Here is a 47,860-nt window from a genome sequence, read left to right on the forward strand (position 1 = left end):
ATTTGTGGGAGAGTATGTCGCCGCCTTTTTTTTTAAAAACCCTATTCACATCGAATAGGGTTTTTTGTTTTTAGGTCTTGTCTTGAAAAAAGTTGACTAAATATTAAATAAAATGTCAACAGAAAAGAAAACTTCAAAAAATGCGATTACTCCCAAAAATTATAGTGAAGCATTTAAACGTCAAGTTGTGAGTGCATTTGAAAGGGGTTATTGATAAAAGCAGAACTTCAAAGATGCTACACTATTTTAGGAAATAGTTGCATACCAAGATGGTTAAAAAAATATGGTAAATTTACCTGCGAAGATAAAACAAGTATTGGTCGTCCTATGAAAGATCCTCAACAACAGCGTATAAAAGAACTAGAGGCTCAATTAGCTAAAAAAAGAAGAATAATTAAAAGTATTCAAACGATTTATCGAAATAGTCGAACGCGAGCTTAAAATAGATATTGTAAAAAAGTCTGGTTCCAAGCAGTCGAAGAAATAAGCACTAGTAGTTTGTTGACTACTTATGAGTTATGCGAACTGTTTGGATATATAAAACAGGCGTTTTACAAACGAAAATCAAAAATTAAAATATCTAAATACAACTGCGAATTATTACGAAGTTTAGTTGTAACTATTCGAAAGCAATTACCGCAAACAGGTGGTAAAAAACTTTATGTAATGTTGCAAAAATGAATTTATCAAACATCATATATCAATTGGTGGAGATAATTTTTTAGATTTTTTAAAAGCAGAATATTTACAAGTTCCTAAAGCTCGAAGATATTACAAAACAACAATCTCAAGGCACTGGATGAAACGCTATCCAAATTTAATTAGCAATTTAGTACTTAACAGACCTTAACAAGTTTGGGTAGCTGATATAACATATTTATGAACAAAAGAGAAAACATATTATTTGCATTTACTCACTGATGCTTGTTCCAAGAAAATTGTTGGTTATCAACTATCAGACAATTTAATGAGTTCAACTACAGTAAAAGCTTTAGAAATGGCTTTGATTGAAAAGAAAACAAAAAACCAATTCATTCACCATTCCGATAGAGGTTTACAATATTGCAATAAAGAGTATACCGATTTGTTAAAGAAAAACAATATTTTAATTAGTATGACGCAAGAATACGACCATATGAAAATACAATAGCTGAAAGAGTAAATGGAGTTTTAAAAGAAGAATTTAGTTTATATGAAATCTTTGAAAACTATCAAAATTTAAAGAAACAAGTTACACAAGCAATTAATTTATTACAATAATTTTAGAATACATATGTCTGTTTATATGATAACTCCAAACCAAACACATCAACAAAAAACAATACTATTAAAACAATGGAAAAAAATAAATCGTAACAGAATTAATTCTGTTACGATTTAACTAAATTTGAATTGTTAACAAGTCAACCGCTTTTAGGACAACTCATTAATGCTTTTTTTCAAGATTACAACAAGTTTCTTATTTTGATAAATACAAAATTTTTACTTACCAAAAAATAGAAATTTTCAAATTCAATCAGACATTCTTAATAACATAAGTTACAATTCCCCAAATAACAAATTGATTTTCTTCGGTAACTTTTATAGGTTGAAAATCATTATTTTCGGGCATTAGCAACAATTCTTCTTTGGTTTTTTTTATACGTTTTACGGTAAATTCGCCATCGATAAGACAAACAGCAATTTTATTGTTTCTAGGTTCAATACTTCGATCGATAACCATAATATCGCCATCGTCAATTCCAGCACCTTTCATCGATTGACCATTTGCTTTAGCATAAAAAGTAGTATGAGGATTTTTTACTAATGCTTTGTCGAGACTAATTCGGGTTTCGTCAAAATCGGCTGCTGGCGAAGGAAATCCCGCTTTAATTCCTGAAGTAATAAATGGTAACTCGCGACTGTTTTCGAAGTTTGGAATAAAAAATTTAATGTTTTTGTTTATTAGCATAATATTTCAAAGATTTCTTCAAATCGTGTGGTATATTTTGGCGAAAGATGATTTTGCTTCATCGTCCAGGTTTTTTCTAAATTTTGAACGCCGAGTTTTATTTTTCGGTCGCCCGTTTTTTTCTGATAATCATCCATTACTTTCATCAAGATTTGGTGTTTTGGATTTTCTTCTTCAAAAAGATGAAATTGCTTTTCGTTTTCGGGAATTAACTGTGTCACGATAACGCCAGCTTTTTTATAAATTTCACCTTCTTCAAAAATACTTTTCAGCATTTTAATAGCAACATTACTAATCGTTATTGCCGAATTACTTGCGTAAGGAAGTGTTTCCATTTTGTAGAAACTATAACGGTCTTTTTGGGTTTTAAAATTGTCTTTTCTAAGATACAAAATCACGCCATAACAGCAAGATTTTTGTTTCCTTAATTTCTCGGAACAAACGGTTGCAAAGGTAGAAACGCGTTCTTTCATCTCGTCCAAAGTGGTTATGCTTTGAGCAAAACTTCGAGTAATGGCAATGTTTTTTTTGGTTTTTGGTTCTTCAAGTTCTAGTACAGATTTTCCTTCGAGTTCATATTTTAAACGGATACCAACAATTCCCATAGTCGATTTGATAAACGCTTCATAATGAGGTAATGTAAAATCATAAGCTGTATGGATATTATGCGCTTTCATTTTCTTGGAAAGTCGATAGCCAATTCCCCAAACATCTTCAATTTTGGTCCATTTCAAAGCTTTAGTGCGTTTCTCTTCGGTATCAATAACATAAACGCCTTGTGTTCGTTCCTGATATTTTTTGGCTATTTTATTTGCTACTTTTGAAAGTGCTTTACTGGAACCAAATCCAATGCAAACAGGTAAACTCAACCATTTTAGAATGCTCATTTTGATTTGTTGACCATATTGGTTGTAATCGATAGTCATTCCATCAAAGTTCAAAAAAGCTTCATCAATGCTGTACATTTCAACATGTGGCGTGAATTTATGCAAAAGATTATGCACTCGATTACTCAAATCTCCGTACAAGGCATAATTGGAGGAAAAAACATGAATATCGTGTTGCTTAATTTGATTACGAATTTTAAACTCGGGTTCGCCCATTAGAATGCCTAAATCTTTGGCTTCATAGCTTCTAGAAATGACACAACCGTCATTGTTAGACAAAACAACAACAGGTTTTCCATTGAGTTTTGGCTGAAAAACCCGCTCACACGAAACATAAAAATTGTTACAATCAACTAAAGCATACATGATGTAAAATTACACAATAGCTTGTAATTTTTGATTGGAACAAACGTTAATTTTAGGAGTTTAATCTAAGACTTCACAATCAACGCCGAAGGAATATCACTAAGCCAAGTTTCTTCTTCATCAACGATTTTTTTCCAGCTTTCTAGACTCACCAATACCAAATCTTGTTTCTCTAAAAATGGTTTGTTAAGTTTTCCGTAGTCAACTAGCTGAAGGTTATTTGCATATTTTAATTTCAATCCTGCAACAGCATTTTCGATGATGAAATTATTTTTTCGCTGATTATTATTTTCAACAATGGTAACTTTAGTATTGTTATTAAAAATCAATCGCTCGGCATAATCAAACAAAAAAGCATCGCCAATACTCATAATTGGAATGGTTACGTTTTCTACTTTTTTTAAATCTTTGTCAATCAAAATTCCAAGTGGCGTTTTGGTTTTAGAAATAATCAATCGGGTTCGTTCGTCAAAAGGAGAATTTTCGAACAAACCTTCTTTTCCAGTTAATTTATCCAACAATCGGTCAGGATTTATAAATCGTGAAGTGAAACCCAAAACTTTTCCTAAAATCGTTCCTTCAAAAATAGATTTTCCCAAACCAACCAACAATAAATCATATTCTCCTTTGGCAGAAACATCAGCAATATCGGTTTCGATATCATTTGTTGCTTTAAAAATGGTGGTAATTTCTTGGTTCAATGCTTTTGATTCTCGAACAATTGGTTCAAATGCTTTGGTTTCATATTCGTCTAAATCATAAGCATGTAATTCATCACTTGAGGTAAAGTGCATTGCTGTAACTACAGTGGTTTCGGTTTGTTTTTTGACTAAACTATTGGCTAATCGTAACAATGATTTCCCTTTTTCATTATTTCCAAAAGAAATCAGCACTTTATAATCGGAGTTATTTTTAATTTCTTCTGGAATAAAAACGTCTTTTGATTTGAATATGTAATTGATAATATCCAACGCTGGACCAGTCATAAAAGTAGTAACTAACGCCATGATAACCATCATTGTGAAGACTTTTGGCGAAAGCACTCCGAGTTCGTAACCAATGTTCAACACGACCAATTCCATCAATCCGCGCGTGTTCATCAACGCACCAATGGTTAAACTATCGCGCCAATTTTGTCCCACAAATCGAGCTGCCAAAGCACTTCCGAGAAACTTTCCAATAACGGCAACTAAAATGATATAACCAGTTATTTTCCACAAATAAGGTTCATTGATTAAACCAATTTCTGTACGCAAACCCGTGAAAACAAAGAAAAGTGGCAGCAATAAAATCACCGCAACATCTTCTACTTTTTCGATAAAAATATTTCTAAACTTAGCACTTTCGGGCATAATTGCTCCAGCCATAAATGCTCCAAAAAGCGCATGAATTCCAATAACTTCGGTAGAATAAGCCGAAACAATTACCGTTAAAAAGAAAATAGCAACAACAGGTTTATTCAAATTTCCTTTATCGGCATATAAATCGCCAATACGTTTTAAAAATGGTTTTACCACAAAAAGCATTGCCAAAACATATACAACTGCCAACGCAATAATGTATAATGAACTGACAAAAGTTCCTGCTTTTACAATGGCAATTACCGCAGCAAGTAAACACCAAGCCGTGATATCATCGGCTGCAGCACAAGTAATTACGATCGTTCCCAATCTCGTTTTATGAATGCCTCGTTCTTGTACAATTCTAGCTAAAACTGGAAACGCTGTAATGCTCATGGCAATTCCCATAAAAAGTCCAAAAGACAGAAATTCAACGCCTTGTGGAGCAAATTCGTGATAAATAAAATAGGATAATCCAATTCCAAGTGCAAACGGAATTACGATACTAGCATGACTGATTACAACGGCATCATTGGCTTTGTTTTTCAATACTTTCAAATCCAATTCCATCCCAATAACATACATGAAAAGTATCAAACCAACTTGGCTTAAAACCTGAAGATTTCCAAGAGATTCTACTGGGAAAAGCGATTGATTTAAATCGGGGAAATACAACCCAAAAAGTGATGGTCCAAGTGCAATTCCGGCAATAATTTCTCCGATAACTGTGGGTTGACCAATTTTTCTAAAAATCCAGCCAAAAATTCGTGCAACGAGAACAATCGTAATAATTTGCATTAAAAGTAATGCTACTGGATGTTGCAAATTGTGAAAAAGTGATGATAAAAACTGTGTCCATTGACTATCATTTGATGAAGGTGAAATAATTTTTCGACCAACTTCGAGCAGTTTTCCTTGTTCTACAATCCAGTACATCAAAGCCGTAAAACCGCCAGTTACTAAAATATAAAACAATGTGTTTTTTAAATTTCTCATCTTTTTCAATTCGCTATACAAATATGAGAAAAAGGAATGTTATTTTCTAAAAAAATTAAATGATGTAACTTTAACTTAATTTATGCCTAAAACAAATTAAAATTTGGTCAAATTCTTTCAAAAAAAGGACTGTTTTTTGCCGTTTTGATTACCTTTGCAACCCATTAGGATTTTATGAAAAAATTGTTAGGTATTGGTTTTTGGGAATTTATTGCGAGAGTAATTCTTAGAAACCGAATTGTCATTCTTGGTAGTATTGTTTTAATCACCGCTTTACTGGCTTTGCAGTGGAAATCAATACGATTTACCCAAACCGAAGCCAACTTAATTCCACTAGACGATAAAGTAAATGTAGATTATCAAAAATTCCTTGATCGTTTTGGCGAAGAAGGAAACTTAATTGTTATTGCTACAAAAGATAAAAAACTTTTTACCCCAAAAGTCTATCAAGCTTGGAGCGAATTGATGCAAACCATTCAATCGAGTAAAGAAGTTAGCTTGGTCGTTTCGGTGGATAATTTGCAAAAATTGGTCAAAAACGATACGTTGGAAACCTTTGAATTAAAACCTTTAGTTGACAAAAATAAAATTCAAGACGAAGCCTATTTAACTCAAATTCAAAAAGATTTATTCAGCAAAATGCCTTTTTATGAAGGATTGTTGTTCAATAAAAAATCAGGTGCAATTCGTTCGGCGATTTATTTAGATAAGAAAATTGTCAATACTAAAATCAGGAAAGATTATGTTTTAGAAAAACTAATTCCTGCTATTGAAAACTTTACCCAAAAAACCAATATTGAGCTTCATACTTCTGGAATGCCTTACATCCGAACGTTGAATGCCAAAACGATTATTGACGAAATTGGTCTGTTTATCGGTGCCGCATTGTTGATTACTTCGTTGATTTTCTTTTACTTTTTCAGGTCGTTTAGAGCAACATTGATTTCATTAATCATCGTGATTATTGGTGTAATGTGGTCGTTTGGAATTATTGCTGGTTTGGGTTATGAAATTAACGTTCTTACGGCTTTGGTGCCAACATTGGTCATTGTTATTGGTATTCCAAACTGTATTTTCTTTATCAACAAATACCATCAGGAATATCACAAACACGCTAATAAAGCAAAAGCGTTGCAACGCGTTATCACGAAAACAGGAACAGCAACTTTAATGACTAACATTACGACAGCTGTTGGATTTGCAACATTTATTGCTACCAATAACGATTTGTTGAGAGAATTTGGAATTGTAACAACCATCAATATCTTGGCAATTTATTTATTGTGTTTGTTGATTGTACCAATATTTTTCAGTTACATTCCACCGCCAATTCCGAGACATCTTGGCCATTTGCAACGCGAGTCGTTGACTTCGTTTTTAAAATGGATTGTCAATACTGTAAAATACAACCGAGTTGGTGTTTATGTTACGGCCGTTTGTCTTTTGGTTTTTGGAATTATCGGAATTAATAAAATAAAAGTTTCTGGTAGCATCATCGAAGACATGCCAAAAAACACTACTTTTTTTGATGACATCCGTTTTTTTGAAAAAGAATTTGATGGCGTAATGCCTTTAGAAATAATGATTGACACCAAACGAAAAAATGGTGCGATGAAACTTTCCAACCTTCGTAGAATGGAAGAATTGGAACAAACCATTATGGACGTTCCTGAGCTTTCAAAGCCATTATCGGTTGTAAATATTGCCAAAAGTTTTAACCAAGCTTACTACAACGGAAATCCTGAATATTATAGTTTGCCTTCATCACAAGAAGAAATATTTTTATTGCCTTACATTAAAAATTCACTGAAAAATTCTAAAGAAAATCAGTTGAAAAGTTACATTACTGCTGATGGAAGCGTAGCAAGAATGACCACTTTTATCAAAGATGAAAATGGTGAAAAAATGGAATCTATCGAAGCTCATATTCGCAATAAAGTCAATAAATTGTTTCCATCACCACGATATGAAGTTATCATCACAGGAAAACCTTCGGTATTTCAAAAAGGAACTAAATACTTGTTAGACAATTTATTATCATCGTTACTGTTTGCCTTTGCCTTGACTGGCGGATTGGTTGCTGTTATGTTCCGATCACTAAAAATGGTATTGGTTTCTATCATTCCTAATTTGTTGCCATTGCTTATGACCGCTGGTTTGATGGGCTTTTTAGGGATTCCTTTAAAACCGTCAACTTTATTAGTTTTTGGAATTGCTTTTGGAATGTCAGTGGATGATACGCTTCGATTTTTAGCACAATACCGATTGGAATTAGCACGAAACGATTGGAAAATAAAAAAATCAGTTTTTGCCACTTTCAACGATGCTGGAATTAGTATGTTTTACACGTCAATCGTACTATTTTTTGGGTTTTCGGTGTTTATGCTTTCAAGTTTTGGCGGAACAGTTGCGCTTGGCGGATTGGTTGCATTAACTTTATCCTTCGGAATGTTGTCTAATTTGGTTTTGTTACCGTCATTGGTATTGACTTTGAATAAAACGTTGGCAAATCAGCAAGAATTACCAGAACCAATAATCGATATTTTAGAACAAACCGATGAAGCAGTCGATGCTTTAGAAAAGAAAAATAAATAATTTATATTTGCGATAGATTTTAAAAATCTAATATCTGAAATCTAATATTTTAAATTTAAAATGAAACATACAAAAGTTAAAGCGCTTTTAAGCGGCTCGAAAGTGAACACAGAAGTAAATGCAAAAGGTTGGGTTAGAACTTTTAGAAATAATCAATTTATAGCGTTGAACGACGGTTCGACGATTCATAATATCCAATGTGTTGTTGATTTTGAAAACACACCAGAAGAAACCTTAAAAAGAATTACAACCAGCGCATCAGTTTCTGTAACTGGAACGTTAGTTGAAAGTAAGGGTGCAGGACAGAAATATGAAATTCAAGTTTCCAAATTAGAAATTCTGGGTGATTCAGATGCTGAAACTTACCCAATTCAATTAAGAAACAAACCAAGTTTAGAATTTTTAAGAGAGAAAGCACATTTAAGAGTTAGAACCAACGCGTTTGGCGCAATTATGAGAGTTCGTTCAGTTCTTGCACATGCGGTTCATACGTATTTTCAAGAAAAAGGATTTGTTTATGTAAATACGCCAGTAATTACTGGTGCTGATGCTGAAGGCGCAGGCGAAATGTTTCAAGTAACTTCGTTGCCATTAGACAATCCGCCAAGAACAGAAGACGGAAACATCGATTATAAAAAAGATTTCTTTGGAAAACATACTAATCTTACGGTTTCTGGACAATTGGAAGGCGAAACTTTTGCTATGGCATTAGGTCAGATTTATACTTTTGGACCAACTTTCCGTGCTGAAAATTCAAATACATCACGTCACTTGGCAGAATTTTGGATGATTGAACCCGAAGTTGCTTTCAATGATTTGGATGACAACATGGATTTGGCAGAAGATTTTATTCAGTATGTCATAAAATATACGATGGATAAATGTCAAGACGATTTGAAGTTTTTGGAAGGTCGTTTATTAGAAGAAGAAAAATCAAAACCACAAGCTGACAGAAGCGAAATGGCTTTGTTAGAAAAATTGAATTTCGTTTTAGAAAACAACTTCAAACGTGTTTCTTACACCGAAGCGATTGATATTCTGAGAGATTCAACGCCAAATAAAAAGAAAAAATTCCAATACATCATCAACGAATGGGGTGCAGATTTACAAAGTGAGCACGAACGTTATTTAGTGGAAAAACACTTTAAATGTCCAGTAATTTTATTTGATTATCCAGCCAATATCAAAGCATTCTACATGCGATTAAACGAAGACGGAAAAACCGTTCGCGCTATGGATATTCTTTTTCCTGGTATTGGAGAAATCGTTGGTGGTTCACAAAGAGAAGAACGTTATGATGTTTTGGTGGAAAAAATGAAAGCATTAGGTATTGACGAAGAAGAACTTTGGTGGTATTTGGATACTAGACGATTTGGTTCGGCAGTTCACTCAGGTTTTGGATTAGGTTTTGAACGATTAGTACTTTTCGTTACTGGAATGACTAACATTCGTGACGTAATTCCTTTTCCAAGAACACCACAAAATGCGGAATTTTAAAAAAGGTTATAAGGCTAAAGTTTATAAGGTTATATTATAAATTTATCAACAAATAAACTCATAAACATAAAATGTTAAAACAGTTTTTAAATCTTAAATTATCTCAAAAATTATCTCCACAACAAATTCAGTTGATGAAGTTAATTCAATTGCCTACGCAAGCCTTTGAACAACGATTGAAAGAAGAGTTGATTGAAAATCCTGCGTTGGAAAATGGTAAAGATGAGGAAGAAATTTATGAAAAAGACGAATTTGACAACAATGAAGATTATGACGAATTTGATGATAATGAAAGCATTGATGCCGACGAAATCAATATTGACGAATATTTAAGCGACGACGAAACTCCCGATTATAAACTGCAAGCCAACAATTACAGTGATGACGACGATGATAGAGAAACACCGTTTGCAGCACAAACTAGTTTTCACCAAGATTTGATTAATCAGCTGAATACTTTTATTCTTAGCGATGACGATAGAGGAATTGCCGAATTTTTAGTTGGAAGCATTGACGACGATGGTTATCTTCGAAGAAGCATTCAGGATATCGTTGACGATATGGCGTTTACGCAAGGAATTTACACCGATGAAAAAGCAGTTGAAAGAATCCTAAACATCATTCACGACCTTGAACCTGCTGGTGTTGGCGCTCGCGATTTACAAGAATGTTTACTACTTCAACTGAAACATAAAACACCTACAGAATATGTAGATTTAGCGATTACGGTAATCGAAAATTACTTTGATCAGTTTACTAAAAAACACTACGAAAAACTGTTAACTTCATGTAATGTTTCTCAAGAGCAACTTAAAAAAGCAATTGAAGAAATCGAAAAATTAAACCCAAAACCTGGAGGTTCTTTTGACAGCAGCAATCGTGTAGTTGAACAAATTGTTCCCGATTTTACTATCAGAATTGTTGATGGCGAACTCGAATTAACACTTAACGGCAGAAATGCACCATCGCTTCACGTTTCGAAAGATTACCAAGAAATGTTACAGACGTATAAAGATTCTCGCGACAAATCGGGTTCACAGAAAGATGCCGTTCAGTTTATCAAACAAAAATTAGATTCAGCAAAATGGTTTATCGATGCTATTCGTCAGCGACAAGAAACGCTCTATGTAACAATGAATGCCATCATGTATTTTCAACAGGAATATTTTCTTGATGGCGAAGAAACCAAACTCAAACCAATGATTTTGAAAGACATTGCCGATATGGTTGGTTTGGATATTTCTACCGTTTCGCGCGTGGCAAATAGCAAATATGTTGATACGCCTTATGGAACAAAACTAATTAAAGAATTCTTCTCCGAAGCGATGAAAAACGATCAAGGTGAAGACGTTTCGACATTAGAAATCAAAAAAATATTAAAAACGGTTGTAGAAGACGAAGACAAAAGCAAACCGTATTCCGACGAACAATTGGTTGATATTTTAAAAGAAAAAGGTTATCCAATTGCTCGACGAACTATTGCAAAATACCGTGATTTATTGGATATTCCTGTAGCTAGAATGAGGAAGAAGATTTAAAGTTTTCAGTCGCAGTTTTCAGTAGGCAGAAGAAAATTTAATTTTAGCGAAAGTCTTTTTTATTTTTTGTAAACGATATTGTTTTCAATTCCTTCGACGCACCATTGATTTTTATCTCTGCAAAAATGTTGTTTTCTTTTTGAAAAAAGTGAAAAGTGTAGTTATGTTTGTCATTTCTATTATTTTTGAAATGTCTAAAATAACCATACAAACTATCTTTATAATTGAAATGCCAGTCGTTTTCACCATATTCATTTGGAATATCATAAATTATATTTCCATCATATATAACTTTTCTATTAACATCACTTCCTAAAATTTGAATTTCAATTTTGAAATCTTCCTTTTTTAAAGGATTTGAGAAATCAATTTCCATCTCATTTTTATTTGTACAAGCATATAAAAACAAAATAGTTTTTAGTAATAATAGTTTAGAAAATTTCATCTTTCAAATGTTAATCCAAACAAATCTAACAAACTTGTTTTATAAACTTTTAATGAATTCATATATTTGTCTGAAATAATTCATTTTGAAAAAAATCCTTCCCGTTTTTTCATATCTCTTTCATCCTATTTTCATTCCGTTTTTAGGAACTTTTTTCTATGTTGTTCTGGATGACAACTATTTTACATTGCCGCAATATCTAGTTTTATTTATTCAAATTATCATCATTTCAATTCTATTACCGTTGACTTTTTTCTATTTACTGAGAACTTTTGGAAAAATAGACAGCATCATGCTTTCGGATATTTCACAACGAAAAATTCCGCTGCTTTTGCAAATTATGCTCATGTCAATTCTCATCGCAAAAAGCATTACGATTGATCGATACTTTGAGCTTTTTTTCTTTTTTTCTGGTGGTTTGTTCAGTACGATTATTGCTTTTTTGTTGCTTTTTGCCAAAATAAAAGCAAGTATTCACATGATTGGTATGAGTGCTTTGACCGTTTTTATCATTGGATTAAGCATTCACACGGAAATAAATATTATTAATACTGTAGTGTTTTTTGTTGCAATGAATGGTTTTGTAGCTTCATCTCGACTGGAAATGAAAGCACATACGAAGAAAGAATTAGCGATTGGTTTTGTTTGTGGAATGTTACCTCAATTGTTGCTGTTATATTTTTGGCTATAAATTCAATTTTAACTACACAATAATATTTTTAGAGACTGTATTGTGAGATAGTATAAAGTTAGAATATTTATAAAGGTGGTTTTGAATTAGTAAAAACAAGGCATAAAAAAACTCCAACATTTCTATTGGAGTTTTTGTGGGCGATGAGGGGTTCGAACCCCCGACCCCCTCGGTGTAAACGAGGTGCTCTGAACCAGCTGAGCTAATCGCCCTTATTTGTGACTTTCAGTATTGTTCCTGATTGCGAGTGCAAATATAGACTACTTTTTTTATTCTGCAAACAAAAATGAAAAAAAATTATAAAATTTCTGCAACCACAAAAGTACTACCGCCAACATAAATAAAGTCTTCCGAAGTTGCCTTTTGTCTAGCTTCATCATAAGCTTCTGAAACTGAATTATATATTTTTCCTTTTAATCCAAACTCACTTGCTTTTTTTTGCAAAACTAACGTTTCAAGTCCTCGAGAACCAATTGGCTTGCAAAAATAATATTTTACATTTTTAGGAAAAATCGGTAAAATATCATTTAGGTTTTTATCATTAACCATTCCTAAAACAATATGTAATTGAGCAAACTTTTCTTTTTTTAACTGATTAATGGCTATTTTTAGACCATGCTCATTATGAGCAGTATCACAAATTATCTTAGGATTAGCTCCAAGTTGTTGCCATCTTCCCTGCAAACCAGTGTTTATAACAACTTTTTGCAGACCTTGTTTGACATTCTCTTCAGAAATTTGAAAAGAAGTCGTCTCTTGAAGCACTTTTAATGTCTGTAAAACTGTTTTTTTATTGTGCTCTTGATAATCCCCAATTAAATCGGAAGAATAAACTTCAGATATTAATTCGGAAGCAAAATAAATATCCGACTGCATTTCATCTGCCTTTGACTGAAAAACAGGCTTGGTTTCGCTGGTATATTCCCCAATTACAACAGGAACATTGCTTTTGATTATTCCTGCTTTTTCAAAGGCTATTGCTTCAAGTGTATTGCCCAAAAACTGAGTATGATCCAACCCAATATTGGTAATAACAGAAACCAATGGTGTAATGATATTGGTAGAATCCAATCTTCCACCCATTCCAACTTCTATAATATTGATATCGGTTTTACTTTCTTTGAAATATTGAAATGCTAATCCAACACTCATTTCAAAAAAACTGAGTGAATTTTGCTCTAAAAAACCTTTGTTTTCTTCTATAAAATCACAAACAAATTGCTTAGAAATTTCTTTCCCGTTTATTTTTATCCGTTCACGATAATCTTTTAAGTGAGGCGAAGTATATAGTCCTACTTTAAAACCAGCTTCTTGCAATACTGAAGCTAACATATGAGAAGTGGAACCTTTTCCATTGGTACCAGCAACATGAATACATTTCAAATCTTTTTCGGGATTGCCTAAATGATTTGCTAAAAGAATGGTATTTGTTAAGTCCTTTTTGTAGGCAGATGCACCTTGGGTTTGATACATGGGAAGCTTAGAAAACATCCAATCGAGGGTTTCTTGATAGTTCATTGACGCCAAGTTTATTCTCCTAACTTGAAATTTATTACAATAAAGCCAATTTGAGTTTCTGGCGCATTACTATCCGGTTGCCACTTGAACTTTCTTGCCGCTGATAATGCTGGATTAACCAGACAAGGATTGGTATTTGTAGTTCCTTTTGAATATTTAGCAGCAATTACATTTCCACTTCTATTTACAGTAACCTGAACAACCACTCTGCCTTCTTCGTTACAATCTTGAACCTCTTTAGCTGGCGTGCTTAACTTACGTCCGTTTAAACCCCAACTTGTTCCGTTTCCAGCACCATTTCCCGTTCCATTACCATAAAAACTATTAGCATAACGGTCGCCATTAGGATCGCCTTTGTCTCCAGGAATACCATCATTACCATGTCCTGCTTCAACACCTGTAGATTTTGGACCATTTATTAAACTTTCTAAAGCACTTGTGGCGTTTTTTGAAGGAGTTTTAGGTTTTACTTCTTCTTTTACCTCTTTTACTGGTTTTTTAACTTCACTTTTTTTTATAACTGGTGCGTCAGAGTTATCTTGTGTTGCTATATCTTCTTCAACCGCTTTTTCAGGTTTAGAATACTCTGGTTGTGGCGAAGACTTTATAGGTTCTAGCGGTTGTACTTCCCCTTGACCAACATCAGAAGTACCAAAGTTAATTGCTATTCCATTTTCTGGTGGCGGATCCATGTAGGTCAGTCCAAAAAAGAAAAACAACAAAAACAATATCACAAAAATTACTGATGTGATAGTGAAAGATTTTTTCTCTTCTGGGGTTTCTAAAAATTTCATGACTAAATTTATTTAGGTCTTACCGCTAATACTATCTTAATCTGATTTCTGTTGGCAATATCCATTACATAGACCGCCTTTTCAATTGGAACACCTTCTTCAGCTCTCAGAATTACTGGTTTTTCTTTATCTCCACCTAATGCAGCTAATAACTGGGCTTCTACCGATGCTTCTTCAATTGGAGTTTTATCTAAATAGAACTTCAAATCTTTATCAATACTAATGGAAATACTTTTGTTGCTATCGGTTTTTCCTTTTGCTTTTGGTAAAACTAAGTCCAAGGCATTAGTGGTTACCATTGTTGATGTTAACATAAAGAAAATCAACAATAAGAACACAATATCAGTCATCGATGACATATTGAATTCGGGAGTTACTTTATTTCTGCCTCTTAAATTCATATTATTTACGCTCGTTTAATAAGTCTAGAAATTCTACAGCATTTAGTTCCATTTGATGTACCACTTTATCCGTTTTTACCACCAAATGATTGTATCCAATGTAAGCTATCAAACCTACAATCAACCCTACAACTGTAGTTGTCATAGCCGTATAAATACCTTCTGCTAATGCTCCAACTTCAATTTGTCCGCCGCCGCTTGCCATTTTATGAAAAGCCATAACCATTCCAACAACCGTTCCTAAGAAACCTGTCATTGGTCCAGCTCCAGAAATTGTAGCAAGCATACTTACATTTTTTTCTAGTTTATAAACTTCTAATTTTCCAGCATTCTCGATTGCAGTATTAATATCTTCAAGTCTATTTCCAATTCTAGAAATTCCTTTTTGTATTAATCTTGATACAGGAGAATTTGTTGAGGCGCATAACATTTTTGCTGAGTCAATTCGTCCATTAGAGATATGATCTTTGATTTGCATCATGAAATTAGTATCTATTTTTGATGCCGCGCTAACTGCCATCAATCTTTCAAAATAAAGATATAGTGCAAAAAACAGCATAATAAAAAGCGATATCATAATTAATTGACCTGCAATTCCACCACTAGTTAATAATTCCCATATTGAAATTGTTTTCTCTACTGGAACAGCTTCTGCTAAAGCATCTTTTGCTACCGAAAGCGAGTCGGACTGAAGAAATAAACCCATATACTTTAATTAAATTTGATTGATATATTTATACTAACGATAAAAATAAATAATTATTGTCTAAACTAGTTGTTTTAATGCAATTTCAAAAGCAGTTGCACTAATATTTTTTGAACTAGGGTTTTTTGCATGAGCATTTTCTAGTGCTTTTTTGATGGTTAACGAAATATCTTGAAAAATAGCTTCGTCGGTCATTTGTACTTTCTTTTCCATAAAATAAGCAAAAACTCTCGCCATTCCACAGTTAGAAATAAAGTCTGGTATCAAACTCACTTTAGCATCTGTTGCTTCCATAATTGGTCCAAAGAAAATTTCTTTATCAGCAAATGGTACATTCGCACCACAGGATATAACTTCTAATCCCGAAGAAATCATAGCATCAACTTGATTTTGAGTTACCAATCTAGAAGCTGCACAAGGAGTAAAAATAGCTGCACCGATGGTCCAGATTTTTTGATTGATCTCTTCAAAAGGGATCGTATTTTCTGCAACTAATTTATTGCCATCTTTATTTAAAAATAATTCTTTAATTTCTTCAAATGTAAATCCATCTTCATTGATTAAACCACCATCTCTATCAATAATTCCAACAACTTTAGCGCCCATTTCTGCCAAATAAAATGCTGCTGCTGAACCTACGTTTCCAAAACCTTGAACAATTGCTTTTTTTCCAACTACATTTCCACCATAAATATCATAAAAATGTCTTACCGATTCGGCTACACCATAACCTGTAATCATGTCGGCAACGGTATATTTACGTAAAACATCAGGAGAAAACTTAGTGTTTTCAATTACTTTAATTACTCCTTGGCGCAATTGCCCAATTCTATTGATTTTATCGGCTTCTGTTGGTTTAAAGTGTCCATTAAAAACGCCTTCTTGTGGATGCCAAACACCACATTCTTCTGTCATTGGGATAACTTCATGAATTTCATCTACATTCAAATCTCCACCAGTTCCATAATAACTTTTTAACAACGGAGAAACAGCCTTATACCATCTTTGTAAAACACCTATTTTACGCGGATCGCTAGGATCAAAGTTAATCCCCGATTTTGCTCCACCAATCGCTGGTCCTGATACTGAAAATTTCACTTCCATTGTCTTAGCCAATGATAATACTTCATTTGAATCAAGTCCTTTTCTCATTCTTGTTCCTCCACCAGCGGCACCTCCGCGGAGGCTATTGATTACTGTCCAACCTTCGGCTTCGGTTTCATTATCTTTCCAATGGAATACAATTTCAGGTTGCTTATTTTCGAATTTCTTTAATAAATCTTTCATTAGTTTAGTTTGTTAGTTGTGCAAATATAATTAATTAAGAAGTGAAGCCAAATAGTATTGGTTTATTAACAAACTATTATAAGTTTGAGATTTCTTTGGCTTTTTTTTTGATAGGAATTGGTTTTGCTACTTAATTTGCTTTTATAAAATGTAAAACATCAAACCTAAATGGAGTGCGTTCAAGTTAATTGGTTTGCCATCTATTTTTGCTGAGGATTTAAAGAAGGAATTTAAACCGTAATATCCATAGAGATTTACAGTATTCCAACCCACAGAGATATATGCGCCGTACTGTATTTTATTTATATCTTCATTATTTATAATGGAATAATTTCCGATAGATGAATTTAACTTATACTGATTGTAAAATACATAACTTAGTTTTAGTCCAGTATAAACACGCCAAAATTTATAGCTTTCGGGAGAAGAATTTCGCCATCTAAACTCTATCGGAAGGTCGATCGAGTGAAAAGTAAATCGGCTTTTGTCTAGTGTTTCATTTTCTGGAATAGGGAAGTAGTCAAGGCTTTCGTTTTCATTGTTCACAATTAAATTTTGATTGTAAATGCTTAATGAGTAACCGATTCCCGCTGCAATGGCTATAGTTCTATTTTTATTTATTGGCATATCTCTTAGAAAGCCCAAAGAAATTGCTGGTGAAAATTTACTTTGTTTAAAACCATCAGGTTGGTTTTGCATAGTGCTATAGGCAACACTAAAGTAAAATTGATCTTCTCTGTAGAGTGAGTCAACAGCGTCAAAGTCTACTTCTGTTTGTTGTGCTTGTGCGTTGAAAGCAACTAATAGCGTAAAAAGATAGAAATAAGTTCGCATAAATATTTTACTAATACAGAGATGTTGTACTGGGTTTTTTAGTTTTGTCTAAATAAATAGTTTTTTTACTAAATTGTAAAAGTACTATTTAATTGTAGGTAACCAAAAGGTTTTGATTTAAAAGTGTTTTGAAGTTATAATTTATTGGTTGGTTCTAGGGAATGATATGATACTTTTATCTTTTTTATATTATTTAAATGCTTTCTTTTATTTGATTGATATTAGTTTTTCTATTATTTATGATGTTATATAGTTATTATAAATATGTTATATACACGACATATATAGTTATTTGAGATTAGTTAAGGTTTAATCGCTTTTCTTGTAGTTTTTTTGATGCAAAGTTTTAATAAATACATTTTTGGTGATGAATTAAAAGAAATTACAACTTACATGATCAATAAATATGTTGAAGAATGTGACTAAATATCGAACTTAATTAGTTTTAAGTAAATTTTAAGCAAATAGTCTTAACAGGTAAAAGTATTTGCTATTGTTGAGTTTTGATTGATTGGTCTTGATTTTTGAACATAGAATAGAATGAAATTCAAACGTTATAGTTAAGAATTGTATTTTAATCACTTGTACAGATGATAAGCTTTATATAATTTTGAACTCGATGAAAAAATGGCTTATCCAATATTATGTCGTACTGAGTATTCTTTTAGGAGGCTGTTTTCAACTTCATGCTCGAACGCACGAGGTATTGATAACTCCTTTGTCAAAAGCATCGTTGGAGATTTTAGACGAAGCGCAACCTACTAACAAGGAAAACTCCAAACATCAGAACAGATCGTTTGTTGTTGCCAATTTTTTTTCTTCTTCTTTTTTTATAAAAACACTTCTTGAAGTTACCGATACAGAAGAGGAAAGTGATGAGGATGAAAAAGAGGAAAAAAATTCTAAACTAAAAAAACTAGCTGCTAAGAAAGTTATCCCAAAAGACTTTGCTAGTTATAATATCATTTTATTTTATTCAAAATCCTTAAAAGCACAGCGTTTATCGTTGTATAAAAAAACGGCACTTGCATCTTCGAGTTTCTGTTCTTTTTCTTCGGATAATCGACTGTATATTGTTTTTGAAAACTTCAGAATTTGATTTTTTTCAGACGAATTTCTTAAAAATTTAAGTCCTCAAACTTTAGCAATTACGCTACAGTGTGGCACATGTGCTTTGATTGCACCTACTGAAAAAAAATAAAAATCATACGACTTTAAAAAATATGAACAAAATCCTGATAGTTATGGGTTTGTGTTTGCTATTTAGCAATACAAGCTGCGAATCAAAAAAAGAAGAAAAAAAAGAAGAAGCCCATTTTGTGGTAACCAATCCAATAGAAAAAGATACTGCAATTACCAAGGAATATGTAGCCCAAATTAACTCTATTCAGCATATTGAATTAAGAGCTCAAGAAAGAGGTTATCTTGAAAAAATTTATGTAGATGAAGGGCAACACGTTAAAAAAGGACAGTTGTTGTTTCAAATTATGCCTAAATTATATGAAGCCGAAATGCAGAAAGCTAAGGCAGAAGCCGATTTTGCTGAAATAGAATATAAAAATACCGAAAGACTATCTAACAATAAAGTGGTTTCTACCAGTGAATTAGCTATGGCAAAAGCAAAGTTGTCCAAAGCCAAAGCCGAGTTAATGTTGACCAATTTACATTTGCAGTTTACTCAAATCAGAGCGCCATTTGATGGTATTATTGATCGGTTTCATGTGAGATTGGGAAGTTTAATAGAAGAAGGCGATTTAATTACAAGTCTTTCTGATAATAGTAAAATGTGGGTTTATTATAATGTTCCCGAAGCAGAATATCTCGATTATACTGCCAAATTGCAAGGAAATGCGAAGGCAAAAGTAAATTTGTTAATGGCAAACAATAAAATATTTGATTATCCTGGAGTGGTTGAAACTATCGAAGGAGAATTTAATAACGAAACTGGAAACATAGCTTTTAGAGCTACTTTTCCGAATCCCAAAGGTTTACTAAGACATGGTGAAACTGGAAATATCCAAATGGAAGTTTCAGTGAAAAAAGCACTACTTATTCCTCAAAAAGCCACTTTTGAAGTTTTGGATAAAAAATATGTTTATATCATTGATAGTAACAATACCGTTCAATCCAAGGAGATTGAGATTGTTGCTGAATTGCCTCATCTTTTTGCCATAAAAGGATTGTCAACTAAAGATAAAATTCTTCTCGAAGGTCTTCGTCTTGTAAAAGAAAACGAAAAGATTGAGTATAAGCTGGAGAAACCGGAATATGTGATGTCACATTTAGAATTATACGCAGAATAATCGAAAATTTTAAAATAAGGTATATATGTTTAGTAAATTCATACATAGACCCGTATTTGCAATAGTGATTTCGATTATGATTGTATTTATGGGTATGTTGGCCATCAAGAAATTGCCGACTTCTCAGTTTCCCGATATTGCTCCAACTACGGTAAATATATTTATTGCTTATCCTGGTTCAAGTGCTGATGTATTGGTAAAATCAACTTTGATCACACTTGAAAACGCCATTAATGGTGTTCAAGATATGCGATACATGGCTACCGATGCTACTAGTGCTGGAGAAGCTACTTTGAGAATTATTTTCGAACCCGGAACTGATCCCAATCAAGCAGTAATTAGAGTGAAAACCAGAGTAGATCAAGTAATGCCATTATTACCTGAGTTGGTACAAAAAGAGGGAATCGTTATTACGCCAATCCAACCAAGTATGTTGATGTATGTCAACTTGTATTCTGAAGGAAAAAGCATGGACGAAAAATTCCTTTATAATTATGCTAATGTTAAAATGCTTCCGGAGATTAACCGAATTAAAGGTGTAGCAAGGTCACAAATTTTAGGAAGTAGAACTTATGCTATGCGAATTTGGTTGAATCCAGACCGAATGAGAGCTTACAATATTTCTACTGATGAAGTGATGAAAGCACTTGGTGAGCAAAGCATCGTTGGTCGTCCAGGACGAATTGGACAAAGTTCGGGTATCAAAGCACAATCACTAGAATATGTTTTGACCTATAAAGGACGATTTAGTGAACCCGAAGAATATGAAAATATCATTATTCGTGCCAATTCTAATGGCGAAAGTGTTCATTTAAAAGACATTGGTCGCGCTGAACTGGGCAGTGAGTTTTTTGATATTTATTCTAACCTTGACGGACATCCTTCGGCTTCTATTGTATTAAAACAGAATTATGGTAGTAATGCCAACGATGTAATTAAAGAAGTAAAAGCCAAATTGGAAGAAATGAAACAAACATTTCCTCCGGGATTGGATTATAAAATTAGTTATGATGTGTCCAAATTTCTTGATGCTTCCATAGAACAGGTTATCGACACTTTACGAGATGCTTTTATACTTGTAGCCTTGGTTGTATTTATTTTTCTTGGTGATTGGCGTTCCACCTTGATTCCGATACTTGCTGTTCCAGTTTCGTTAGTTGGAGCTTTTTTTGTCATACAGTTTTTTGGAATTACCATTAATCTAGTGACGCTTTTTGCTTTAGTATTGGCTATTGGAATTGTGGTAGATGATGCTATAGTCGTCGTCGAAGCTGTACATGCTAAGTTTGAAGAACATCCTGATATAACGCCTTATCAGGCGGTAAAAAAAGTATTAGGCGAAATTAGCGGTGCTGTAATTGCTATAACGGCTGTAATGGTTTCGGTGTTTATTCCGATTTCGTTTATGTCTGGTCCAGTTGGAACATTTTATCGTCAATTTTCCATTACTATGGCGAGTTCAATTGTTATTTCGGCATTAATTGCTCTTACACTTACTCCAGTATTGTGTGCTATGCTTTTGAAAAATCAACATGGGCATGAAAAGAAAAAGAATCTGCTTTCCAAAGCACTTGACCGTTTTAATAGCGGATTTGATAAATTAACGGGGAAATATGTAACGGTTTTAAAATCAATAGTTAGTAGAAGACTAGTCACGTTTGGTATTTTATTAGTGTTTTGTGTGGGAACTTTTTTTATGAATCAGTCGTTACCTTCTGGTTTTATTCCTAGTGAAGATCAAGGAACGATTTATGCCATTATCCAAACGCCACCAGGTTCAACTTTGGAAACAACCAATCAAGTTTCGCAGAAACTAATGAAAATTTGTGAACATGTTGATGGCGTAGAATCGGTTTCATCACTTGCGGGTTATGAAATTATGACTGAAGGTCGAGGTTCAAATGCGGGAACTTGTTTAATCAACCTTAAAGATTGGTCAGAACGACATCATGGTGTTACTGAAATCATGGAAGAATTGGAAGAAAAAACAAATGGTCTTGGGGCAAAAATCGAGTTTTTTGAACCGCCGGCAATTCCCGGATTTGGTTCTTCAGGAGGTTTTTCTATGCGTTTGTTGGATAAAAATACAACCGTTAATTACAAAGATTTTGATAAGATAAATAAGGATTTTATGAATGCTTTAGGTAAACGAAAAGAACTTACAGGTTTGTTTTCGTTCTTTGCGGCAGATTATCCTCAATATGAATTGGTCATCGATAATCAGTTGGCGATGCAGAAAGGAGTTTCGATAGGTAAAGCCATGGAGAATCTTGATATTTTGATAGGTAGTACTTATGAACAAGGCTTTATTAAGTTTGAACGTTTTTTCAAAGTATATGTTCAATCTGATCCTAAATTCCGTAGACTTCCGTCAGATGTTCTCAATTTGTACATTAAAAATGATCATGATGAAATGGTACCGTATTCGGCATTCATGAAATTGGTGAAGACACAAGGTCCGAATGAAATTACCCGTTACAATATGTACAATTCAGCAGCCATACAAGGACTTCCGGCTAAAGGATATACAACGGCAGATGCTATACAAGCCGTTCGGGAAGTAGCCAAAGTATCCTTGCCTAAAGGATATGATATTGCTTGGGAAGGTCTTTCTTATGATGAAGCCAATAAAGGAAATGAATCTATTTATATCTTTTTGATTGTACTTTCTTTTGTCTATTTTGTTTTAGCGGCTCAATATGAAAGTTTTATCATTCCGTTTGCCGTTGTGCTGTCATTACCGGTTGGTATTTTTGGTTCCTTCTTTTTGCTAAAAATCATGGGATTACAAAATGATATTTATGCGCAAATCGGGCTTATTATGCTTGTTGGTTTACTCGGTAAAAATGCAGTATTGATTGTAGAGTTTGCCGTTCTCAAGCGACACGAAGGAATGTCGATACTAGAAGCAGCTATTGAAGGAGCCAAGGTTCGTTTTCGACCTATTCTTATGACCTCTTTTGCGTTTATCGCTGGATTGATTCCGTTAATGATTGCAACAGGCGCAGGTGCAATTGGAAATAGAACATTGGGTTCTGCTGCACTTGGAGGTATGTTGTTCGGAACTGTTTTTGGAATAATTATTGTGCCCGGATTGTATTTTATTTTTGGGTCACTAGCCGATGGAAGAAAACTGATAAAAGGAGAAGAGGATAGCTCGCTTTCAGAAGAATTTGCACACAGCATGGTTAATTTTACTAATACAGAAGAAGATGAATAATACGTTTAAAAAGATAGTAGCGATTTGTATGGTAATTGCATTTTCAGGTTGTAAGACTCCTTCTGTAATTCAAAGGAATGAGAACAAAGAAGTTCCATCCTCTTTTGGTTCGAATGGAGTAGTAGAAGACACCATCAATTCGGGAAAAATAAAGTGGAAAGATTATTTTAAAGACCCAAAACTTGTAGCGCTTATTGAAATGGCACTTGCTAATAATCAGGAGTTGAATATTACAATGCAGGAAATTGAAATAAGTCGAAATGAAATCAGAGCTAGAAAAGGAGAATATCTTCCTTTTTTAGGATTGAAAGGATCAGCAGGTGTTGATAAAGTTTCACGTTTTACTAATATTGGAGCTATGGAAACTACTACTGAAATTAAACCTGGAAAGGAAATGCCGGAACCGCTTCAGGATTACGTTTTTGGTGCTTATGCTACTTGGGAACTAGATATTTGGAACAAACTTCATAATGCAAAGAAAGCCGCTGTAAGTCGATATCTTTCAAGTGTTGAAGGCAAAAATTTTATGACGACTAATTTGATTGCCGAAATAGCAGACTCTTATTATGAGTTAATGGCATTGGATAATCAATTGGCAATAGTAGAGCAGAATAGTAGTATTCAGGAAAATGCTTTTGAAATAGTTAAGTTGCAAAAGGAGTCTGCAAGGGCAAATGAATTGGCAGTTAAACGATTTGAAGCGCAGTTATTGAATACTCAAAGTCTTCAATATGCTATTCGGCAGAAAATTACTGAAACAGAAAATAAAATTAATTTGCTTGTTGGACGATTTCCTCAGTCGGTTGATAGAAGTACCGCAGCTTTTGTTGAATTAATGCCTAATGATATTCATACTGGTATTCCTGCTCAGTTGTTGGAAAATCGCCCAGATGTTAAACAAGCTGAATTTGAGTTGGCTGCGGCAAAACTTGATGTTAAGTCGGCAAAAGCTAGATTTTATCCTTCATTAGGGATTTCTGCTGGCGTTGGTTATCGTGCTTTTAATCCGAGTTATGTTTTTAAACCGGAATCATTACTTTATTCTTTAGCAGGAGATTTAACGGCTCCACTGATCAATAGAAATGCAATTAAAGCGGCGTATTACAATGCTAGTGCAAAACAGTTACAGGCGGTTTATAATTATGAGCGTACTATTTTGAATGCTTATATAGAAGTAGCCAATCAAGTGGCAAAAATAGACAATATGCAGAAGAATTTTGTCTTGAAGTCGAAGCAAGTTGAAGCGCTAAATCAATCGGTAAATATTTCCAATGATTTGTTTATTTCTACAAGAGCTGATTATATGGAAGTATTAATGACACAACGTGATGCACTTGAATCTAAATTTGATTTGATAGATAGTAAAATGGCTCAAATGAATGCTATGGTAAATATTTATCGTGCTTTGGGCGGAGGATGGAATTGATTTTCCTGTTTTGTTTTTTGTTAAAAAGGCTGTTTATTTAAGACAGCCTTTTGTTTTTTTAAATATATTCTAAAGTTCTTTCCAAAGCCATGCCGCGTGAACCTTTTATTAAAATAGTTTTATCTTTCCAATTAGTATTTCTTAATGAGTTTGAGAACATTTCAAAACTTTCATAAAAGTGAAAGTTTGAGTTTTCAGATTTATTTTCGAAAAAATATTTTCCGATGAAGTAGCATTCAAAAGAGCTATTTTTAGTTAAAAAATCAACGATATATTTATGTTCAGCAAGACTTTCTTCTCCCAATTCATACATATCACCTAGAATGGCAATTTTGTTTGTTTTGTCTAATTGGATAAAGTTTTCCAAAGCTACTTTCATGCTACTCGGATTTGCATTATAAGCATCCAAAATGATTTCGTAAGAGTCTTTATTAATCAACTGTGAACGGTTATTTTCTGGAATATAGCTTTCAATAGCTACTTTTATATCTGATGTTGAAACACCAAAATAATTTCCAATAGTTATTGCTACATTAATGTTGTTAGTATTATATAAACCAATTAAGTGTGAATTAATTTCGGTAGTTAAAGTTTTAATTTTTACAAAAGGATTGGCACTTATTTCATTGATAAATACATTTGCGGAAGTGTCTTTCTGACTAAAAGTTATTCGGTTGAAATCGATTGTTTTGTCATTTTGAATAGCATCATCTAGGTTTACAAAAACGGTTTTACTGTTTGCTTTCAAATAGGTGTACATTTCACTTTTACCTTTGATAACACCTTCTATGCCTCCAAAACCTTCCAGATGTGCTTTTCCAAAGTTGGTTATGTAGCCATAATCAGGTTTGGCTATTTCGCATAGAAATTCGATTTCTTTTTGATGATTGGCACCCATTTCTACAATTCCAATTTCAGTTTCCTTGGAAAATGAAAGTAAGGTAAGCGGAACGCCTATATGATTATTGAGATTTCCTTTGGTAGCTTTGGTTTTAAATTTTTTGGCTAGGACAACCTGAATTAATTCTTTAGTGGTAGTTTTTCCATTACTTCCGGTTAAAGCTACAATTGGAATTTTTAGAAACTCTCTATGATAGGTTGCGAGTTGTTGTAATGCTGTTAAGCTATTTTCTACAAGAATTGTTTTATCGCTAGTAGCATATTTTGGATTGTCAACTATTACGTATTTTGCTCCTTTTGCTAAAGCTTCTTCGGCAAAGGTATTGGCATCAAAGTTTTCTCCTTTTAATGCTACAAACATGCAGTTGTTCTCTATTTTTCTTGTATCGGTTGAGATGGAAGTGCATTGTAAAAATAAACGGTGTATTTCGGCTATAGTCATAATGTGTCAAGTATAAAAACAATAAAAGCCCTAAAATTAGGGCTTTTATGTAGTGTGAAACAAATATTATCTTTTATTTCTAGCTGATTTTTTCTTGTCAGCTTTTGGACCAACTCTTGACATTGCACATCTGAAACCAATGTAATCAGTAGCAATATCTTGAGGGAAATATCTTCTTTGAGCTGGATCTAACCAATATGCTCTATCTCTCCAAGAACCACCTTTGTAAACTCTTACATCATCATTAACAAGCGTTGTTCTTTTGTTAGATTTGTCATATTTTCTAACCATTGAACCTAAACTATCTACAGAAACATTGTGTTTTGGAGAATCGTACATTCTTTGGTTGTCATTTAATTTTCCTTTTTCGTCTCCTTCTTCAGAACTTCCAAATTTGAAATAACGACTAGATTGTTTGTCACCATCTCTGTAATTTCTGTTGTCAGATTTGTCAAAGTTTTGTCTTAAATACGTTTCGTTTTCATCAACTGGTACTTGAGCAAGTTCTCCAGGGAAGTTTCTTGCAATAATTTTTCCAGTTGAAATAGTATCGAATTTTTGGTTTTCAGCAGTAACTAATTCTACTTTTCCGTCTTCACCAATTTTATTTTTCATGTACACGTTTCCTCTGTAATAGTTGAAATCGTTTGCTTCATCATCAACAATTGGTCTGTAAACGTCAGCAACCCATTCTGCAACATTACCTGCCATATCATATAAACCAAAATCATTTGGTGGGTATGATTTAACTTTGTTAGTGATGTCAGCACCATCGTCAGACCAACCTGCAATTCCACCGTAATCACCTTTTCCTTGTTTAAAGTTAGCCAATTGATCACCTCTAACTTGTCTTTTTCCTGAACGCGTGTAACTTCCAGACCAAGGATATTTCTTTTGTCCTTTGTAAATATTGTATTCTCTTTGTCCTACATCAGAGGCAGCAGCATATTCCCATTCTGCTTCAGTTGGTAGTCTATAATCAGGTAAAATTAAACCTGAACTTCTTGTTGCATATACGTTTTTAGGATCGTTTCCGCCAGTCGGTTGTGCATTTGCTCCACCATCAGTTCCACTTGAGCTTTTCTTAACAGCACCTCTGCCTTTTCCTCTTTGTAAAACGATTTCAGAATCACCGCCTACAGCTTGATTAGGAACTGCTAAATAAGTTTGCGTACTAAACACCTTTCCAGCTTCTGCATTTGTAACTTTAGCATCTTTTTTCAAATATCTTTGTTCTTCAAGGATTTTTTCGTTTACACGATCGGTTCTCCATCTTGAAAATTCAGTTGCTTGTATCCAGTTAACCCCAACTACAGGATATTCTCCATAAGCAGGATGTCTTAAATAGTTTTCGGTCATCGTTTCGTTATATCCTAAACGATTTCTCCATACTAATGTATCTGGCGATGCACCTTCATAGATGTTTTTGTAGTTTTCTTGGTCTGGAGGATAAACTCTTTTTAACCAATCAAGATATTCCATATACATCATGTTGGTAACTTCGGTTTCATCCATGTAGAATGATTGGACGTGTTGTTGATTTGGAGTGTTGTTCCAATCGTGCATTACGTCATCTTGAACTTTACCCATGGTAAAAGTTCCACCTTCTACTAAAACAAGTCCTGGACCAGTAGCTTGTTTTTTAAATTTTGAGGCATACTGAAAACCACCTTTTTTGTCGTTGATTTTCCATCCAGTAGCTTTTGAACCACCTTTTGAGTCCGATTTTTTGCTACAAGATGTAATACTTATTGTTAATGCTAACAATAGTAGTAGTCTAGTATTCATAACTTTATTTGTTTTCATACTTTAGTAGGTAACTAATTTGTGGCGCAATTTAAGAATTAACCTTTAATTTGCAACATCTTTTTTAAATTAATACTAAATTCGCTCTTAAAAATTGTGAGCTTATTATATAAACGCAAAAATATATTTTTTATTGTGTTATCCTAAAAAAAAATACACAATATTTTTTGTATAATTACGTTCTATTAATTGTTATGAGAAAGAATATACTGTTTTTATTGTTTTTTTTGGTGTGTTTTGTTGGATTCAGTCAAGAACAAGGCACGGTTTCCATTGTTTGGAAGTCAAATTCAAGCTATACTATTGGAGATAACTCCTATCTGTTACCACAGTTTAATGTTGAAAATTTTCAATTTAATGCGGTGGAAAATAGCGTAGTTTTTTTTAAAACTATTTCAACATCATCTCTTTTTGATGAAAAAAGTGCATTAGAAATTTCTAATGTAGTTTATGAATCAATTAATGAGAGCGAACTTGGAGATGTATCGAAGAGGAATTTACCTTCAACTTTGAAATATTGGTCTCAAACGTATCGTGCTAGAGATAAATTTTACCTTCAATTTTTTGTTTCTCCTATTGTAAATGAAAATGGAGTTTATAAAAAAATTATTTCTTTTTCCTACAGAATTAATCAATCAGCAAATCGAACTGCTTTTTCAACACAATCCAACTTTAGTATTGAAAATTCAGTTTTAGCATCTGGTAATTGGTATCGTTTTTATGTAAAAAAATCGGGTGTTTATCGACTTACAAGAAGTTTTCTTCAAAGCATAGGCTTAAATACAAATGTTGATCCTAGACGAATTAAGATTTATGGAAATGGTGGGCGAATGGTTCCTTTACAAAATTCAGAATATTATCCGATTGATTTAGCTGAAAATGCAGTTCAGTTTGTTGGTGAAAACGATGGTGTTTTTGATAATCAAGATTACATTTTATTTTATGCCGAAGGAGTAGATAATTGGAGTCAAGAAAATTTTACCAATTTGAATTTATACGAAGATAAGTCTTATTATTATGTTACTTTTGGAGGTGATCTAGGGAAAAGAATTCCCGAAATGCCGCAACCCACTACAAATCCAACCACAACCATTACTACTTTTGATGATTATCAATTTCATGAAGTTGATAATACTAATGTTTTGGAGTTGGGTAGAATTTGGTTTGGCGAATCGTTTTCGATTACTGATGAAAGAACGTTTGATTTTTTATTTCCTAATCTAGTTACCACAGTACCAGTAGATTTTAATATGCACTTTGTAACACAATCTTCGGCTGTAACTGTTTTTTCTGCTGAAGCTAATGGTCAAGCCTTAGGAAGTCAGTCTTTTTCTGCGCTAAATCCAGATAGTAGTATTAAAGCTATTAATGCAAGTATAAAAAATGCTATTCCACTAAGTTCGGATAATATTGAGATTAAAATAAAATATGATGATAATGGTGTTCCTAATTCAAAAGCCTATTTGAATTTTATCCGGGTGAAAGCCAAACGAAATTTAAAGGGTTACAACAAGCAATTTCGTTTTCAATCTGCCGAAGCCGAAGCTAATATTGGTGTTGGCGAGTATCAAATTTCCAATGCTACTTCGATTAATCAAGTTTGGGATATTACAGATATATATAATGTACAAAAAATCGAAAATACTTCGGGAAGTGGATTTGCTTTTAGAGCCAATCTTGGGGAATTAAAAAAGTATATAGCTGTAGATAGTAATGATTATTATTCTCCATTAAAAGATTCGAAGTCGAAAGTAGAAAATCAAAATCTAAAAGGAACAGTTTTTAAAAATACTCAAGGTCAGTTTCAAGATATCGACTACCTTATTATTACGCCGAAAAATTTAACTACTCAAGCTGAAAAATTAGCTAATTTTCATCGAAACTATTCTCAGATGAATGTAAAAGTAATTACACTTGAGTCTATTTATCAGGAATTTTCATCAGGAAAGCAAGATGTTGGAGCTATTAGAAATTTTGTTAAATATGTTTATCATAACGCTTCATCGTCAGATAAAAGAGTAAAGTATCTAAATCTTTTTGGAGATGCTTCATTTGATTTTAAAGATAGAATTCAACGAAATACTAATGTTGTTCCCATTTATCAATCGGCAAATAGTTTTACCGATGGAGAATTTTCATTTGCTTCCGATGATTTTTTTGGGTTAATGGATGACGAAGAAGGTAGAATAGATTATTATTCTGAAAATGGCAGCTGGATTAATTCAATCAAAGGTTTAGATATTGCTGTCGGAAGAATGATTGCAAATTCTGCTCAACAAGCTGATGAATTGGTTAATAAAGTGATAGAATATCATGATATTAAATCTTATGGAAATTGGCGAAATAATTATGTGGCGATATCAGATGATTCTGATAAAATATCAGATGCTACTCTTCAATTTAGACAAAATGCACTGGCAGATGCAATAGTAATTCAAAAACCATTTGTAAATGTCAAAAAAATATTGATGGACTCTTATGTTCAAGAGGCATCAGCAGGAGGAAAAAGATACCCAAAAGCTCGTCAAGAAATTTTTGAAGCATTTGAAAAAGGTGCGTTGGTATTTAATTACTTAGGGCATGGAGGAGAAGATGGGCTTTCGGGAGAAAGAATTTGGGAAAAATCAGATGGTCAAAATTTGAGTAATCAATATAAATATCCTTTATTTATTACAATAACGTGCGATTTTTCACGATTTGATAATCCAACACGACCAACAGCAGGTGAATATACTTATTGGAATCCAAAAGGTGGTGCAATATCTATGATTACAACTGTACGATCCATTTTTCAAGGTCCAGCCGAAATCTTCAATAACAAATTGGCTGAATATGTTTTTTCATATAATGGAACTAATCAAAATTCAATTGCTGAAAACTTGCGATTGGCTAAGAATTTTAACCCTAATTCATCAACTAATATTGTATTTTATTTAGGTGATCCAGCAATAAAACTTGCAATGGCTGAACCAAAGGTAGTTTTGACTAAAGTAAACGATATTCCAATTACTGATGCCATTCCTGATTTTCAATCATTGGCACCAATGAAAATTACTGGTGAAGTTCAAGATGATAATGGAAGTTTGCTAACTACTTACAATGGAGAGATTGCAATCAATATATATGATAAACAAATAACTCGCTCAACATTAAATAATGATTTTCTGAGTCCTCCAATTAACTTTAATATACTAGGAGAAACTATTTTTAGAGGAAATGCTTCTGTTGTTAATGGTAAATTTGAGATTAATTTTGTGGTTCCACGAGATATAAGGGTTCCAGTAGAAAATGGAAGAATAAGTTTTTATGCCAAAAGAAATCAAATACGATTAGATAAGACAGGATACAATACGGATATAAAAATTGGAGGAGTAAATTTGAATGCAGTTGCAGATAATACTGGTCCAACCGTTAGATTATATATGAACGACGAAACTTTTGTAAATGGTGGTATTACAAATTCATCACCGTTTTTATTGGCGCTTTTGCAGGATGAAAATGGAATAAATACAGCAGGTGGAATTGGCCATGATATTGTTGGGATTTTGGATGGAGATGAAACCAATCCCTATATAATGAATGATTATTATCAAACAGAATTAGATAATCATACAAGAGGTAGAGTTTATTTTCCTTACAGAGATTTGGCACCAGGATTGCATACCATAACTTTCAAAGCTTGGGATGTTTACAATAATCCAATCACTGCAGAAATACAGTTTGTTGTTGTTGGTGATGACTCTGTAACTTTGAAAAACGTACTTAATTACCCTAATCCATTTGTGAGTTATACTGAGTTTTGGTTTTCTCACAACAGGCCATTTGAGCCATTGGAAGTTCAAGTTCAAGTGATGACTATCACAGGAAAAATTGTCTGGACAAAAAATCAAACTGTAATCAATGAAGGATTTTTGTCGAGAGATATTGTTTGGGATGGAAAAGATGATTTTGGCGATCGAATTGGAAAAGGTGTTTATGTGTATAAGTTGACTGTAAAATCCACTTTGTCGAATAAACGTGCAGAAAAAATAGAAAAACTTGTAATCCTATAGGAAAATCATATATTTGTTAACTTTTATAAAATTAAAATGAAAAAAATTGCTGTTTTATTACTACTAACCACTATACAATTAGTTAAAGCCCAAGATGACAGTCGTGTTATTACTACAGGAGTACCGTTTCTTTTAATTGCGGCAGATGCACGTGCTGCTGGAATGGGTGATCAAGGCGTGGCAACATCTCCGGATACTTATTCTCAACAATGGAATCCAGCAAAGTATGCTTTTGCATTAGACAAACAAGGTTTTTCAATTAGTTATACACCTTATTTAACAGAGTTAGTAAATGATATTTCATTAGGTCAAGTTACTTATTACAATAGATTTGGCGAAGAAGGAAGAAGTGCATTTGCTGGAAGTTTGCGTTATTTTGGATTAGGCGAAATTGAATTACGTCAAAACGCTGATGATGTAGCTCAGGTGGTAAAACCATTTGAATTAGCTCTAGATGGTTCTTATGCTTTAAAATTAAGTGAGCGTTTTTCTATGTCAGTAGCAGGAAGATATATTCGTTCACAGTTAAGAATTCCTACGGAAAGTTCAGGCGGAGATGCAAAACCAGCCAGTACATTTGCATTCGATATAGCAGGTTATTATCAATCGGAAGAAGATGCTTATGGCGATTTCAATGGAAGATGGAGAGCAGGATTTAATTTCCAAAATATGGGTCCAAAAATTAATTATGATGCTGGTACATCTGATGACAATAGTGCTAACTTTTTGCCTGCCAATATGAGAATTGGCGGTGGTTTTGATTTTATTTTTGATGATTACAATAAGGTGTCGTTAAATCTTGAAGTGACAAAATTACTAGTTCCAACACCTCAAAAACTTGATGTTAACGGAGATGGAGAAATAACTTCTTCTGAAAGAGATCAAGTCATAGGTGATTACAATCGAGTAAATTGGGTTTCAGGGGTTTTTAAATCCTTTGGAGATGCGCCAGGTGGATTTAGCGAAGAATTAAAAGAGTTAACCTATTCAGCCGGAGCAGAATATTTATATCAAGACTCATTTGCTATGCGATTAGGATATTTTCACGAAAGCCCATTAAAAGGAGCAAGACAATTTTTCTCACTTGGAGCAGGATTTAAGTACAACACAGTTAAAATAGATGTTTCTTATTTGTTCTCAGCATCAAAAGTGAAAAATCCATTAGAAAACACCCTTCGTTTCTCATTGACGTTTAACTTCGGTGATCAATACGAAGAATATTAATAAAAAATAAAGTAAAATAATTATCCAAATTTCTCCTTTGAAATTTGGATTTTTTTTCCCCTATACATAATGAAAGAAATAAATATCAATACCTCGTTTACAGTGTATCAGTCGGTTGCAGAACTTCCTCAAGATGTACAATTATTAATGGAACAAGCCATTGAAATTCGAAAAAAAGCTTATGCGCCATACTCCAAATTTAGAGTTGGAGCTGCACTTTTACTTGATAATGAAAAAGTAGTTTTGGGTTCTAATCAAGAAAATGCAGCTTATCCATCGGGACTTTGTGCAGAACGAGTAGCAATTTTTCAATCGGGAGCAATTTATCCTGAAGCAAAAATTGTAAAAATGGCAATTTCAGCAGCTTCGGATACTAATAAAACAACCACGCCAATTCCGCCATGTGGAGCATGTCGCCAATCTATTTCGGAGTATGAGTTTAAACAAGAGTATCCTATAGAAATTTATTTCATGGGAGAAAGAGGTGAAGTTTATTTATCGAAATCGATTTCGAATTTATTACCACTTACTTTTGATAAAAACTTCTTGTAAAAAGGTAAAAATTACAGTTTTAAATTTTACTTCTTACTCGGAATGTTTTACTTTTGCATTCCGACGTTTTCGGGACGCAAATTTGTGTGAGTAAACTATTTGCTTTTATTACTAGTAAAAATATTAAAAAAGCGCTTTAGCGAATAATCAGATGAGAGAAATTACAAAAGATGTTTATTTAAAATGGTATGAAGACATGCTATTTTGGAGAAAGTTTGAAGACAAACTTGCAGCACTTTATATTCAACAAAAAGTTAGAGGATTTCTACACTTATACAATGGGCAAGAAGCTGTTTTAGCAGGTGCTTTACATGTTATGAATCTAGGCGGAAAAGACAAAATGATTACTGCCTATCGTAACCACGTTCAGCCAATTGGGATGGGTGTTGATCCAAGAAAAGTAATGGCAGAACTTTTAGGTAAAGTAACAGGAACATCCAAAGGAATGGGTGGATCGATGCACATTTTTTCAAAAGAACACGGATTTTATGGAGGTCATGGTATCGTTGGAGCTCAAATTCCAGTTGGGGCAGGAATGGCTTTTGCCGATAAATATTTTGAAACCGGTGGTGTAACCTTAACCTATTTTGGTGATGGTGCAGCACGTCAAGGTTCACTTCACGAAGCGTTCAATATGGCAATGTTGTGGAAACTTCCAGTAGTATTCATTTGTGAAAACAATGGATATGCTATGGGAACTTCTGTAGAAAGAACAGCAAATCACACTGATATTTGGAAACTTGGTTTAGGTTATGAAATGCCTTGCGGACCAGTTGATGGAATGAATCCAGTAAAAGTTGCCGAAGCAATGCACGAAGCAATGGAAAGAGCTCGTCGTGGTGAAGGACCAACATTCTTAGAAATGAAAACGTATCGTTATAGAGGTCATTCTATGTCAGATGCGCAATTGTATCGTTCAAAAGAAGAAGTTGATGAGTATAGAAAAATAGATCCAATTACTCAAGTATTGGATGTTATCAAAGAAAAAAACTATGCTACCGATGCTGAAATTGAGTTGATTGACGAAAGAGTAAAAGACTTAGTAGAAGAATGTGCCACATTTGCCGAAGAATCTCCTTTCCCAGAAGCACAACAATTGTATGATGTGGTTTACGAACAAGAAAATTATCCTTTCATTCCTCATAGACTATAATTATGGCAACAAAAATAACAATGCCGCGTTTAAGCGACACCATGACGGAAGGAACGGTTGCTACTTGGTTGAAAAAAGTAGGCGACAAAGTTTCGGAAGGCGATATTTTAGCAGAAATTGAAACCGATAAAGCTACCATGGAATTTGAATCATTCAATTCAGGTACTTTATTATATATAGGAATTAACGAAGGCGAAACGGCAGCAGTAGACTCGCTTCTTGCTATCATTGGTAAAGAAGGAGAAGACATTTCTGGATTAATTTCAGGAACAGCTACTGTAACTGAAGCTGCTACGACAGTTGTAGAAGAAAAAGTAGAAGCACAAACTTCATCAAATAATAGTCAACCGACTGCTTTACCAAAAGGAGTTGTAGTGGTAACAATGCCACGTCTAAGCGACACCATGACCGAAGGAACTGTTGCAACTTGGTTGAAAAAAGTTGGCGATAAAGTTTCGGAAGGTGATATTTTAGCGGAAATCGAAACCGATAAAGCTACAATGGAGTTTGAATCATTCAATGCTGGTACTTTATTGTATATTGGAATTAACGAAGGACAATCAGCACCAGTTGATAGCGTTTTAGCAATTATTGGTCCAGCAGGAACAGATATTACAGGAGTTGCTGAAAACTTTAAAAAAGGTGGAACAACAACAGCTGCACCAGCAAAAAGTTCAGAAGAAACAACTACTTCAAATGTTGCTGTGGCTTCAACAGAAGTTGCAGAAACCATAAACAGTGGAAGAATTTTCGCTTCGCCATTAGCTAAACAAATAGCAAAAGACAAAGGAATTAATCTTGCTCAAGTTAAAGGTTCAGGTGAAAACGGGCGTATTACAAAAAGTGATGTGGAGAATTTCACACCATCAGCTGCTGCTCCAAGTCAATCCCAACCAGTTGTTACACCGAGTACAACAGAAGCTACAACTGCAGTGGTAAAACCATTTGTTCCAGCAGGAGAAACTTTTTCTGAAGAAATCAAAAATTCGCAAATGCGAAAAACTATTGCGAAACGTTTATCAGAATCAATTTTCACAGCACCACATTTCTATTTAACGATAGAAGTTACTATGGACGAAGCTATGAAATCTAGAGCAGTTATCAATTCGGTTCCAGATACTAAAGTTTCTTTCAACGATATGGTAATCAAAGCATGTGCAATGGCATTGAAAAAACATCCAAAAGTAAATTCACAGTGGAAAGAAGATGCTATAACTATTAATCATCATGTGAATGTTGGTGTAGCAGTAGCTGTTGAAGACGGATTAGTGGTTCCAGTATTGCGTTTTACAGATCAAATGAGCTTGTCTCAAATATGTGGAAATGTAAAAGATTTAGCCGGAAAAGCGAAAAGTAAAAAGTTACAACCAGCCGAAATGGAAGGAAGTACTTTTACGGTATCTAACTTAGGAATGTTCGGAATTCAGTCGTTTACTTCTATCATTAATCAACCAAACTCTGCAATTTTATCTGTTGGAGCAATTGAAGAGAAACCAGTAGTTAAAAATGGTCAAATTGTAGTTGGAAATACAATGGTCTTAACTTTAGCTTGTGATCACAGAACAGTTGATGGTGCTACAGGAGCTCAATTTTTACAAACACTTAGACAGTATTTGGAAAATCCAGTGACGATGTTAGCCTAAATAAATTAAAATTAATATCATAAAAACCCAATTAGAACTTAATTGGGTTTTTTGTATATTAGCCTGTACTGTACAAAGCAGTACTTAAAATATAAAAAAGAAACTATGGGAATTTTTTCAGCCTTATTAGGCAATGCAGGTTCAGTGAATCAAGAAGATTTAATCAAACAATATGGACAACTTTTAATTGATGGCGAAACAGTAGAATTAGGTTTTAAACTGATTAGAGATACGTTCATCTTTACCTCAAAACGATTGATTTTAATTGAAAAACAAGGTATTACAGGTTCGAAAGTAGAATATAAATCAATTGCCTATAAAAGCATAACGAGATTTAGCATCGAAACCGCCGGAACATTTGAACTTGATGCAGAATTGAAAATTTGGGTTTCTAGCGAACTAAATCCAAGCGTTGTAAAACAGTTTAATCGTTCGGTTAATGTGTACGATGTGCAGAAAGTTTTAGCCTATCATATTCTTTAGATTTGATAAATTTTTCCACTACTATGGTCTTTCTTCGCACCCGTAACGCTGCTTAAAACATTAACTTCTTTTCGGAGTTTCAAAATGCCAAGTAAGGCAAAAATCAGCGCTTCTTTGTATTCTAACGTTTTGGCATCGGGAACTACAAGGCTCATTTCGGGTAAATAATTTTGCATGGATTCCAGTAGAAAATCATTGTACGTTCCGCCGCCGGTAATCAACATTTTTCCATTTCTTTCAGGTAAAGCAAATGCCGTTTGTTTGGCAATATGCTTGACAAACGTATGCATTTTATCTTCGATACTTATGTCATAGCTTTCCATTAAAGGCAGTACAACAGTTTTTACAAATTCAAATCCTAATGACTTTGGAAATGGTTTTTGATAATACGCCAACGCATCCAATTCTTCCATCAGGTTGAGGTCAGATTCGCCACTTCGGGCAATAGTGCCTTTATCATCATACGCCAAACCTAATTTATTCGCATAAAAATTCAAAACGGTATTAACTGGTGAAATGTCAAAGGCAATTCGTTTTCCATTTTGTTCAAATGAAATATTGGAAAATCCGCCTAAATTCAAACAATAATCATATTCAGAAAATAAAATTCTATCACCAATTGGAACCAACGGTGCGCCTTGTCCTCCAAGTTTTACATCTTGAACTCTGAAATCGCAGACAACTGTTACGCCAATTATTTCAGCAATCTCGGGAAGATTACCTATTTGTAACGTATAACCATTTTGAGGTTGATGTAGAATAGTATGACCATGACTGCATACGGCATCAAGATTGGTTATTTTGTTTTTTTTAATAAACGATTTTATAGTATTTCCCAACAAAAGCGTATAATCTTCGTTGAGTTTTGTTAATTCATTTGCAGAAAAATCAACAGCAGTTTTTAGTTTGTTTAACCAATTACAATTGTAAGCTATTGTTTCGGTTTCATACAAAGTAAAACTCCAACGGTTGTTTTTTATAGTAAAATTAATATGCGCCAAGTCAATACCATCAAGCGATGTTCCCGACATAATTCCCAATACATTGTAACTTTCTTTAAACATGTTCTAAATTTACGAAATCGTTTGAAATTTTAACTTTAATATTCTATTTTTGCCCATCAAAAATAAAGAAACAACCATCAAAATCAACAAAATATATGGATTTTAATTTAACCGAAGAACATTTAATGATACAACAAGCAGCTAGAGATTTTGCTCAAGCGGAATTGTTGCCAGGTGTAATCGAAAGAGACGAACACTCAAAGTTTCCAACCGAACAAGTGAAAATGATGGGAGAATTGGGTTTCATGGGTATGATGGTCGATCCAAAATATGGAGGTTCAGGTTTAGATAGCGTTTCCTATGTTTTAGCAATGACTGAAATTGCAAAAGTTGATGCTTCAGCTGCCGTTATTATGTCGGTAAACAACTCTTTGGTTTGTGCTGGAATGGAAAAATACTGTTCGGAAGAGCAAAAAATGAAATATTTAGTTCCGTTAGCCAAAGGTGAAGTTATTGGCGCTTTTTGTTTATCAGAACCAGAAGCTGGAAGTGATGCAACTTCTCAAAAAACAACCGCTATCGATAAAGGCGATTACTATTTGTTAAACGGAACGAAAAACTGGATTACTAATGGTTCAACAGCTTCGACTTATTTGGTAATTGCACAAACGGATGTAGAAAAAGGACATAAAGGTATCAACGCATTTATAGTAGAAAGAGGTTGGGAAGGTTTTGATATTGGTCCAAAAGAAAAGAAAATGGGAATTCGCGGAAGCGACACGCATTCGTTGATGTTTACCGATGTGAAAGTTCCAAAAGAAAATAGAATCGGTGAAGATGGTTTTGGATTTTCATTTGCAATGAATGTTTTAAATGGCGGAAGAATTGGAATTGCTTCACAAGCTTTAGGAATTGCCACTGGCGCATATGAAATTGCTTTGAAATATTCGAAAGAAAGAAAAGCATTCGGTAAAGAAATATTTAATCATCAGGCGATTGCTTTTAAATTAGCCGATATGTACGTAAAAGTTACAGCGGCAAAATTATTAGTAATGAAAGCGGCTTGCGAAAAAGACGAAGGTAAAGATATTGCACATTCTGGAGCAATGGCAAAATTGTATGCTTCAGAAATTGCGTTGGAAGTAGCTAATGAAGCAGTTCAAATTCATGGTGGAAATGGTTACGTAGCCGAATACCATGTAGAACGTATGATGCGTGATTCTAAAATCACTCAAATCTATGAAGGAACTTCAGAAATTCAACGCATTGTAATTTCAAGAGGATTGGTATAGTTTAGAGTAATAATAATAAAAATTAACCCTTTCAAAGTTCATTATTTTGAAAGGGTTTTTTATTTTAGCTGAATGAAAAATATAATCATTACAGGAACTTCACGTGGAATAGGATATGAACTGGCAATGCAATTTGCCAATACAGGACATCAAGTTCTTGCTATTTCCAGAAAAACACCTCGAGCATTAATTGAAAACAATAATATAACGTGTCTCTCTGTTGATTTGTCTAATGAAAACGACTTAACTTCGGTCGAAAATTTCTTAGCAAATTCATGGAAGAAAGTCGATATCATCATTCACAATGCAGGAAGTTTAATAAGCAAACCTTTTGCTGAACTATCGCAATCTGATTTTGAGAATGTGTATAAAGTAAATGTTTTTGGGGTTGCCAATTTGACCAGAATTGCATTGCCTTATTTACAAAAAGGAAGCCATGTAGTGACCATTAGTTCCATGGGAGGAATTCAAGGCAGTATGAAATTCCCAGGTTTAGCAGCCTATAGTTCAAGCAAAGGAGCAGTAATTACATTGTCGGAATTATTAGCAGAAGAATATAAAGAACAAGGCATTGCATTTAATGTTTTGGCACTTGGTGCAGTAAATACTGAAATGCTGCAAGAAGCTTTTCCAGGCTATGAAGCACCAATTTCGGCAACAGAAATGGCGGATTATATTTTTAACTTTGCATTGACTGGGAATAAATATCATAACGGAAAGAGTATACAAGTTTCAAGTTCAACACCATAAAAATATAGTGTCGTTAGGATAGGAATACAAAGTCAGACGATGGAAGTAATACTTCAGACGATGGAAATAGATTGTCAGACGATAGAAGTAAGCAATCAGACGATGGAAGTAGACTGTCAGACGATGGAAGTAGACTGTCAGACGATGGAAGTAAGCTTTCAGACGATGGAAGTAGATTGTCAGACGATGGAAGTAAGCGTTCAGACGATGGAAGTAGACCGCCAGACGATGGTTTTTAATAAACATACTTTATTTGTAAGATTTAAGATAATAAATTAGTAAGATTTGAGCGAAGTTTTATCAAAATATTTACCCGAACATGCTGTTCATCTTTGTTTTGAGTTAATCAAAAATAACTCCGTTCATTTAAAAATTGTGAACGAGCGACAAACGCGTCATGGTGATTATCGTAGAAACCTAAATGGCAAACACGAAATTACCGTAAATGGAAGTTTAAATAAATACCGTTTTTTGATAACCCTAGTTCATGAAATTGCACATTTGGTGGCTTTTGAAAAATATGGTCGATTGATTAAACCTCATGGTGATGAATGGAAAAGTACGTTCCAACGACTGATGGTTCCGTTTATTCGACCTGAAATTTTTCCACATTCAGTTTTGCCTTTGGTTGCCAATCATTTTAGAAATCCAACAGCAAGTAGCGATACTGATGCTCGATTGGCATTTGCTTTGAAACAATTTGACGAAAGAAAGCCTGATATTCATTTTATTCACGAAGTACCAAGCGGCAGTTTATTTAGAATAAAAAACGGAAGAGTTTTTCAAAAAATCGCTCTTCGGGTAAAACGCTACGAATGTTTGGAAGTAAAAACCGGCAGAACTTTTTTGTTTAATGCCAATGCTGAGGTTGAAATAATTCCGGGATAATAAAAATCTTAGCTGATATTATTTTATCAAAACCTTGTAGAAATTGATATATTTGTAGCAAGAGAAAATATAATAAATTGATTTTTTGCTGAAAGTAACTATGAACAAAAATTATTATGCAATATTGATGGCTGGTGGCGTTGGTTCACGATTTTGGCCCGTTTCTACAACAGAATTTCCTAAGCAATTTCACGATATGTTGGGTTCGGGAGAAACCTTAATCCAAAAAACCTTCAGTCGATTAGCAAAGTTAATTCCGGCAGAGAATATTTTGATTTTAACTAACGAACGGTATAATAATTTGGTTTTAGGACAATTGCCAATGGTTAAACCAGAGCAAGTTTTGTTAGAACCAGCTATGCGAAATACAGCACCATGTATTTTGTATGCTTCATTAAAAATTCAAAAGCAAAATCCAGATGCGGTTATGGTTGTAGCACCAAGCGACCATTGGATTGAAGATGAAACAGCTTTTGCCGCTAATTTGCAAGCGTGTTTTGATTTTTGTCAAAAAGAAAATGCGTTGATGACTTTGGGAATTCAGCCTACGTATCCTAATACTGGTTTTGGGTATATTGAGTTTGACAAAACGGATGAAAACAGTATTAAAAAAGTAAATCAGTTTAGAGAAAAACCTGATTATGAAACGGCAAAATCATTTCTTGAACAAGGAAACTTCCTTTGGAATGGAGGTATTTTTATTTGGAGTGCAAAATCAATAGCAGAAGCATTTGAGAAATTTCAATCACAAATGAATATGCTGTTTCAACAAGGATTTGAAAGTTACAATACCGAAAGTGAAAAGCAATTTATCAATGATAATTATGCTTCAGCTGAAAACATCTCGATTGATTATGCAGTGATGGAAAAAGCTAAGAATGTGTATGTTTTGCCAGCCACTTTCGATTGGAATGACCTTGGAACTTGGGGACAATTACATGAGAAATTAGCCAAAGACGAAAATAACAATGGCGTAATTAATGCTAAAGTTGTTATGGAAAATGCTTCTAACAATATTATTAGGACAGATGCTAATAAACTTATTGTGGTTGATGGATTACATGATTATATTATTGTCGATAAAGAAGGAGTTCTGTTAATTTATCCAAAAAGTAAAGAGCAAGAGATTAAGAGGATTACTGCATTGGCTAATGAATTATAAAATAAAAGAGAACCGACGAGTTCTCTTTTTGTTTATATTTCTTCTTTATTCTGTGCTTTTCTAATTTTTTTGAAAAGATTTGACGAATACACAAAGTCAACAATTGCTTCGTTATCGGTTTTGAAAATGTCTTTTTTGCTACCTTCCCAAGCTAGAATTCCTTGTTTTAGGAAAACAATTTTCTCGCCAATTTCCATCACTGAATTCATATCATGAGTGTTGATAACAGTTGTAATATTGTATTCTTGAGTAATTTCTTGAATTAAATTATCAATAACTATCGCTGTTTTTGGATCCAATCCTGAGTTAGGTTCGTCACAAAAAAGATATTTTGGATTGTTTACAATTGCTCTGGCAATAGCAACACGTTTTTGCATTCCACCTGATATTTCTGAAGGTTTTTTATGATTAGCATCAATTAATTTTACTCTTTCGATAACAATATCTACGCGTTCTTTGATTTCGGCAGGCGTTTTTGTAGTAAACATTTTCAATGGAAAACCAACATTTTCTTCCACAGTCATGCTGTCAAATAATGCGCTTCCTTGAAAAACCATTCCAATTTCGGTGCGCAATTCTCTGCGTTCATCATCGGTTAAATCAGAATAAATTCTACCATCAAACGAAATTGTTCCTTTGTCTGGGGTGTGAATTCCAAGCAAACTTTTAAGCAAAACAGTTTTTCCCGAGCCACTTTGACCAATAATTAAATTGGTTTTTCCGGTTTCAAATGTTGTTGTGATTCCTTTTAATACTTTAGAATCACCAAATGATTTTTCTAGGTTTTTTACTTCTATCATTTTGCCAAAAGTAATTGAGTTAAAATATAATTTGCCAAAATAATCACTACCGAAGTCCATACGAAAGCAACGGTACTGGCTTTTCCTACTTCCAACGCGCCACCTTTCATGTAATAACCGTGAAACGATGGAATGGTAGCCAAAATCATAGCAAAAACAATGGTTTTGATAAACGCATACGCAATATGAAACGGAATAAACTCAGATTGGAGTCCTTGAATGAATTCTACACTAGAGGTAAATCCGCCATAAACTCCTGCCATCCAACCGCCAAGAATTCCTAAAAACATGGCAATTCCAATTACAAATGGATAGAGTAGAAGCGCAATTATTTTTGGAAAAACCAAATAGTTCAACGAGTTTACACCCATAACTTCTAAGGCATCAATTTGTTCAGTAACACGCATGGTTCCAATACTGGATGTGATGAACGAACCCATTTTTCCGGCCATAATTACCGAAATAAAGGTAGGAGCAAATTCCAAAATCACCGATTGTCGTGTGGCAAAACCAATTAGATATTTTGGAATTAACGGATTGGTTAAGTTCAACGCCGTTTGAATGGAAACAACGCCACCAACGAAAAACGAAATGAAAGCCACAATTCCTAATGAATCAATAACTAAATCGTCAATTTCCTTGAAAATCAATCCCTTCATAACCGACCATTTGGTAGGTTTGTTGAAGACTTCTTTCAGCATCAAGAAATATTTTCCAATCTGCGATAAATAGCGAATGAGCATCATTTTTATAAGTATTCAGTATTCTGATTTATAGTAAGCAGTAAAAATACTATAATTTTATTTGATAGGTTAATTTTAAGTTTAAAATAACTTCTCTTTTATCTTTTTCCAGCGATAATTTCGAATGAATTTGGCTTGTTCACGAGTAACTAAAAGTTCTTTTTTGGCTGATTTTGCCTTCCAAAAACCTTTGATATAATCCATAAAAAGTAATGGTTTGCCTTTGCGCATTGCCAATTTTAGCGAAGCAATAGTGGTGATAAAAAATCCATAACCCAAACTGTAAAAGGCTTCGCCTTGCTTGTATCGTGCCGCTTTGTTATAACTTGCGCCAGTTGGTTTTAAGTGTTTTACGTGCAAACTTTCATCGGTTACCACTTTCCAATTGTAGAATTTACAAAGCAATTCGTCAACTGTATCCCAACCCATTGCTGGCTTTAAACCGCCAATTTGTAGAAACGTTTCCTTTCGATACGCTTTCAAAGCACCACGAATATGATCTTTATCGGTTAGATTTTCTAAAACCCAACCGCCGTTTTTCTGGATATAACAAAAACCACCAACCATTCCAACTCGTTCATCCGATTGGAAATGTTGGATAATGGTTTCAAAATAATTAGAAGGAAAAATTAAATCGGCATCAATTTTTACCATAATATCATAATTATCATCCAAGGTTTCTAAACCTTTTTGAAATGCTTGTATGACTTTACTTCCTGGAAGATGAATTGCGTCCGAAGTTTTATTTACTAATGAAAAAAACGAATGCTTATCACAAAACGATTGAATAATTTCTTCAGTCTTATCGGTTGAACCATCATTAACCACCACAACTTTTGAAGGCAAAACAGTTTGTTCCACAATTGACTGTAACGTCAGTGCAATAAACTTTTCTTCGTTGTAGGTTGGAATGATGATGTAGTATTTCATCTGGCTAATCACTATTCACTAATTTCTTTTTACTTTCTCAGCATAAACCAAATAATATCTTGGCGTAAACCAACGTAACAAAGGACGAAAACCTAATTTCTTCACTGGATGAGTAAACTTCACACTATCAATAATTTTGAAACCTGTTTTTTCTAATAACCAATCGAGTTGCCAGTCTTCAAATTCATGGTAATGTCTGTCCCATTTGTCGGTTTTGCTTCGATATGCTGGAGAAAACCATAAGCGCAACGGAATGGAAATTAAAACTTTGTCACATTTTACATTTTCTAAAACAGTATACGGATTGAGTAAATGTTCAAAAATTTCAAAACCAGTAAATACTTCATAAGATGCGTTTTGTAAAGCGGATTGGTCATTGTCTAAATCTTCTCCTTTGGTGTTAATGACTTTATAACCATTGTCTTCCATGATTTTGGAAAATGGATTTGGAACGCCTAAATCAAAAATGGTTTCCGAAGTTTTGATGTGTTTTTTTAGAAAATCTAACGTGATGTTGAACCGTTTGCTTGGATATGTTTTCTCGTACATTTAGTTTGCCAATTTAAAGTCGCAAAGTTACAAAGTTTTCGGGGTTTTAAGTCTAGCTTTTGGTGGTGTTTTAATTTTGAATTAATTAGAATACCATTTTTGTTTCATCCATAAGCTTGCTTTTACTAAAAGAATTAACACAGGTACTTCTACCAATGGTCCAATAACTCCAACAAACGCTTGGGGTGAATGAATTCCAAAAACGGATATTGCAACAGCTATAGCGAGTTCAAAATTGTTTCCTGTGGCAGTAAAAGCAATTGCTGCGTTTTTGTCGTAGGGTACTTTTAAAGATTTATTGATGTAAAAACTTGTAAAAAACATTACTATAAAATAGATTATCAACGGAATGGCAATTTGAATTACATCCATAGGTAATGCAATAATTTTATCACCTTTTAGACTGAACATTAATACTATTGTAAATAACAAAGCATAAAGTGTGATAGGCGAAATCATGGGTATATATTTTCTATTATACCATTCTATTCCTTTTGATTTTATTAGAAAATAGCGACTAAAATATCCTGCTGCAAAAGGAATGCCTAAATAAATTAAAACACTTTCAGTTACTGCTTTCATAGAAACGGTAACGTTAAAATTACCTAATCCTAGTTTGTTGGGCAATACATTGATGAACAACCAAACTAAAAAACTATAACTAACAATTTGGAAAATACTGTTCAATGCTACTAATAGTGCCGCATATTCGCGATTGCCTTTGGCTAAGTCATTCCATACAATCACCATTGCTATGCATCGGGCTAAACCAATAAGTATCAAACCTGACATGTATTCTGGTTGATTTCTTAAAAAGAGTATGGCTAGTCCAAACATTAAAAAGGTGCCAATTACCCAATTTAAAAATAATGAAATCCCAATTGTTTTTTTGTCTTTTAAGGCTTTTGGTAATAGTGAATAATCTACTTTGGCTAATGGTGGATACATCATTAGAATAAGACCAATAGCCAATGGAATATTGGTAGTTCCTGCTGTCAATGTGTTGGTACTGTTTGATATATTAGGAAAAAAATACCCTAATCCTATGCCTACAACCATGGCTAGAAAAATCCAAAGTGTTAAAAAGCGATCTAAAAATTTTAATTTTGGTTGCATAGTGTTAGGATTTAATCATTGAAAAAACATAATTCATTTCCATTGCAATTTGATTACTTCTCTCAAGATAAACTTTGGTTTGTTCTGGTGTTTGGTCAGAAACTTTTGGGTCTTCAAATGTAATAGGTATTCTTTTTTCTGCTCCAGCAATAAAAGGGCAACCTCCATCGGCTTGAGAGCAAGTCATAATGGCTGCAAATGATTTTGAGGGATTAAATAGATGATCATATTTTTTTGAAAAACCTATTATTGGCATGGCTGTATCACTATATTTTATTGTATAAATAGGATTGTTTCCATCGGCTATTTTAAAAATTGTAAAACCTTGTTCGGTTAAAGTTTCGGCTACTTTTGGAAAAAGAGCTGTTTCTTCTGTACCGCCAGAGTAGCAATATACATTAGCAATGGAATAATAACTAGCTGCAACTTGTGCCCAAATTTGAGACAGATGACTTCTGCGAGAATTATGAGTGCAAATAAAGTTTAAATTCACTTCTTGCTTTAAATCCACTTTTTGTTGAATAAAATCAATCAACGGTTGCAATGTTAGTTTTCTTTCTTGAGCAATGGAAGTAAAATCAGTATTGCTTTCAATGGTTTTTAACAATTCTAGAAACATATTTTTTTTGTTTGAGTATTAGCAACAACCAGAGTTTGGAGTACAACTTTGTTTATTGGTTAGTTCAGATAAATTTTTCTTTTGTTTTTCTACAGGTATGCCACAGGCATCTTCGGCTAAGCAAGCAGTTGTTTTATTTTTTAAAACAAAATAATTTTCAATAAAATCCAAGTCATATTTTCCAATGGTTTGACTTTGATATTCTACTTCTACCTCTGCATCTTCAATACCAAGTTTTTCTTCAGAAAGTTGAATAATGTTTAAAAGTTTTGTTGGTTTTAAACGATGGTCATAATCGTTTGCATTCCATAGTTGAAAGTTGACTACTTTTTCTGTTCTTATTACGCCGCCACAGTCAATAAAATGTTTTGTAATCATTCCAACTTCTGTAACATGAAAATGTTCTGGAACAAAAGTTCCGTTTTCTAGTTGAAAAGTTACGTTATTTAAAGTGGACAAAATTTCTTTTACTTCTGATAGTTTCATGGTGATAATGTGTTAATGTAATATTACGATAGAGTTGCTCAAAAAAAGGGTTTAGCAACAATTGTTTTTCTTTTTTTCGTTTAATTGATTTGCTATGGAAGAAAAATAGCGTTCTAGTTTTTCAATTCCGTTTTCATCTATACAGTAGCAAATAGCGGTTCCTTCAACGGTTCCTTTTATTAGATTTGCTTTTTTAAGTTCTTTCAAGTGTTGCGAAATAGTAGGCTGGGCTAGTGGTAATTCCTCCACTATGTCGCTACAAATACAACTATCTATTTTCATCAAATATTCAAGAATGGCTATCCTAGCAGGATGACCAAGTGCTTTGATGATAGTAGCTATTTCGTTTTGATGTTTAGTAAACATCTCACTTTTTGTTGTTCCCATTTTTTGATAGAAAAATTATATTGCAATATTACGATTAAAATAGATGTGTCAACTATTTTTCTTTGTTATTTTAAAGTTAAGTTT

40 protein-coding genes, 1 tRNA gene and 1 pseudogene are annotated in these 47,860 nt (G+C 33.6%); 20 read left to right on the forward strand and 22 right to left on the reverse strand.

What is annotated here, in order from left to right; genetic code table 11:
- The first annotated feature begins 112 nt into the window (after positions 1–112).
- Positions 113–1,381: pseudogene (locus IAI56_RS05950) on the forward strand (IS3 family transposase).
- Positions 1,382–1,516: 135 nt separating this feature from the next.
- Here the strand turns inward: IAI56_RS05950 and IAI56_RS05955 are convergent.
- The 3 genes from IAI56_RS05955 to IAI56_RS05965 form a co-directional block, all read right to left on the reverse strand.
- Positions 1,517–1,951: a LexA family protein gene (locus tag IAI56_RS05955; protein WP_187657011.1), complete on the reverse strand. Its 435-nt coding sequence runs from the start codon at positions 1,949–1,951 to the stop codon at positions 1,517–1,519.
- On the reverse strand, positions 1,945–3,204 hold the full coding sequence (locus tag IAI56_RS05960; protein WP_187657012.1) for a Y-family DNA polymerase: 1,260 nt from the start codon (positions 3,202–3,204) through the stop codon (positions 1,945–1,947). The genes IAI56_RS05955 and IAI56_RS05960 overlap by 7 nt, the downstream gene beginning before the upstream one ends.
- A gap of 65 nt (positions 3,205–3,269) precedes the next feature.
- Positions 3,270–5,540 (reverse strand): cation:proton antiporter, encoded by a 2,271-nt coding sequence (locus IAI56_RS05965; protein WP_187657013.1) that lies wholly within the window; start codon positions 5,538–5,540, stop codon positions 3,270–3,272.
- Positions 5,541–5,714: 174 nt separating this feature from the next.
- Between IAI56_RS05965 and IAI56_RS05970 the strand changes: the two genes are divergently transcribed.
- The 3 genes from IAI56_RS05970 to rpoN all read left to right on the forward strand — a co-directional run bounded on the left by IAI56_RS05970 (position 5,715) and on the right by rpoN (position 11,170).
- Entirely contained in the window at positions 5,715–8,135 is a 2,421-nt protein-coding gene (locus IAI56_RS05970; RefSeq protein ID WP_187657014.1) for an efflux RND transporter permease subunit, read from the forward strand.
- Between the two features lie 60 nt (positions 8,136–8,195).
- On the forward strand, positions 8,196–9,632 hold the full coding sequence (gene asnS, locus IAI56_RS05975) for an asparagine--tRNA ligase (RefSeq protein ID WP_187657015.1): 1,437 nt from the start codon (positions 8,196–8,198) through the stop codon (positions 9,630–9,632).
- A 71-nt stretch (positions 9,633–9,703) separates the two neighbouring features.
- A complete protein-coding gene (gene rpoN / locus IAI56_RS05980) occupies positions 9,704–11,170 on the forward strand; it encodes an RNA polymerase factor sigma-54 (RefSeq protein ID WP_187657016.1) in 1,467 nt (488 codons plus the stop codon).
- 43 nt (positions 11,171–11,213) lie between these two features.
- Here the strand turns inward: rpoN and IAI56_RS05985 are convergent, their stop codons facing one another.
- Entirely contained in the window at positions 11,214–11,546 is a 333-nt protein-coding gene (locus IAI56_RS05985) for a hypothetical protein (RefSeq protein WP_187657017.1), read from the reverse strand.
- Positions 11,547–11,700: 154 nt separating this feature from the next.
- On the opposite strand from IAI56_RS05985, the gene IAI56_RS05990 reads away from it, so the two are divergent.
- On the forward strand, positions 11,701–12,306 hold the full coding sequence (locus IAI56_RS05990; RefSeq protein WP_187657018.1) for a hypothetical protein: 606 nt from the start codon (positions 11,701–11,703) through the stop codon (positions 12,304–12,306).
- A 137-nt stretch (positions 12,307–12,443) separates the two neighbouring features.
- Here the strand turns inward: IAI56_RS05990 and IAI56_RS05995 are convergent.
- The 7 genes from IAI56_RS05995 to IAI56_RS06025 form a co-directional block, all read right to left on the reverse strand.
- Positions 12,444–12,518, reverse strand: a tRNA-Val gene (locus IAI56_RS05995).
- Between the two features lie 85 nt (positions 12,519–12,603).
- Positions 12,604–13,824, reverse strand: coding sequence for a bifunctional folylpolyglutamate synthase/dihydrofolate synthase (locus IAI56_RS06000; protein ID WP_187657019.1), 1,221 nt, complete (start codon positions 13,822–13,824; stop codon positions 12,604–12,606).
- 11 nt (positions 13,825–13,835) lie between these two features.
- Entirely contained in the window at positions 13,836–14,618 is a 783-nt protein-coding gene (locus IAI56_RS06005) for an energy transducer TonB (protein ID WP_187657020.1), read from the reverse strand.
- Positions 14,619–14,626: 8 nt separating this feature from the next.
- Entirely contained in the window at positions 14,627–15,019 is a 393-nt protein-coding gene (locus IAI56_RS06010) for an ExbD/TolR family protein (protein WP_169522924.1), read from the reverse strand.
- Between the two features lies 1 nt (position 15,020).
- The gene (locus tag IAI56_RS06015) at positions 15,021–15,725 is read right to left on the reverse strand and encodes a MotA/TolQ/ExbB proton channel family protein (protein ID WP_169522923.1); all 705 of its coding nucleotides are present in this window, start codon (positions 15,723–15,725) and stop codon (positions 15,021–15,023) included.
- A gap of 60 nt (positions 15,726–15,785) precedes the next feature.
- Positions 15,786–17,012, reverse strand: a complete 1,227-nt coding sequence (locus tag IAI56_RS06020; RefSeq protein ID WP_187657021.1) for a Glu/Leu/Phe/Val dehydrogenase dimerization domain-containing protein — start codon at positions 17,010–17,012, stop codon at positions 15,786–15,788.
- Positions 17,013–17,153: 141 nt separating this feature from the next.
- Complete coding sequence (locus IAI56_RS06025; RefSeq protein WP_187657022.1) at positions 17,154–17,846, reverse strand: porin family protein; 693 nt, start codon at positions 17,844–17,846, stop codon at positions 17,154–17,156.
- A gap of 619 nt (positions 17,847–18,465) precedes the next feature.
- Here IAI56_RS06025 and IAI56_RS06030 point away from each other — a divergent pair.
- The 4 genes from IAI56_RS06030 (at position 18,466) to IAI56_RS06045 (ending at position 24,795) form a co-directional block, all read left to right on the forward strand.
- Entirely contained in the window at positions 18,466–18,945 is a 480-nt protein-coding gene (locus tag IAI56_RS06030) for a hypothetical protein (protein ID WP_187657023.1), read from the forward strand.
- Positions 18,946–19,069: 124 nt separating this feature from the next.
- Positions 19,070–20,149 carry an efflux RND transporter periplasmic adaptor subunit gene (locus IAI56_RS06035; RefSeq protein WP_187657024.1) on the forward strand — a complete coding sequence of 360 codons (1,080 nt, stop codon included), beginning with the start codon at positions 19,070–19,072 and terminating at the stop codon, positions 20,147–20,149.
- A gap of 25 nt (positions 20,150–20,174) precedes the next feature.
- The gene (locus IAI56_RS06040) at positions 20,175–23,369 is read left to right on the forward strand and encodes an efflux RND transporter permease subunit (RefSeq protein ID WP_187657025.1); all 3,195 of its coding nucleotides are present in this window, start codon (positions 20,175–20,177) and stop codon (positions 23,367–23,369) included.
- Positions 23,362–24,795 (forward strand): TolC family protein, encoded by a 1,434-nt coding sequence (locus tag IAI56_RS06045; RefSeq protein WP_187657026.1) that lies wholly within the window; start codon positions 23,362–23,364, stop codon positions 24,793–24,795. The genes IAI56_RS06040 and IAI56_RS06045 overlap by 8 nt, the downstream gene beginning before the upstream one ends.
- Before the next feature lie 58 nt (positions 24,796–24,853).
- On the opposite strand, the gene IAI56_RS06050 is transcribed toward IAI56_RS06045, so the two are convergent.
- Positions 24,854–26,137, reverse strand: coding sequence for a UDP-N-acetylmuramoyl-tripeptide--D-alanyl-D-alanine ligase (locus IAI56_RS06050; RefSeq protein ID WP_187657027.1), 1,284 nt, complete (start codon positions 26,135–26,137; stop codon positions 24,854–24,856).
- Between the two features lie 66 nt (positions 26,138–26,203).
- Positions 26,204–27,943 carry a gliding motility lipoprotein GldJ gene (gldJ, locus tag IAI56_RS06055; protein WP_187657028.1) on the reverse strand — a complete coding sequence of 580 codons (1,740 nt, stop codon included), beginning with the start codon at positions 27,941–27,943 and terminating at the stop codon, positions 26,204–26,206.
- Between the two features lie 194 nt (positions 27,944–28,137).
- Here gldJ and porU point away from each other — a divergent pair, with 194 nt between their 5' ends.
- From porU to IAI56_RS06085, 6 genes are all read left to right on the forward strand, one after another.
- Complete coding sequence (gene porU, locus IAI56_RS06060) at positions 28,138–31,995, forward strand: type IX secretion system sortase PorU (RefSeq protein ID WP_187657029.1); 3,858 nt, start codon at positions 28,138–28,140, stop codon at positions 31,993–31,995.
- Between the two features lie 36 nt (positions 31,996–32,031).
- On the forward strand, positions 32,032–33,219 hold the full coding sequence (gene porV / locus IAI56_RS06065) for a type IX secretion system outer membrane channel protein PorV (RefSeq protein WP_187657030.1): 1,188 nt from the start codon (positions 32,032–32,034) through the stop codon (positions 33,217–33,219).
- A gap of 69 nt (positions 33,220–33,288) precedes the next feature.
- Positions 33,289–33,771 (forward strand): cytidine deaminase, encoded by a 483-nt coding sequence (gene cdd / locus IAI56_RS06070; RefSeq protein WP_187657031.1) that lies wholly within the window; start codon positions 33,289–33,291, stop codon positions 33,769–33,771.
- A 151-nt stretch (positions 33,772–33,922) separates the two neighbouring features.
- The gene (pdhA, locus tag IAI56_RS06075; RefSeq protein ID WP_187657032.1) at positions 33,923–34,924 is read left to right on the forward strand and encodes a pyruvate dehydrogenase (acetyl-transferring) E1 component subunit alpha; all 1,002 of its coding nucleotides are present in this window, start codon (positions 33,923–33,925) and stop codon (positions 34,922–34,924) included.
- A 2-nt stretch (positions 34,925–34,926) separates the two neighbouring features.
- A complete protein-coding gene (locus IAI56_RS06080; RefSeq protein ID WP_187657033.1) occupies positions 34,927–36,567 on the forward strand; it encodes a pyruvate dehydrogenase complex dihydrolipoamide acetyltransferase in 1,641 nt (546 codons plus the stop codon).
- A gap of 105 nt (positions 36,568–36,672) precedes the next feature.
- Complete coding sequence (locus IAI56_RS06085) at positions 36,673–37,050, forward strand: PH domain-containing protein (RefSeq protein ID WP_133533814.1); 378 nt, start codon at positions 36,673–36,675, stop codon at positions 37,048–37,050.
- On the opposite strand, the gene IAI56_RS06090 is transcribed toward IAI56_RS06085, so the two are convergent.
- The gene (locus IAI56_RS06090; RefSeq protein ID WP_187657034.1) at positions 37,047–38,114 is read right to left on the reverse strand and encodes an anhydro-N-acetylmuramic acid kinase; all 1,068 of its coding nucleotides are present in this window, start codon (positions 38,112–38,114) and stop codon (positions 37,047–37,049) included. The two genes, IAI56_RS06085 and IAI56_RS06090, sit on opposite strands and share 4 nt — an antisense overlap.
- A gap of 95 nt (positions 38,115–38,209) precedes the next feature.
- Here IAI56_RS06090 and IAI56_RS06095 point away from each other — a divergent pair, with 95 nt between their 5' ends.
- From IAI56_RS06095 to IAI56_RS06115, 5 genes are all read left to right on the forward strand, one after another.
- A complete protein-coding gene (locus IAI56_RS06095; protein ID WP_187657035.1) occupies positions 38,210–39,346 on the forward strand; it encodes an acyl-CoA dehydrogenase family protein in 1,137 nt (378 codons plus the stop codon).
- 72 nt (positions 39,347–39,418) lie between these two features.
- Positions 39,419–40,096 carry an SDR family NAD(P)-dependent oxidoreductase gene (locus tag IAI56_RS06100; RefSeq protein WP_187657036.1) on the forward strand — a complete coding sequence of 226 codons (678 nt, stop codon included), beginning with the start codon at positions 39,419–39,421 and terminating at the stop codon, positions 40,094–40,096.
- Positions 40,097–40,167: 71 nt separating this feature from the next.
- A complete protein-coding gene (locus IAI56_RS06105) occupies positions 40,168–40,335 on the forward strand; it encodes a hypothetical protein (RefSeq protein ID WP_187657037.1) in 168 nt (55 codons plus the stop codon).
- 46 nt (positions 40,336–40,381) lie between these two features.
- Positions 40,382–40,984, forward strand: coding sequence for a SprT-like domain-containing protein (locus IAI56_RS06110; RefSeq protein WP_187657038.1), 603 nt, complete (start codon positions 40,382–40,384; stop codon positions 40,982–40,984).
- Between the two features lie 100 nt (positions 40,985–41,084).
- Positions 41,085–42,146 carry a mannose-1-phosphate guanylyltransferase gene (locus tag IAI56_RS06115; protein WP_187657039.1) on the forward strand — a complete coding sequence of 354 codons (1,062 nt, stop codon included), beginning with the start codon at positions 41,085–41,087 and terminating at the stop codon, positions 42,144–42,146.
- A gap of 32 nt (positions 42,147–42,178) precedes the next feature.
- On the opposite strand, the gene IAI56_RS06120 is transcribed toward IAI56_RS06115, so the two are convergent.
- The 8 genes from IAI56_RS06120 to IAI56_RS06155 form a co-directional block, all read right to left on the reverse strand.
- On the reverse strand, positions 42,179–42,946 hold the full coding sequence (locus tag IAI56_RS06120; RefSeq protein WP_187657040.1) for an ABC transporter ATP-binding protein: 768 nt from the start codon (positions 42,944–42,946) through the stop codon (positions 42,179–42,181).
- Complete coding sequence (locus tag IAI56_RS06125; RefSeq protein ID WP_187657041.1) at positions 42,943–43,692, reverse strand: MlaE family ABC transporter permease; 750 nt, start codon at positions 43,690–43,692, stop codon at positions 42,943–42,945. The genes IAI56_RS06120 and IAI56_RS06125 overlap by 4 nt, the downstream gene beginning before the upstream one ends.
- A 78-nt stretch (positions 43,693–43,770) precedes the next feature.
- Positions 43,771–44,619 (reverse strand): glycosyltransferase family 2 protein, encoded by an 849-nt coding sequence (locus IAI56_RS06130; RefSeq protein ID WP_187657042.1) that lies wholly within the window; start codon positions 44,617–44,619, stop codon positions 43,771–43,773.
- Positions 44,620–44,637: 18 nt separating this feature from the next.
- Complete coding sequence (locus IAI56_RS06135) at positions 44,638–45,168, reverse strand: methyltransferase (RefSeq protein WP_187657043.1); 531 nt, start codon at positions 45,166–45,168, stop codon at positions 44,638–44,640.
- 81 nt (positions 45,169–45,249) lie between these two features.
- Complete coding sequence (gene arsB, locus IAI56_RS06140; protein WP_187657044.1) at positions 45,250–46,284, reverse strand: ACR3 family arsenite efflux transporter; 1,035 nt, start codon at positions 46,282–46,284, stop codon at positions 45,250–45,252.
- Positions 46,285–46,288: 4 nt separating this feature from the next.
- The gene (locus IAI56_RS06145) at positions 46,289–46,903 is read right to left on the reverse strand and encodes a low molecular weight phosphatase family protein (RefSeq protein WP_187657045.1); all 615 of its coding nucleotides are present in this window, start codon (positions 46,901–46,903) and stop codon (positions 46,289–46,291) included.
- 18 nt (positions 46,904–46,921) lie between these two features.
- Complete coding sequence (locus tag IAI56_RS06150) at positions 46,922–47,389, reverse strand: DUF6428 family protein (RefSeq protein WP_187657046.1); 468 nt, start codon at positions 47,387–47,389, stop codon at positions 46,922–46,924.
- Positions 47,390–47,440: 51 nt separating this feature from the next.
- Positions 47,441–47,776, reverse strand: a complete 336-nt coding sequence (locus IAI56_RS06155) for an ArsR/SmtB family transcription factor (protein WP_187657047.1) — start codon at positions 47,774–47,776, stop codon at positions 47,441–47,443.
- Positions 47,777–47,860 lie beyond the last annotated feature (84 nt).

Origin of the sequence: Flavobacterium macrobrachii, from assembly GCF_014486675.1 — a bacterium.
Classification (GTDB): domain Bacteria; phylum Bacteroidota; class Bacteroidia; order Flavobacteriales; family Flavobacteriaceae; genus Flavobacterium; species Flavobacterium macrobrachii.

What these genes read in the sequence shown, in the direction of transcription:
- IAI56_RS06015 (WP_169522923.1), bottom strand. Translation starts at nt 15,725, where the DNA reads ATGGGTTTATTTCTTCAGTCCGACTCGCTTTCGGTAGCAAAAGATGCT.
- cdd (WP_187657031.1), top strand. Translation starts at nt 33,289, where the DNA reads ATGAAAGAAATAAATATCAATACCTCGTTTACAGTGTATCAGTCGGTT.
- arsB (WP_187657044.1), bottom strand. Translation starts at nt 46,284, where the DNA reads ATGCAACCAAAATTAAAATTTTTAGATCGCTTTTTAACACTTTGGATT.
- IAI56_RS06130 (WP_187657042.1), bottom strand. Translation starts at nt 44,619, where the DNA reads ATGAAATACTACATCATCATTCCAACCTACAACGAAGAAAAGTTTATT.
- IAI56_RS06035 (WP_187657024.1), top strand. Translation starts at nt 19,070, where the DNA reads ATGAACAAAATCCTGATAGTTATGGGTTTGTGTTTGCTATTTAGCAAT.
- IAI56_RS06115 (WP_187657039.1), top strand. Translation starts at nt 41,085, where the DNA reads ATGAACAAAAATTATTATGCAATATTGATGGCTGGTGGCGTTGGTTCA.
- IAI56_RS06020 (WP_187657021.1), bottom strand. Translation starts at nt 17,012, where the DNA reads ATGAAAGATTTATTAAAGAAATTCGAAAATAAGCAACCTGAAATTGTA.
- porU (WP_187657029.1), top strand. Translation starts at nt 28,138, where the DNA reads ATGAGAAAGAATATACTGTTTTTATTGTTTTTTTTGGTGTGTTTTGTT.
- IAI56_RS06145 (WP_187657045.1), bottom strand. Translation starts at nt 46,903, where the DNA reads ATGTTTCTAGAATTGTTAAAAACCATTGAAAGCAATACTGATTTTACT.
- pdhA (WP_187657032.1), top strand. Translation starts at nt 33,923, where the DNA reads ATGAGAGAAATTACAAAAGATGTTTATTTAAAATGGTATGAAGACATG.
- IAI56_RS06025 (WP_187657022.1), bottom strand. Translation starts at nt 17,846, where the DNA reads ATGCGAACTTATTTCTATCTTTTTACGCTATTAGTTGCTTTCAACGCA.
- IAI56_RS05965 (WP_187657013.1), bottom strand. Translation starts at nt 5,540, where the DNA reads ATGAGAAATTTAAAAAACACATTGTTTTATATTTTAGTAACTGGCGGT.
- IAI56_RS06090 (WP_187657034.1), bottom strand. Translation starts at nt 38,114, where the DNA reads ATGTTTAAAGAAAGTTACAATGTATTGGGAATTATGTCGGGAACATCG.
- gldJ (WP_187657028.1), bottom strand. Translation starts at nt 27,943, where the DNA reads ATGAAAACAAATAAAGTTATGAATACTAGACTACTACTATTGTTAGCA.
- IAI56_RS06080 (WP_187657033.1), top strand. Translation starts at nt 34,927, where the DNA reads ATGGCAACAAAAATAACAATGCCGCGTTTAAGCGACACCATGACGGAA.
- IAI56_RS05985 (WP_187657017.1), bottom strand. Translation starts at nt 11,546, where the DNA reads ATGGAAATTGATTTCTCAAATCCTTTAAAAAAGGAAGATTTCAAAATT.
- IAI56_RS05955 (WP_187657011.1), bottom strand. Translation starts at nt 1,951, where the DNA reads ATGCTAATAAACAAAAACATTAAATTTTTTATTCCAAACTTCGAAAAC.
- IAI56_RS06120 (WP_187657040.1), bottom strand. Translation starts at nt 42,946, where the DNA reads ATGATAGAAGTAAAAAACCTAGAAAAATCATTTGGTGATTCTAAAGTA.
- IAI56_RS06095 (WP_187657035.1), top strand. Translation starts at nt 38,210, where the DNA reads ATGGATTTTAATTTAACCGAAGAACATTTAATGATACAACAAGCAGCT.
- IAI56_RS06040 (WP_187657025.1), top strand. Translation starts at nt 20,175, where the DNA reads ATGTTTAGTAAATTCATACATAGACCCGTATTTGCAATAGTGATTTCG.
- IAI56_RS06125 (WP_187657041.1), bottom strand. Translation starts at nt 43,692, where the DNA reads ATGATGCTCATTCGCTATTTATCGCAGATTGGAAAATATTTCTTGATG.
- IAI56_RS06085 (WP_133533814.1), top strand. Translation starts at nt 36,673, where the DNA reads ATGGGAATTTTTTCAGCCTTATTAGGCAATGCAGGTTCAGTGAATCAA.
- IAI56_RS06100 (WP_187657036.1), top strand. Translation starts at nt 39,419, where the DNA reads ATGAAAAATATAATCATTACAGGAACTTCACGTGGAATAGGATATGAA.
- IAI56_RS06010 (WP_169522924.1), bottom strand. Translation starts at nt 15,019, where the DNA reads ATGAATTTAAGAGGCAGAAATAAAGTAACTCCCGAATTCAATATGTCA.
- IAI56_RS06155 (WP_187657047.1), bottom strand. Translation starts at nt 47,776, where the DNA reads ATGGGAACAACAAAAAGTGAGATGTTTACTAAACATCAAAACGAAATA.
- rpoN (WP_187657016.1), top strand. Translation starts at nt 9,704, where the DNA reads ATGTTAAAACAGTTTTTAAATCTTAAATTATCTCAAAAATTATCTCCA.
- IAI56_RS06150 (WP_187657046.1), bottom strand. Translation starts at nt 47,389, where the DNA reads ATGAAACTATCAGAAGTAAAAGAAATTTTGTCCACTTTAAATAACGTA.
- IAI56_RS06030 (WP_187657023.1), top strand. Translation starts at nt 18,466, where the DNA reads ATGAAAAAATGGCTTATCCAATATTATGTCGTACTGAGTATTCTTTTA.
- asnS (WP_187657015.1), top strand. Translation starts at nt 8,196, where the DNA reads ATGAAACATACAAAAGTTAAAGCGCTTTTAAGCGGCTCGAAAGTGAAC.
- IAI56_RS06005 (WP_187657020.1), bottom strand. Translation starts at nt 14,618, where the DNA reads ATGAAATTTTTAGAAACCCCAGAAGAGAAAAAATCTTTCACTATCACA.
- IAI56_RS05960 (WP_187657012.1), bottom strand. Translation starts at nt 3,204, where the DNA reads ATGTATGCTTTAGTTGATTGTAACAATTTTTATGTTTCGTGTGAGCGG.
- IAI56_RS06000 (WP_187657019.1), bottom strand. Translation starts at nt 13,824, where the DNA reads ATGAACTATCAAGAAACCCTCGATTGGATGTTTTCTAAGCTTCCCATG.
- porV (WP_187657030.1), top strand. Translation starts at nt 32,032, where the DNA reads ATGAAAAAAATTGCTGTTTTATTACTACTAACCACTATACAATTAGTT.
- IAI56_RS05970 (WP_187657014.1), top strand. Translation starts at nt 5,715, where the DNA reads ATGAAAAAATTGTTAGGTATTGGTTTTTGGGAATTTATTGCGAGAGTA.
- IAI56_RS06045 (WP_187657026.1), top strand. Translation starts at nt 23,362, where the DNA reads ATGAATAATACGTTTAAAAAGATAGTAGCGATTTGTATGGTAATTGCA.
- IAI56_RS06135 (WP_187657043.1), bottom strand. Translation starts at nt 45,168, where the DNA reads ATGTACGAGAAAACATATCCAAGCAAACGGTTCAACATCACGTTAGAT.
- IAI56_RS06050 (WP_187657027.1), bottom strand. Translation starts at nt 26,137, where the DNA reads ATGACTATAGCCGAAATACACCGTTTATTTTTACAATGCACTTCCATC.